The following is a 57,671-nucleotide window of genomic DNA, read 5'->3' as shown; positions in this document are numbered from 1 at the left end:
TTCCGGTTGGCGTCCATAATGGCGTCTTTGTTGTTTAAAAGCGCGTCCGCCATCATTTTCAATGCTTTGTTTTTCACATCGGTCGAAACGTTCGCCAAATGGACGGACGCCCGCTTGGCCGCATAAGCCTTCTCCTCAATTGTGCCTTCCATAAATGATTCCCGGTTTTGGTTGATTTCAGATAGAAATTCAGTTTCAATTAAAATAATAAATTCAGTTTCAATTTAAATAATATTTTGAATGAATACAACACAATAAATCGAATAACTAGAATAAAACATGATACTAAATGAATATGTCAACGAAACATAAAAATAAATAATTTTTAGATGATTGTCATGAACATCAAATTTTTTGAAAAAATATTCCGCATAATGAATTAAACTTTTTGAAATTGATCAATAATACAGTTGTTTTCGTTGTGGAGTTGTCAGCGATATATAAATAAGTTATGAATCATGATTTTTCCCCTGAAAATACAAGACGTTGGCTTAAAAATAAAAAAAAATAAAAGATAAAACAACCTTTGATGTGTTTTTATCCAAATTAATTGAGTCCACCGATGTGGCTTTGTAAACAAAAAAGGTATAATTATAGCAATAATATTTATAAAGGAGCATATCTATAATAATATGCTTAATTATTCCAAATTGAAAAAATTAACTTTTATAATTTTTCCGAATATGAAACAATTTTATTGACAGTTTTAGTTATTTGTATAACTTGATGGCGAATAGTGTATTTTTTCAGACGCGCCGGCGGGTTCATGTTCGATTTAATTATGAATGATTTAATAAAAATAATGTCAAAAAATGACAATAAAAATAAAAACAAACATAACAATAAAATAAAAACACAATGTTTAAAAACATTTGAATTTGAATATATGAAACAATAATTTATGAGAAATAACAAAGTTTTTTAAATCAAAAAAGAATTAAAAAAACTTAATTCGGTGAGTAATTTATTTCCAACGGATTTCAATAAAATAACAAAGAATAAAATTTTGATTATAAAATGAATCAATGGGAATAATATTAATAAAGGTATGAACAAGAATACGAATCGAAAATCTCAATTAAAAACGATGAGAGAAAAACAGAACCCAAAAACGATGCAAAAAAACGGATGAAAACGGCAAAAACAGTTCAAAAACAAAAACGATAAAATCGGTTAATTGAAAAAATAGTTCTCCGATTCAATTAAAAATGTAACATGTGGTGGAATAAAAATGAAATCTTTCGCTTTAATACGAGCAGATGACCCTGACAAAGTAAAAATCGCATTGCATGACCTTGAAACATATGGACATATGCAATTCAGTGACAGTCCGAAGAATATCGCAACAAAATACGCCGACCAGATTTTGATGAACGTGATGAGCGTGACGCTCAAAAATGAATGCTGTTCCGCATCATTGGTCCAGCTGGACACCCCGCCGGGCGCAGCCATCAGCAATCTGAAAAAGATTCATCCGCCGGCCCATATCATCATCATCAGTCCGCGGCACGAGAAAGTTTACGACGAACTGATGAACAATTACGGCAACTTCCCGGACTTTGACCGCAAATTCACAAACGCGATCAAACCGAAGAAGGAAGACACTTAATATTAGAAATGGATTTTTTATTCCATTTTTAATCTTTTTGACCGTTTTTCATCATTATTTTGACCGTTTTTTGCTTCAGCTTTCGTTTATTTTTATTGTTTTTTTATTGTATTTTGTTTTTTGTGCGCCGGCACGCGCGCGCGTTATGGCAATGGTTTTTCGTTTTGCGTTTTTTAAAATCCGTGGGTGTTTTTATTTGTTCTTTTTTGTTTTGGTTTTCTGACTGTTTATACTTTCAATTTGCCGGTTCAATCGGATTCGGATTCCGGATAAAATTCCTGCCGAAGCTTGCGGACGTAAGAATAAAGACTTTCAACGTCCTTGATTTCTTTTTTGGAATAAAAGAGAATCTTTTCCCGAAAAGTCAAATCGTACTTGACGTCCAAATTTTTGAATTGGTCGGCCAAACGCGCCGCCGTGATGCCGCCCCGCCGGTCCCAATCCGTTAAAAGAATCACGTCTTTGCCGGACTCCGCGATGGTTTCGCAAAACGCCGCCGACGGTTCAAACGCGCACGGCCGGATGTCGCCGGAAATGCCCAGATTTTTCAGCGAGAGGACGTCGCGCCGTCCTTCGACGACGATCACGGAACCGAGAGCGGCGTTCTCTGAAAGCGCGCTTAAAATCTCTTCCAACGCCAAAAGAGCCTCTTTTCGCCTGTCTGTTCGCATATATATTCCTCAAAACGGATGAAAATAAAAGATTTACAGTATCGTATTTATACTAAGACCCTGAAAATGAAGACAGTATTACACAAAATATAAAAACTCATATCAAAAATAAGGTTCATCATAATAAATACCATAATAAATACCATAATAAATAAAAATAAATTCAAAAATGTTATTAACCAGTCAATAAAAATGGAGAAATTCAATGCAAATTTACGATTATAAAGTTGTTAAAATTAATGCGGAAGTCGTCAACGGAAAAGTTGTTTTTGACGCGACCGGACCGCTCGCTTTGGCCGCCAAACCGGTGGTCGACCGGATCAACAAGGTGTTTCAGGAAGAAAAACCGATTTCAGTCACGGACGACGAAATTATCTTTTCCACCTGGATTCCGCCGATTCCGGGACCGGTTTTCAGCCGCATGATTCATTCTCAAATCAATTTCTCGCTTTTCAAAAAACGAACCCCGGACCAGTTTTCCATCGGCGTGACCCCGCGCTGTCCGAACAAATGCATTCACTGCGGCGCCGCCGACATGATGCAGCCGAACAATGAAATGACGTTTGAACAAATCACGGGCGCCATTTCCCAGGCGCTGGACATGGGCACTTACTTGGTGACGCTCGACGGCGGCGAGCCGATGCTGCGCAAAGACTTGCCGGAGATCGTCGCGGCAATTGACAAAGAAAGAACAACGGTTTCGATGTTCACATCCGGATTCCGGCTCAACGAAGAGCGTGCCAAAGCCCTTGCAGACGCCGGTCTCAATTCCGTAAAAATCAGTTTTGACAGCGCCGATCCGGAAGTTCACGACAAATTCCGCGGCCGCAAAGGGGCTTTCGACGACGCGATCAACGCCGTTAAAAACGCCAAAGCCGCCGGCATCATGACGGATATGTATCTCACGATTTCGCCGTACAACATCGACAACATTGAAGAGCTGTACGCGCTCGCCACCGATCTTGGCATGGATGAAATGTCCATGACCGGAATTATCGCCGTCGGCAACTGGAAAAGCCATGAAGACGAAGTAATTACCCGCGTCGACGCCAAGCGCCTGGAAGAATTCCACAAGAGAATCAACTCGACGCCCGGCGGTCCGCGCGTTTCCGCGCTCCCGTACCTGCTCGGCCCCGACATGTTCGGCTGTTTCGCCGGCAGCCGCTGGATGCACGTTGCTTCCACAGGAGACGTTTTGCCGTGCCCGTACACGCCCCTTTCCTTCGGAAACGTCAAAGACGAGCCGCTCGCCGAAATTTGGGAAAATATCGGCAAATTCCCGGCCTACAAGAAGCAATCGATGGTTTGCCTTATGCGGGACAAGGATTTCCGTTCCAAATACATCCACACGATTCCGGAAGATGCGCAATTGCCGTATTATGTGGGACCGAAAAATAAAGAAAAGGATGCTGAAAAGGAAAAGGTCAAATCATAATTAAAATAAAAAATGAAAAAAATAACATACGGGCTCGGATTTTCGTTGAAAAACCGAGCCCTTTTTTAATCGACTTTTTTTAAAAACGATTGCGATAACGCACGGGGGGCGGCGCGCCACAAAAACAAAAAATGACAAAAAGACATATATTTTGAAAGTGTTCTTTTTAAATTATGAAAAATAAATCGCGATTCATTTTCCTATCCTTCCTTCTCCTTTTGATTTGCACCGCATTCATAGGAGTCGCCGCCGCCGACACGCCGTTTTCCGGAAGCGGTTCCGGAACAGCGGAAGATCCGTACCAAATTGCAACCGCCGGGCAACTGGACGAAATCCGAAACAATCTGTCTGCCAGTTACATTTTGATGAATGATTTGGATTTAAAAGAAGCCGGTTTTTCGGAATGGAAGCCGATCAGCGGATATTGGGGGGAGGTTTTTTCCGGAAATTTTGATGGAAACAACAAAACCATCCGAAATATGTATATTGACGATGAAGAACAAAACGGAGCCGGGCTTTTCGCCGATGCCATTGGCAGCACGATTTCAAATTTGAATTTTGAGAATGCGACCGTGAACGGCGGTTATTTTTATGCCGGCGTGTTGTCCGGTACGTTTTCTAACGGAACGATTCAGAATTGCACCGTCCGAAATTCAACCGTTTCCGGACGTTTTGTCGGCGGGCTTTTAATCGGCCACGGTTTCAGAGGCGACGTCATAAACTGCACTGCCGTTGATTCAAAAATGACCAGTCTTGGAAACGGCGGAATTGTGGGACACAATGTTGAAAACAAAATCAAAAATTGTTATGTTGACAATGTATCTTTTGAAGGCGGATGGGCCGGCGGAATCACCGGGGGAACCGATTACGTCAGTTCCAATCACACCAGTTCTATCGATTCTTGTTCCGCCACAAATATCACAATCAATGTCACCGGAACATTTGGCGGAATTGCCGCAACCAGCGGGAATATAACAATCCGAAATTGTTATTCAGATGGAATTTTTGTCACCGATTCCGATGCTTATGAAACAGGATATTATACAAATGCGGATGTCGGCGGAATCGTCGGCGGCTGCTACAACACAACGATTGAAAACTGTTACACAACGGCAACCGTCAAACACAAAACAAGCCTCGGATACACCGGCGGAATTGTCGGAAATTGTACGAACACGACGATCACAAACTGCACGGCATTGAACAAAGAAGTGAGAAGAAGCGTCCCGGAAATTTCTTTTGCCGCCGCTCAATTCAAACTTTACTTTAAAACCGGACACATTGCCGGCAATGCGGAAAACAGCCAAATTACTGGTTGCTGTTATTGGAAAGGAACCGACACAAATTGGTTTGCATCCAAAAACGGACAAAAAGTGAATTCAAAAGACGTTTGGAACACGTATCCAAATTCGATTTGGACCGGCTGGGACACAACCGTTTGGACGATGGGTCCGAAAGAAAATGATAAGCTGCCGGTTTTGACCGGATTTCCGGAAACATCTGCAAACACATCATTTTTGATGCCGAAAAACGGATGATTTGAAATCAGAAACTATTTTCGAGCCAAGCAAACCGTCCCGCAAATTCTGACGCAAAAATTCCGTCGCTACGCTAGGAATTTTTCAAAGGCGGTGGGAGTCCGCTTCTAGTGAGTTCGCTACGCGAACGGCTCCCTTCGGTCGCTGAAAGTTTGGTTTTGCTTGTTCTGAATGTTCATGCAAAACATCCCGCAAAATCAGACGCTTTGCGTCTGTATTTTGCGGAATCCGATCAGTAAGATGCATTCCAATTACCAATACTGAGTTGCACCTACTGCTAACTATTTTTAAATTATAATTGCACCTGCAGTTAACTATTTTTTAAATTCCAATTGCACCTGCAGTTGACTGTTTTTAGATTGCAGTTTGCACCCACCGTTTCCAAAAATACAGTTAATTCTTGTTCCAATATGTACCTGCTGTTTACGATTCTGATTGCACCTGCAGTTGCTATTTCCCAATCCCATTTCATCGGATTCCGAGAAAATCAAACGCAAAGCGTTTGATTTTTCGGGAGGGTTTGCTAGATATCTTTAATTAATTAGATTAGATTTCCGCGACCGAAGGGAGCTATTCGCGAAGCGAATATTAAGAACAGACTTACACCGCCCTTGAAAAATTCCTAGCGAGGCGACGGAATTTTTCGGTTGATCTTTCGGGAGGGCTTGCTTGAAATTAGAAAATGAACTTCGGGATAGTTTCATTGAAAGCGAAAATAAAAACGCCCACACGATTTTAAAAACGCAAAAAGAAAAAGTGTCGCCATAACGCGCGCGGCGGCGCATCGCAAAAAAAATGTAGAAAATCCAAAAAAGAAAGAAAAAAAGAAGAGAATTATTCTCCTCTGGCCTTTTTAATTTGCGCCGCAATCTGCCGAACCGCTGCCGTTTTCGGCTGCGTGTTCGCAATCATAATGCGTCCGCTTTTTTCCCACCAGGCGCGCGGGTAAGCTTTGTCGGATTCCAATTCCGGCTCCATTCCGAGTTTTTGCGCGGCTTTTAAGATTTCGTCCGCTTTGGGATCTTGGACAGCGCTTTTTCTGGAAATGATTCGTCCTTCCGCTTTTGTCTTTTCTTTATCCAAATAAGCAGGCCAGACAACCAATTTTCCTATGTCTTTCATCATCATAAATAAGCCTCGAAATTAAAATTGATTTGAAATTGATTTGAAATAAAATTAAAATCTGAAATGATAATACCAAATTGTCCGAACCCATAAATAAACTATTTCTTTTCTTTCATTTTCCGACGTTCACAAAAGCACTTTGGATAGGAACTCTTTTCCCTCAGCGGCTTCTTCCACTGAAAAAACTTCCATGTTAAAAACGCCGTCGTAGTCGCCCAAATTTTTAAGAACGGAAAAATCAATCACGCCGCGTCCCGGACACATGTGCTCGTCGCCGCCGTAAGAACCTGTATCTTTGCCGTAATTGTCGTGGACGTGAACGTGAACGACATCCGGGGACAACAATTTAACATAGTCGGCCAGCTTCGTTTGGTCGCCGCCGCAAGTCAGATTCGCATGACCGATGTCGAGCGCCGCGCCCAAGTATTCGGAATCGACGGCGCGAACGGCCGACAAAAGTTCCTGCGCATTGCAGCACAGATTGATCGGATCCGTGTTTTCTTTGTTTTCAAGCGCCAGCATGACGCCGGCGTCTTCGGCGGATTGGGCTAAAATTTTCAAGTTGTGAATCATCCGCCCGAATGATTTTTTGGACGAATCGGTGATGACGCCGGGGTGAACCACCAAAATGTCCGCACCGGCCAGCGCGGCAATGTCAATGGATTCGTTCATCAGCTGAAAATCTTTTTTCGACATTTGAGACATGTCGACCGATAAATCCACCGGATATTCGAGCGATTTGAGATAATAAGGCGCGTGTGCGGTCGCCGGCAAATCGTATGAGAAAAATTGATCCAAAAATGTGTTGACGCGGTCCTTTTGAAGAACGCGGCCTTCATAAAGGTTCATTTTCGGAATGTAAAGTTCAACGGAATCCGCAATTTCACATAAATCGGAAAGAGGACCCGCAAAGGTAGAGACGCCGAGTTTCATAACGTCTGAAAGATGTTAAAAATAATTAAACCTTGTCTTTTATGTATAAGTATAGAATAATCAAAATACAAATGAAAATGACACATACAATACAAATTAAAAATATAAATTATAAATACAAATCTTTTTTCAATTAAAAATACAAATTAAAATCACACATCATCGGAAAAAAGAGAAATAAAAATGACAAACGACACTGTCAACCCGGTTTCCATAGAAATCCGAGCGGCGCGGCCGGATGATTTCGATCAGATCTTTCCGCTGCTCCGGCAGCTTTGGCCAGACCACAACGACTCAAAAGAAGAACTCAAACCGGTTTTTGACCGGGCGCTTACGTCTCCCGTTGATTTTTCATTTTGCGCCGTTTCCAAAAGTCAAAACAATAATCAAAATAATAATCAAAATAACAATCAAAATAACAATCAAAATAATAACCGGAATCAAATCGTCGGATTCATTGCCGGAATTGTCGCCAACAACTATTACCATGCCGGCCGCATCTGCTACGTCTCAACTTTTGTGGTGGATGAAAACGTCCGGGGACAAAAAATCGGCACAGCGGTGCTGAACCATCTTAAGAAATACGCAGCAGAGAAGGATTGCAAATCCATCGAACTGGACGCCAACTTCCACCGGGAACAGACGCACGCATTCTATGAACATTACGGATTTTCCAAAAGAGCGTTCACGTTTTTCTTGGATTTGTAATATATTTTTTAATTTTTTGAATTCATATGTTTTTCAGTTTTCGGATTTGCCATATGTTTTTTAGTTTTCTGATTTGTGACATATTTTTTAAAATGTTGTTTATAAAAATAGAGAAATTTGGCTCGAGCCTCGGAAGACTTATAAAGAGAAGAACTTTTTCATACGAAATTTGAAAAATTAAACCAAATAATTTTACTTAAATCATTTTTATTCACAGAACAGAGAGGGGAAAATGGATCCACTGATCGGCATGGGATTTTTGGCGCTGGCGGGTGCAGCGGCCGCTGTGGCCGGCTGGTCCGAAGATTTGGAATCCGACGTCGGTTCCCAAAGCAACCCGAATTCGCAGGTGCAGCTGGCGCCCCAAATGGGATACCCACACCGCTTGTTTAACAAAGCGATTTCCGGCGAACCGCTCTCAAACGCCATGATGTGCACCGTCGGCGGCGTTGTCGCCACGGTTTTGATGAGCGCTTTCGGAATGACCGCCCTTTTTGCCATTGTTTTCGGCGCGATTTTGGCCGCTGCGATTCACGCGGTTTTGGCCGCCACGTCGTTTATGGGCAGAATCGCCAGTCAAAGCCGGTTTAAACAACCGTTTTATTTAGACGTCTTACGGTCCCATTTACCGGTCATTGCCGCCTACTCATTTTTAACAACCGTTTCGATGCTGATTATTTCTTACTTGATGATCACCTATCTGAAAGCGCCCATTCCGCTGCCGATCATTGCGTTTTTGCTGGGCATTTCCGCCGGTTCCATCGGATCCGCCATCGGAGACGTTCACTACGGTGCGGAAAGACTGTTCCAAAACATGGAATTCGGCGCCGGCATCAACGCGTCTTATTCCGGAAACATTGTCCGAAAAGCCGAATCCGGTACACGTTCCGGATTTGACAACGTTTGGTTCTGCGCCAAATTCGGCGGACCGGCAACCGGAATTACGTTCAGCGCAGTCATTTTTATCACGTCTTGGATTGTTCTTTTATTCAATCCGGCATACGGCAACATCATCGGATGGACCGGCGTTTTGGCCGGACTGCTCATCGTTTTGTTCCTGTTCGCCGCGAACCGTGTTTTGGAAAAATCGTCGCGCAAAAAATTCGGACCGTACCGAGAAGAAGAAAAAACGGAGATGGTTGAATGATTGAATCATTTGCGTTATTGGTTATACTCATCTTATCCGTCTTAATCACCATCGGCGGCATTCTCATTTCTTTAAGCGTTCACTTTATCCCGGTCGGCGGCGCGCCGGCCGCCATGGCGCAGGCCACCGGCGTCGGCACAGGAACAACGCAGCTCGCCGCAGGCGCCGGATTGACCGGCTTGTTGGTATCGGCGACGGTCGTCCTTTTCTCAGACAGCCTTTGGCTGAGTCTGTTTTTAGGCGCGGTCGGTTCCGCTTTGATGATTGCGGTTGTGATGTACATGGCCAATATCACCTACATTTACGGCGTCGGCTGCACGCCCGTTTCCGGAAAACTCCAGCGGGACCCGGTCACCAAAGACCGGCAAGACATTTACGTGTCCAAAGGAACCGAAGGACACGGCATTCCGACCATTTGTTTCATCAGCGGCGTCATCGGCGGCTTTTTGGGCGGCGTCGGCGGCGCGCTTATTTTTATTGTCATTTTCATATTTGCCGGCCTCGGATATTTGTTTGCGCCGACCACCGCCGTTTCGATTGCCGTTATGCTGTCGATCGCCCTTTTCTTCATCAACGCCGTGATTGCGTCGTACAACATCGCGGGAACCATTGAGGGCTTCCACGACCCAAAATTTAAAAAATGGCCCAAAGCCGTCGCCGTGTCCGCCGTCATGACATTTATTTGCGGCATGATCGCGCTTTTGGCTGTCGCCAACATCGGAGGAATTATATGAGCCTGAATGCGACGCCAAACGGCGCAGCCATGTCTGAAAACCCGCCGGGCAAAACGAAAAAATTCCTGCCGCACAAAACGGTTGCCGCCATCGGAATCATCGGCGCGTTCGCCGGCATTTACTTGCCGGTTGCGCTGTCACGCTTGATCTTGAACATTTGGGGCGCTTACGTTCCCGCCGTCACCTTTTCATTTTTGGCCGGCGCCGGTATGATTCTTGCCCTGTTGTGGGCGGCCGACAACGTTCGAAAGATTGCGAAATACGGCCTGGGAACCGGTGTGCCATCAGTCGGCATGTACGGCGTCGGCATGGGCATGATTGCGGCGCTTTTTGGGCTGTCGATTTCCTGGTTGTGGGGACCGATCGCCGGGTTTGTGTTGGCGGTTGCCATCGGCTGGATCGGCGGTTGGTTAGTCAACCACGTCATCGGGCTTAAAATCCCGTCCATGGAAATCCGGATGGCTGAAGTCACCGCCGGCAGCATGCTCGGCTTTTACGCGTCGTTCGTCACCATATTCGGAGAGACGGCGACCATCGATATTTTAACTTATTTGATTACCGGCGCAATCGCCATCGGATTTATGGGATGCGCACTTGTCATTTTCCATGCTTACAACGCCAATCTCGGACCGGACGAATCTTTGGACCGGACGCGGACGCTGTCGGCGCTGGACGGATCCTTGTTGATGCTGGTCTTGGGCGTCGTTTCTTTTGTGTCCGGAGACCGGATCGGACCATTGGTCACAATCTTTATGTCAATTGTTTTCATCATTATGCTGTACCGTAAATATTGGACTTTGGTCAAAAGAGACGCCTACGCGGTCAGGGAAGCCGGTTTGCTTCCGGCCGAAGAGGAATTATTATGAAAATTCAAATATCACCGGAAACGGAACTGGTTATGGATCCGCTGACGTCCGTGATTTCTAAACAAAAAACATTGACGGAAAACCGTTCAATGATGGCGCTGATTCAAAAATTAGATGAAACGGAACGGGCAGTGGACAGTCTGATGAACGCACTCGCACCCGATAAGCCGCTCGCCAACTCCTGGCGCGGCCGGGAAAAGACGTCTGTCGGCGCCGGCATGGTTACAAACATTTTTTACGGCATGGTCCTCGGCCTGATCGTGATCGGCCTGTTTCTCATTTTGATATTTTTAACGGGAGGATTTTAAATGCCGGAAAAGAAAGAAGCTGCAGCCGGATGGCCGATGTTGAAAGGCGAATACCGGGCGGGCGATTCGGCGTCTTGCGTCGCCGTCGTGACGTGCGGTTCGCACTTGGACGACGAAGCGCTGATTAACGCCGGCGCCGCCGTTTCCGGGTCCTGTAAAACGGAAAACCTGGGCATTGAAAAACTGGTGACGCACATCATTTCAAACCCCAACATCCGGTTTTTGATCGTTTCGGGCGCCGAAGTGAAGGGACACATCACCGGCGAAGCGATTTTAATGCTGCACAAAAACGGCATCGCCAACAACCGGATTGTGGGCGCGAAAGGCGCGATTCCGTACGTTGAGAATTTATCTGTCGCGGCGGTAGAGCGCTTCCGCGAACAAATCGAATGCATCGACATGATTAATGTGGAAGACGTCGGCGCGATTTCAAAGAAGATTCAGGAATGTATTCAAAATGATCCGGGCGCTTTTCCAAAGCCGCCGCTTCTGCCGGACGTTAAAGGCGAGGGAGAGGACGACGGCACCGAAAAAACAGGCGGCACAGACATTGAAATGGGACCCGGACAACCGGTTGGAGCGGCCGGGACGCTGAGCATTGAAGGTTTGTCCGCGCTCATGATGACCATGCGGTTAAAAGCCGTCGACCAAAAGGTGGCCGGAATCGGCGATTACAACAAATTCCAAGCCGGATACCACGCGGGACGGATTGAAGGATTTGTCATCGGACTGATTGCGGTTTTGCTTCTGTTCGGATTATTGGTCTTGATTTTATAATGATATTATAACAAACGAAAAGGGATACGAATGGCGAAAAAGAAGCAAAATTCGGAAGAGATCTATATTGATCATTTGGTGGCAAGCATTCAGATGCGCTGCCAGTTGATTTCCCGGTCTTTGAAATTGGATTCCGGCATCGAAGCGACGCGGGTTGCCGGGTTTGCCATCGGGTTTGGTTTGGCGCTTTTGTTTGTTGTTGTGATTCCGGCATTGGTTTTGTATGCGTACGGAATGCTTTAAGAGGATGGATTTTATTAAAAAAAGAGGATTATTATGGTGGAATCAATCACAGCCGAGTATGAAGAAATCCTAAGCCGGTTGGACCGCTTGGATGAAAAAGCGGAATTTGTCAGCGCCGAGGTCGCTCAGCGGATGGGCCGAAAACTCGGCCGGGAAGTCGGCATGCTGTACGGTTTGGTGGCCGGCTTGTTGCTTATTTTAATTTATTTATTGATTTGAGGCGTTTTTATGTTTAAGTTTGACAAACCCCAGGAAATTTATGAAATCGGCGGCGTCCGTTTCGGCGGCCAGCCCGGCGAAGTTCCGACCGTGATTATCGGAACCATGTTTTACAACCGCCACAAAATTGTGACGGACGCGGAAACGGGCGTTTTTGACAAAGCGGCCGCTGAAAAGTTATGGAACGACCAAGTGGAAATCTGCGATCAAACCGGAATCGCCTGCGCCAATCAGTTGGTCGGCGAAACGCCGCAGGCCATGAAAAATTACATTGACTGGTTTGTCGACATCGAAGACAAAGCGCCGTTTTTAATGGATTCGTCCGACGGCGCCGTCCGCTCTTTTGCCGCGCAGTACGCGACCGAAATCGGCATCTGCGACCGGGCAATTTACAATTCCGTCAACGCGAGCATTGAAGAAAAGGAAATTCAAGCGTTGGTGGAAAGCGACATTGAAGCGTCGATCGTTCTCGCGTTTAACGCCGTCAACCCGACCGTTCTCGGAAAAGTTGAAATCCTGGAAAAGGGCGGCACCGGCCTCAAAGGCGGCCTCCTTCAAATCGCCAAGGACTGCGGCATCACAAAACCGCTCATCGACATCGCCGCCGTCCCTCTCGGATCCGGCGCGGGCGCGTCCATGCGCGGCATTACGGCCATCAAAGGTCATCTCGGCTATCCGGTCGGCGGCGGTTTTCACAACACGGCGTCGGCTTGGGATTGGATTCGCGACTTTAAGAAAACAAAAGAGAATCCGAAAGAATATTATTTACCGGCAGACGTCGGCACCAATTTGGTGGCACAGACGCTGGGCGCGAACTTTTTGCTGTACGGGCCGATTGAAAACGCGAAGTATGTGGCGCCGTCCGCTGCGATGGTCGACATTATGCTCGAAGAAAACGCCAAAGAACTCGGTATCAAGCTGACCGGCGAAGAAAAATTGCCGATCGGAAAATTGATCTGATTTCTTTTCTCTTTTTATTTTTTTGCGCCATCGAGCGCGCGCGTTATGGCGGCACTTTTTCATTTTGCGTTTTTAAAAAACGGTGGGTCGGTTTTTTTGGCTTTTTTTCAAAACCAACGGACATTTTTTGATTTTTTTCAAAACCGACGGGCGTTTTTTTTGAAAACACAAGCAAACCATCCCGTAAAATCAGATGCGAAGCATCTGTATTTTACGGATACCGCTGAGCATGTACAATCTGAACAGTTACAGAAGATGCAAAACGGTACCAAGAAAAACCTGTATTGTTCGGAACAATAAGATGTAAATCGGTACTAAGAAAAACCTGTATTGTTAGAAACAGAAGGTGGGAAACGGTACCAAGTAAGACCTGTATTGTTAGAAACGGAAGATGCAAAACGGTACCAAGAAATACCTGTATTGTTAGAAACAGTAGGTGCAAAACGGGAACAAGAAAAAACTGTATTTCTGCGACCGAAGGGAGCCGTTCGCGAAGCGAACACAATGGATTCAGACTCACACAGTCCTTGAAAAATTCCTAGCGAAGCGACGGAATTTTTAGAAACGCCTATTTCCCATGCGGATTATTTTTATTTTAGAGATTGAAAACCACAACGATTAACTCAGACATTAATTATATATAGATTAATATATTATAATATGTTTTAATCTTTTTAAATCATCTCTGAAAATATTCATGTACAATATTTTCATACTTAATAAAAAGAGGATTATCCATGGTTGATACAACAAGCACAATGCCGAAACCGGCTGAAAAGGAAAATGCGACAGCCGCCGGAATCGCTCCGGCCGCGTCCAAATCGACCGCTAAACCGGTCATGTCAAGCACAAAACCGGCGGCACCCAGAACAACGGCAAAACCCGCAGCAGCCAATCCGGCCGCAAAGCCGGCTGCCAACCCCGCTGCTAAAACTGCAGCAAAACCGGCAGCAAAACCGGCATCTAAACCCGCTGCCAAACCGGCGGTAAAGACAACATCCGGCGCCGCATCAAAACCGGCTGCCTCAAAATCTGCCGCCGCCAAACCGGCAGCCTCAAAATCCACCGCTGCCAAACCGGCCGCATCCAAATCATCATCTGCATCTAAAACCGCCGGAACAAAAACCGCTGCGGCCCCCAACAAAACAGCCGCCAAAAAACCGGCACCCAAATCTGCCGCCAAGCCGACAGGCGCAGGCGCAAAGAAAATTCCGGTTAAAAACGCCGGCCAAGATGACATTGATGATATTGATATCGAATTGTCTTTCGACGATGTCAATGAAATTTTATTTTACGATGATGAAGACACCCTTGAGGAGGAAAACAATATGTACATGAAAAAAGAGAAGAAGAGCAAGAAAAGCAAAGTCAAGAAAGTTGAAAAATTGGCCTACTACGGCATTATCATTGGTCTGGCCGCATTCCTTCTCCACTTCTTGGCCGGTAGACACCACCACCAGTAAAACCATCCCATAATCGATGTGAAATGAAAACAAAGCCCGGACGAGGCAACTCGTCCGGGCGTTTTTTATTTTCCACCGGACAGTTGCTAATTTATTTAAAAGATAAAAATTCGATAAAAAAAGGATGTTGATCGCTCAACATCCTAAGAATTGTCAATTGACAACCTGTTTACTCAACAACGGTTGCGAATGCGTATTTCGGGAGCACTCTTGTGATTTTGACGGTGACTTCTTCGCCGGCTGCGGTGTCCGGAACAAAGATGACATAGCCTTCGATTCTGGCAATGCCGTCGCCTTTTTGAGCGATGTCTTCGATTTTAACATCATAGGTTTTGCCTTCGGAAACCGGGGCGGTCACGTTTTCGTTACTGTTCTTAAACATTGAATTTTTAAACATTTTAATCTACCTTTGAATTTGTGTTGCTGAATAACGCTCCTGAAAGCGAAAACAGCACGAAAAACTAATTTAAAAGAGACCAATCCATATATGTCAAATTGCGAAAGCAAAAGCAGAAGGCTTAGTATAATTCTAATAAATTAATTATGCATTCATGGCAAGGATGATATAAATAGGTTCCGACGTTGCTCCCATTTGTGAAAATCCTTCCCGATTGATAAAAATTAAATCAACAAAACGCAACGCTGCATAAAAAATATCATGAGGATAAGTAGGACGCAGCGGGAGTTTTTAGAAAACAGATCTGAATTAAAAAAGCCGATTTCGGAAACCTTTATATAAGGTCAAACGGATTATGGGATATTCGTTTTGAGGGGATTCTACCCGAAAAGACGGGCAAGAAGCCGTTTTTAAAAGCGGTTCTTTTTTGCAAAACTTAAACCAACATCAACCAACATTGTGGGCCCGTGGCTTAGTCAGGCAGAGCGGTGGACTCTTAATCCATAGGTCGGGGGTTCAAATCCCTTCGGGCCCGCTCAATTCTTCTTTCTTTCAGGAATAATTTTCAGTAAGTCCGGTTATTTGAAAATCTCAATAAAAACCGCACACCGTTTTTTTAAAACATTTTCAAAAATGAGCGCCATAACGCGCGCGCGGAACCGCCGGCAAAAAAAGCAGAGTAGCAACTTGTAAGGAATACTTACAAATTCAAATAACGAGACAGCAGAGGAATAAAAAAAGAAAATTAAAATCGGAAAATCCGATTTCATTTTACTTATTTTTACAATTTATCCGTTGACGGAACCGTTGTTAATTTGGAAAACTTGACGCCGTTTAAGGACAGAATTTTTTCGGCGAGCAATTTGATTTCAATGCCGTCGCCTTCAAGCACAACGACTTCCAAACAGTTTTCGTGGTCTAAGTGAACGTGAATCGACGTTTTGATGATGTTGGAGTGCTCATGCTGAATGTCGGCCATCATATTGGACAAGCCGCGTTTGGTGTGATCGTAGACCAAAGAAATGGTGCCGACGCGCTTTCCTTTGATGTCGTTCATCCATTCGTAATGGTTGATGTAGCTCCGAATCGCGTCGCGAATGCCTTCCGAACGGGAAGAATAGCCGCGTTCTTCGATGATGTTATCGAATTTTGTGAGCAGATTGTCCGGAAGCGAGACGCCGATACGCATCAATTCTTTTTCGGTTTTTTTGTCGTCGATCATTTTTCCACCATTTGATCTTATGTTGATTTTGAGATTTTTAAATTCGTATGAATTTTGATATGATTTTGAATATTTGATTCATGGGATGGTTCCGGAAAAGAACCGTCGTCATACAACAAATAAAATAAACTCTTTTTACATTTATAAGACTTTGTGTTATTCTTGCATCCGGCGGTAATACTTAGTATCCAAAGACGGAACATCAGTTTTACGCAAGTAAAGTTGTCCAAAAATTAAATTTATATACACGGACGACAGTTTTTAAAAATAGTCGTTTGAAGAATGTATGTAAAAAATGTGAAGATGCGTATACAAATCAAATCAAAACGTAACACGAATTCAAAAACATTTTTGGACAAAAATAATAAATGAGGCATCAGGATGGACATCAAAAATTCTGCCGTCGGTTTGGCGCTTTTGGCGGCGCTTCTGTTCGGTTTAAACGCGCCGTTTTCAAAACTCCTGCTCAACGATATCCCACCGATGCTGATGGTTTCCCTCCTTTATTTGGGCGCCGGAATCGGCATTTTTGCGATGCGGTTGTTCTCCCGCGCTGCCGGTTCCGACAAAAAAGAAGCGAAGATTACCAAAAAAGAATTGCCGTGGACAATCCTGATGATTCTTTTAGACATCTTGGCGCCGTTTTTGCTGATGCTCGGCTTGATGATGACGACCGCGGAAAACGCGTCGCTCCTCTTCAATTTTGAAATGGTTGCTACCTCCGTGATCGCGCTTGTGTTTTTTAAAGAAGCCGTCGGCAAACGAATGTGGCTGTCGATCGGCATCATCACAATCGCGTCCATCATTTTGTCCATCGACTGGACAGCCTCAACCTTCCACTTTTCCACAGGATCCTTCTTGGTTCTCGCCGCTTGCTGCTGCTGGGGACTTGAAAATAATTGTACGCGAAACATGTCGGAAAAAGATCCGGCTCAAATAGTTATTATCAAAGGGTTCGGATCCGGACTCGGCGCCGCCCTGATTTTCTTTTTGTTTGAAAGAACGCCGATTTCCGATATTCCCCTCCAAGCCCTTTTCTTTGCAATGGTTCTCGGATTTGTGTCTTACGGCCTCAGCATTTTTCTTTATGTCAAAGCGCAGCGTCATTTGGGCGCCGCCCGGACAAGCACATATTACGCCGCAGCGCCGTTTATGGGCGTCATTGTGTCGTTCATCATTTTCGGAACGAACGTTACGCCTGCTTTTTGGATCGCAGCCATATTGATGATGATCGGCGTTTGGCTGGCCGTCAAAGAAAACCACAGTCATGAACACATTCATGAAGAACTGACGCACGAACACGGTCACAGCCATGACGACGGCCATCACAATCACGCTGACGGTCAGACCGTTCATTCAAATCCGGACGGCACGAACACGCACACACACGTTCACACACATGAAACAAAAACGCACGCACATGCGCACAATCCGGATATTCATCACCGGCATTCACATGAATAACAAAAAAATAAGAAGTGAAATCGGAAAAATCAAATACTTAAGTGATTGATTTGAATTATTCATCAAATTCGAATATTCATCAAATTCAAATCAGGAGAAAAATTATGCCGACATCATCACTCAAAGCAGGCGACAGCGCCCCTGCCGTTTGCCTTTTGAATCAAGAATCCCAAAAAACATGTTTGAAAGACTTCCTCGGAAAATGGATTGTCTTTTATTTTTATCCGAAAGACAACACCGGCGGCTGCACAAAAGAAGCGATTGCTTTTTCCGAACTGAAAGATCAATTTGAAAAAGAAGGCGCCATCATCATCGGCGTCAGCAAAGACAGCGTCGCTTCTCATCAAAAATTCACGGAAAAGCGCGAACTCAAAATCATGCTTTTATCGGATGAAGAACTCGTGGCCAACAAAGCGTTTGACGTCTGGCAGCTCAAGAAATTCATGGGCAAAGAAAACATGGGAACCGTCCGAACAACATTTTTGATTGATCCGGACGGAAATATTTCAAAGATTTGGAATAATGTGAAAGTGGATGGACATGCAGATGCTGTTTTAGATGAATTGAAAAAACAAAAACAGAATAAGTAAAATCTATGAAAAAATAAAGCAATGAAATTATTTTCATTGCCAAATTGACTTAGGGAGTCGGTAAACTTCCAAAGACCATAAGGAGCCAAAACCAGAAACAGAATCCATCAATGACCAATAAAACACATTCCAAAACAGGTGATTTTTGGTTATATACCTTTTTTATTGCCGATATTAATAGGAGCGGTGCCGTGGTTATCGCTATGAGAGATAATATCGCAAAAATCACAAATAATTCTGTCATTCCAATTTCTCCTCCTTTAACATTTCATCCGGTTTCAGTTCTTTTATTTTATCCAAAATCAAAAACGTGCAGTAGATCACAACCGCCGCCATCCAAAAAACCAACAACGGACCACAAAGAAATGTCTCATAAAAGATATAAGATAAAAAGGCCGTCGGGATCAGAACAAAAGTGAAACCGAAAAATAGCGCACTCAAACCATATCTGTAAATCGTATCCGCATCCATGCCAATCAGTCCCCTTTACTCAAGACAACAAAAAAAGACAATAAGAAACCGAATCGGAAGTCTTTGTGAAGTCATATAAAAATATTCAGCAAGATTGTATAAATACATATTCAATTTTTTGATAAATATAAATAAATTTGAAAGACGGTGCTCCAATAAAACACCATTTTAAACAAATTTTAAAATTAAGACGAATCCGAACCATTATAAATGGTTTCGGACGACGTACACGTACTCATCAGGTGCTTGGAAACAAACGGCGAATAATAATGCCCATATGTTGTTGAAGGCGTCACATAAGGAACGTTTCCGTAATGACTCAAAACCATCTTTCCGGAACCTTGTGAAAACTGTTCTTTAGATTTTGTTTCCGGATTGGAAAACGTCAACGGGAATTTTGAATAAGTATCAAATGCGGAATCCGAATAAAGCGGAAATTGAATCTGCGATCCGTTGCTGTAATCGGCCGTGAAAGAAGAATTCGGTTTGTCGATAAGCCATTCTCCGCCGTTGAAATAAACAGCGTCGTTGAATTTCATCAAAGGCATTTTTTTCCATGAAACGGAATAATAAATCGTCACCGTCGTTTCATCTGTTTCCGGATGGTAAACAAAATCTTCATCTCCCGAGCCGACCCATTGTCCGATAACCAGATTGTCTTCTAATTTGGATGAATTCATCGTTCCGGATTTCCACCGCAACAGTTCAACTTCTTTATTTGAATAACCAAGAGCTTTCAGGTCTGAATCGGAATACGTCATTGAAATTTGCTCCAGATGGTTTTGATCATCCGTTTGAATATCTTCAAATGCTGAAACCGGTATCAAATTTAAAACAAAAATGAGAGAACAAATAAAAAGAAACCGAATCGGAAGTCTTTGTGACGTCATATAAAAATATTCAGCAAGATTATATAAATACATATTCAATTTTTTGATAAATATAAATAAAATTAGAAGACGAATTTTGAATTACAGCTTGTACCTACTGTATTCTAATTTAAAATTACGGTTTGCATCTACAGTTAACTATTTTTAAATTCCAATTGCACCTACAGTTAACTATTTTAAAATTTCAGTTTGCACCTACAGTTAACTATTTTAAAATTTCAGTTTGCACCTACAGTTCACTATTTTTAAATTTCAATTTGCATCTGCAGTTGACTGTTTTTAGATTTCAGTTTGTACCTGCTGTTTCCAAAAATACAGTTGTATTCCTAATCCAATTTGCATCTGCAGATTCCAATTTACAATTTGCATCTGCAGATTCCAATTTACAATTTGCATCTGCAGATAAGTGGAATCCGTTTAAACAGACGCGAAACGCGTCTGTTTAAACGGGAGGGTTTTCTAAGAAAAAAAGAAAGAAAATAGTGGTTACTTTACATTATTTTCTTTTGTAAAGGAACAAACCAACGCCGAGAACTGCCAAAACGCCGATGACAAGCTCAAATCCGGGAACTGTTTTTGTGCCGTCTGCTGTGGTTGTTGCTGTGCTTGTGGACAATTGATCCAAAACCGGAACGGTGAATGTTGTTTTAAAGCTGTGACCGTCTGCGGTTTTGTTGGATTCGGCGACATACATCCAAACGCCGGGGGCGTTGGGGGTCGACACGAAATCACCGGAACCGTCGGTGTAGGCGCGTTTGGAATAAACCAAATAAATGTCTTCGCCGATTTCCGGATAGGTTTGTTTGATCTCATCGTAAGCGGCTTTTGCGGCGGTCGCGTTGTTCACGGGTTCGCCGTAGAAAGTGATGTTGGAAACGCCGGCGCCGTTCGCGACAACTTTTCCGTAAAGGGCTTCACCGGTGGCCAGACCGCCGACACGGGTGTACGGCACAAATTCCAAGGGGAGACCCAAATCTCTGGACCAACCGTCCCAAGTGCCGCTGCCGACAAAAATCATCATTTTGGATAACTGGGTGGTGGTCGTTGTTGTGTTATTTGTTGTGGTTGTTTCGTCCATGGACGTCGACAAGTAGTAAATGCCCTTTTGATCAAAAGTGACGTTTACTTGCTGGTAATTCAAAACGTATTTGCCGCCGGACAAAATGTTGGTGAAATTTTCCGTCACCGTCGTGGTGGCAACGCTTTTGGTCGTGCCGTCGGGCGCCGTAATCGTCACAGTGAGCATATCGGGCGTGTCCTCAAAATCATACTCGTAGCCGTGACCGCCGACAATCACAATCGACTGAACGCCGGGGTTGATTAAATAATTGTGAATATCCGCTTCGCAGGCGTCGGTTAAATTGTCGCCGGACATCATCATTAAAGAGTGGGCGGACGCGGGCATGGCGGCGAAAATCAAAACGAGAAAGGCCGCCAACGCCAAAAATGTCATCTTTTTGAACATAAATATTTCTCCAAAATCAAAATGATAATAAAATATAATATAAAATTGAAACAATTTTTAACACGTTTTTTTAGTTTCGTGTTAAAAAGTAGAATGAAAATTAAGATATTTAAAACTTATTCTGCCAAAAACAGCCCTTCAAAAAAGAAGAAAAACAAAAAACAGTACCGATCGTATTGTTTATGAATCAGGAAAAACGAACGCCATAACGCGCGCGGCGGCCGGCAAAAAAGAAACGGAAGATGGGAAATAAAATAAAAAAGAAAAAGAAAAGAAGAATTACTCTTCTTTTCATTCAGATTTTTCAGTTTCAGACTTGGAGTCGTCCGGCTTGTCTTCAGTGGAACCGTCAGCGTTTTCAGCGTCGGCGTCATCCCCATTTTCACGAATCGCTTCCAGTTTCTTTTCCGGAATCGCTGTTTCAAGGTCCGGATTTTCTTCCAGCTTTTGTTCCAGCTCGTCGGTTGTGAGACCTTCCGTCAGTTCCGGCTTTTGTTCGAGCTCGGTCTTCTCTTCCGAATCGTCCGGCTCCGAAATGACGTCGCCCAAATCTTCAATCGGTTTTTCAGATTCCGGTTCCGGCTCTTTCGTTTCCGGCGCGGAAACAACTTTCTTCAATTCGTCGCCGACCTCTTCGTCCTCAATCGGCGCAACGGTGTCCGGCGTCTGCTCGACCACGTCGGTGGCCAAATCCGTGATTTCCTTGGAAAACTGCGTCGCCAGATTCTCCTTATATTTGCTAAAGGAATGATCCTGGTCGCGCTTGTCCAAATCGACGTAAACGTAAGAACCTTCGTGGTAATCAAAGTCGTCGCAATAATCGCCTTGGCGCTTGCCGCAATACGCGTCAAAAATGGTCTGGTCGCACGGCGGCACGTTGATGTTGTACGCGGCCCGGGCAATCACGTGTCCCGCAACCGGCGCGGTCATCAACAAAAAGACAGCAATCGCGATCGATTTAATGCCCATGGGCGTCCAGCCGTCCGCAATCAAAATCCCGAACAGAACGAAAAAGGCGCCTGTCGTCGCGATTTTGGTGGTAGCGTGCAGCCTGTTGTAAATATCCGGCAGCCGGATGAGGCCGATCATACCGATGAGAATATCCAAAACGCCCAGCAAAATAAAGAAATAACAAAGCCAGAGACGCAGGTTGGACACGTCAAACGGGATCCAGGAGAAGTCCATTAGATCACGTCTCCTCTGTCAACGTATTTGGACATGGCCAGCGTTCCGATGAATGAAATAATCGCGAGAAGCAGAGCGATGTCGATCAAAAACGGAGAGTCCTGGGAAAACGCGTAAATCGCCAAAATGATCACGATCGTGTTGCCGATGGAGTCCGCCGCCGCAATCCGGTCCACAATCGTCGGGCCGACAAAAACACGGTAAACCGCCATAAAGAGAGCCGCTGTCGCCACAAACAAAGCGATCAAAGTGACCCAGTCAAGAACGGAAAGCGCGTCGATCATTCGAAAGCCTCCAGAATCGGTTGTTCCAAATCGTCGCGAATCGTGTCACGTACCTCTTTCGGACTGTCAATGTAAATCGAGTGAATGTAATAAATACCCGGACCTTTCAGCGTCGGGTTTTTGACGTGAACGTCAATGATGAGCGTCCCCGGCGTCAGCGAAATCGTGTTGGCCAAAATCGTTGTGGAAATGCTTTTCGTCGTTGTGAACGGATAAGCGATGATGCCCGGCCGGATATCCAGCTTCGGCTGAAGGATTTTGTAAGCCATGAAGAAATTGGCCTTGATGATTTCCCGGAACAAAATATAAACGTACTTCAACTTTTTCGGGAACTGGCGGACGAAGTGCCCAAACGTGTCCGTAAACGTGAACATGTCGCGGAACGGATACAAAATCAGGAATCCGAAAAACATGCCCAGCAGGAAATTTCCGATGGAAAAGCTGCCGCTGATGAGCACCCAAAGAATGGCGAGCATCACATAAACCAAAAATCTCATGAAATTAAACTTAATTTTCATCTCGGCGCCCTCCCGAGCACAGTGGAAATATAAACGTCCGGATCCAAAATTTGAGCCGCAATCAAGTTCGCCACGTCGTAAAGCGGCTGCGGGTAAACGCCCAAAATGATGACGACGGCGCACAACACCACAATCGGAATGACAATTTCAATCGACAGCTTGTGCTTTTTGGGCGGCGCCGGCGAAACCGGTACCGCTGCGTGTGTATCCGGCGGCGCGTGCGCGTCCGACCCGGCATGCACGTCTGCTGCCGCTGCAGCAGGCGCCGCAACCGCAACGGCATCATGCGCATCTACGGCATTAGCATCCGTGTTCCGGTTTTCGCCCCAGAAGACGGAAATCCAAGTCCGGAACATGTAAAAGATGGTGGCGATCGCGCACACCAAGGCAATCAAGAACGGCAAATAAAATTCGCCGGAAACGGCCGACTGGAACAACGCGAATTTCGCGATGAAACCGCCCATCGGCGGAATGCCGGCAATCGACATCGCCCCGATTAAAAAGGCCATGGACAAAAGCGGAAGAACCGTAATCAATCCGCCCATTTTTCGAAGATCGCGCGTTTTGGTTTCGTGAATGATGCCGCCCGCCGTCAGGAACAAGAGAGACTTGGCCACCGCGTGGTTGATCAAATACATGATCGCGGCCGCAATCGCGCCGGCGGTGCCGAACGACAATCCCAGCAAAACGTAACCGATTTGGGAAACACTGGAATACGCCAAAACCCGTTTGAGATCCGTTTGACCGATCGCGGAAAACGCGCCGATGGCAATCGTCATGAGCGCGAAAAACATTAAGATCGGCAAAACAAACGACAGAGACGGCGCCAAAACGACGAATATGATCCGAAGCATGCCGTAAACGCCGACTTTAATCAAAACGCCGCTGAGCATCGCGCTGACCGGCGTCGGCGCCGTCGGGTGAACGTCCGGCAGCCAGAAGTGAAGCGGCACAAGCGCCGCTTTGTTGCCGAAAACCACCACGAACAAAAGCGCAGCGGCAATCAGAACCCACGGGACCGTTCCCGCGTCCGTCAGCGTTTGAATCTTGGCCGCCAAGTCGGCAATATTAAGAGACCCGATCGAAGCATAAATCGTCGTAATCGCAATCAACATCACGAACGAACCGATCATGCCGAGAACCAAGTATTTGTACGTCGCTTCCAGTTTGTGGGACGTATCGGTGACGCCGAGCGATTCATTCGCCATAATGAGACCGGTCGACGACAAGAACATGATTTCAAAGAAGACGAACATGTTAAACAGATCGCCGGTGAGGAAAATTCCGTTGATGCCGCCCAGCATCAGGAAAAATAAAACGAAATAGCTGTCGCTCAAAGACTTGCGTTCGATGTAATCCAAGGAATAAATCAGTACCAAGAAGCCGATGAACGTGTTGAGAAGCACCATTAAAGCCGACAGCAAATCGCCGACGAGAACGATGCCGTATTTTCCGAACTCGCCGATATCGTAAACGATAATCCCATGCCGGTAAACGTCCAAAAACAACATGACGCCGACGAAGAATAAAAAGGCGGACACGGCAAGCGCCACATATTTTTGAGTTTTCGGTGAGTTCCGAAGAAGAATCATAATGGGCGCCATCAGTAAGCAGATGGCGATCGGCAAAACGACGAGGTTCGCCATGAAGAACGACGTCACGTATTCCAGCGGCGCCGAAAAGATGAGAGACGGGTCGAAGTTCATCCGCGCAGCCTCCTGAGTTCGTCAACGTCCGTCGTCCCGTATTCCTCGCCGATCCGGTACGCGAGCGTCAAAAAGATGGCAGTGGTCGCAAAGCTGATCACAATCGCCGTCAAGACCAACGCCTGCGTGAGCGGATCCGTAAACAAATAATCTTCCGAAATCCCTTCAACAATCGGCGCCAAAATGCCCTCTCCGTAATCGTCTCGGAAGACGAAACGAGCATGTTCGTTGATCGTGCTCATCAAAATCGGAACCAGCGTTCCGTTTAAAACGCCGGACGACACGATCGTCAGGTTAATCGCGTGGCTCATCAAACCGAATCCCATCGCGATTTTAACGATGTCGCGGCGCAAAATCAAATAAACGCCGATACCGAAAAGAACCGAAATCGTGAGTGCTAACCATACGTTCGTCATTTTTGTTCCCCCGGTTTTGTGTTCAAATCGTTTTCGTCATTAAAAAGCGTCAGGTCGGGATTGTGAAAACTTGACACGCGGTTGATTTCATCAATATTTGAATCCTCGTAAAGATGATGGTGATGGTTGGCGGTCGCTTTAGCCTTGTGTTCCGCCGCAGGCGGTTCCGAAACCGAACCGGCGGCAGCGGTTTTCGAAACAGCGTCCGTCGAACCGGCTGAGGTCGCCGAAACGGCCGGCACGTCGGTCACCCGGACCGGCTTGTCCGCCGTTCCCGAATATTTGAACGGGCTTTCCGATTCCTTGGCTTTGACTTTGTCGGACGCGATGTTGGTCAGAATAAAGAGTAAGCCGCCGATCACGGTAAAGTAAACGCCGATGTCGAAATACATAGACGAAACCAACTCGATGTGACCGATGTGAATGCCGAGAATCTCAATCGGGAAGTCGTCAAAGGCGCTTCTGAAATAGTTGTGTCCGACAAACAGCGGCGCAAGCGCCGTCAAGGACGCGAACAGCAATCCGTAGCCGACCCAGCCCAGCCAGTCCGGCTGCAAGCGGACGTTGATGTAACGCATCCCGTACGTCACATAAACGAGCGCGATGCCGCACACGAACAAAACGCCGCCGACGAAACCGCCGCCCGGATAGTTGCCGCCGTTGAGCAGCAAATAAATCGAGAAGAGCAGGCAGATTACCAAACAAGCTTTGGAGATGGTTTTGGCGATAATCGTGGTCATTTCTTGTCCTCCGTCATGGTGGATGTCACCGTTTTTTCTTGTTTGTCTTTGGAACGGCTCTTAATCAGATTGAAAACCGCCAGCGCCGCGATACAAATCACGGAAATTTCGCCGATCGTATCATAACCTCTGAAATCGACCACGATCACGTTGACGATGTTGCGCCCGGCCGTCATTTCCAGGCCGTTTTCGATGAAATAATGAGAGAACGTTTCAAACGGCGCGATCAAATCGGCGCCGGCGAGCATCAAAAATAAAACAAGCGCGCATCCGGCGGCCAAAATCGCGTTTTTGACTTTCGCCTTTGTCTTTTCGGGGCGAACGGCTTCTTTGTTTTTAAATTTCATAATGACGACCAAAAACATGATGGTCGACAGCGTTTCAATACACAGCTGCGTCATCGCCAGGTCCGGCGCTTTGAGATAAGCGTAAAGCAGCGACACGGCAAAACCGCACGCTGACAACGAGATGATGGCCGACAAATATTTCGGCAGCGACGCGGCGCCCCATGCTGTTAAAATAATAATGATGAAGACCAACATTTCAGACGGCATGCCGGCAAAATCCAAATTCGGGAAGATGGAAAGCCCGGAAATGATGGCGTAAGCGAACGGAATCAGAACCATGACGATAATGAAAACGAGCATGGTTTTCACGTATCCGGCCGGCGGTCCTTTTTGAAGCAGACGTCCGAGCGTCGCTCCGAAATCGAACGCATTGTCCACCAGCGTGTTGTACACCCAGTTGATGCTGAATTTCGGATGCTTGGCGCTGAAACGGGTTTGCCATCCGGCAATCGCGTCGTATTTCCAATAAACCAAAATGCCGAACGCAAACGTAATAATTGTCATGATCAACGACGGCGTGATGCCGTGCCAAAGCGCCACGTGCAAGTGGTCCGCGCCCGGCAGAATCGCGCTAATGGCCGGCTGAACCAAATAATCAATAAACGGCGTCGGGAAAAGTCCGATCGCAATGATGAGAACGGCCAAGATTGCCGCCGGACCCAGCAAAATCCAAGACGGATCGTGAACGTGCGCCGGAACGTCGGGATCGGTTGTCCGTTTGCCGCAGAATACTTTGAGAATCAAGCGGAAGGAATACGCGAACGTAAAAACGCCGCCGACAACGGCCAGAACCGGAATAATCCAGGCAATACCGCCGCCGAGCGCTTCCGCCATTTGGATGGAAGATTCGTAGAACAACTCTTTGCTCAGGAATCCGTTGAGCGGCGGAATGCCGGCCATCGCCGCCGCCGCAATCACGGTTAAAATGAACGTGATTGGCATCTCCTTTCGAAGTCCGCCCATTTTACGGATATCGCGGGTGTGCAGTTCGTGCGCGACGATGCCGACGAGCAGGAAAAGGCACGCCTTAAAGGTGGCGTGGTTGAGCAAATGGAATGTCGCCGCCGCCACACCAATGCCGGGCTCGGCGATTGTGGTGTAACCGTACATGGTCATCAAATAAGCCAGCTGACTGATGGTGGAATAAGCGAGAATTCCTTTCAGATCCGTCTGCCGGAGCGCTAAAAAGCCGGCGCCGACCATTGTAATCAGTCCGATGCCGCAAACGAGAACAAACCAATCCGTTGTGCCGGAAAACATCGGATGAAGGCGCGCCACCAAAAAGACGCCGGCCTTCACCATTGTCGCCGAGTGCAGAAAAGCGCTGACCGGCGTCGGGGCTTCCATGGCGTTGGGGAGCCAAACATAAAACGGGCCTTGCGCGGATTTCGCAAAGGCGCCGATGAGAATGAAAATTAAGGTAATCGTAAAGAGCGGACTGTCTTTGACGACCGCAATCATGTCCGGGCTCGTGAGCATTTCGGAAATGCCGTAGGTGCCGGTGATTGTGAAGAGAAGCAGGAATCCGGCGAACATGAAAAGACCGCCGCCGCCTGTGATGAGCAGCGCTTTTGTCGCGCCGTAAATGGATTCTTTGGTTTTGCGGTAGTAACCGATAAGCATAAACGAGCTGATGCTGGTCAATTCCCAGAAAATGAACAATTGAATCAAGTTGTCGGAAAAGGCGACGCCGAGCATCGATCCCATGAAAACGAGCAGATATTGGTAGTAGCGGACCAAGTCTTCGTCTTTGGACAAATATTTGTTGGAATACGACATGATTAAAATGCCGATGAAGGAAACGATAACGCCGAGCAGAACGGAAAGCCCGTCCGCGTAAAGCGCCAGATTGACGGAAAGTCCCGGAATCCAAGACATCGTGCCGGCCAGGACTTCGCCTGCATACGTGGTCGGAATGATGGACGCAACCATTAGCAAACAAACGAAAGCGACCGCCGCTGCGAACCATCCGACCTTATCTTTGAGGATTTTGTACGCGGCCGGTACAAAAAGCGCCATCAGAAAAGGCAAAAGAACAATCAATGCCAGGAAATAAAATGCGTCCAAGAGAAATCACAACTCTGCTCAATGTTTACGATAATAATTGAGAATGACCGACCATGATCAGACCGGTAATCATCAATATCTTACGATAGGGTCAATGCAATTCACAATAATTTCATAGAGGTTTTCAACAGGCGACGACAGCTCCTTAAAATGAAGCCGGCCGGATGATGAAATCAAAATCATCCGAGAACGGATGAATAAAATGATAAAGAACGTCTAGACAAGCTAAAAGATACTATATGTTCAAATTCACTATATATTAAATTATTTGTGAACCAAGAAAAAAACAAGGGAAACAATGAAAGAATCGGTGAAAAAAGAAAAAAGGGCAGTTTTGAACCGCCCACGATTTGGGAGTTGAACAAGTTTTCGATTTTTGTTCGATTTTTGAACTTGTTTGATTTTTTGCTGTTTGATTTTTTGCCGTTTAAATTTTGATTGGATTGAATTTTACATCCAAGCCAGAACCGGATAGGAACCGGATGTGATTTCCCAGATTGGCGTTGCGAAATCCCAGTCCATTGGAGCGGTTGTGTAGAAAGCTTGTGTTTGCGCATCTGTTTGCGTGACATTGGCGCCATCAAGTCCGGCCGGATCACTTGTACCGGTCAAACTGTCCAGCGCATAATTGTCGGTCAAAACACCGCTGTTAAAACCGGCAATTCTGTACACGCGGTCATTACCCGAAATACCGCTGTTTAACGCAACGGAATTCGTGATTGCAGAGTTTGAAGCTGAACCAACGAGACCGCCGACGGAATAATTACCGACAACGTTACCCGATGAATAGCAGTTTTGAAGACTCGGCGACGTGCCGTTCATGATTCCAATTAAACCGCCGATTTCCCGACTGGTTCCGGCGTTTATGTTTCCGGTTGAAAATGAATTGTCGATTTGACCCTGATTCCAGCCGGCCAAGCCGCCGAAATACGTTCCTGAACCGGTTTCATTCACATTGCCGCCGAACATAACATTGGACATTTTTCCGTTGTTATAACCGATGAGACCGCCGACGCGTTTGAGACCTTCGACGTCGTTGAATGCTTGGACGTAATAGATCTCGGAACCTGCATTGGTGTTGTTGCCCATGTAGCCGCCGACGAATTCAACTCCGGAAACTTTTGCGGCACTTTCCATTGTGACAATACTGCTCGAATCCTTATAAGCGATTGTTCCCGTATTGTTGCCGATAAAACCACCGACAGAATTGGAACCTGTAACCGATTCGGAAAAGGACAGCGGACCTTGAATATCGATGATTCCGGCATTATATCCGACAAATCCGCCGACATCATTCTTTCCGGAAACCGGCGTTTCAAGTGAAACGGAATTGATGGTGATCTTTGCCGAAGCATGATTTGATCCAACGGCGCCGCCGACTTTCGTGCTGCTGGCTGCATTGATTGTCGAGCTGATCAACATATTGCCGGCGTCAAATGTAATGTTTCCGTTCGCATTATTATATCCGACAAAACTTCCGAATCCGGACCCATAGGCAGCACTAACGTCTTTTTCATTAACAATGACAGTTACGTTCGATGACAGAACTGTTCCGCTGTTGCTTCCGATCAAACCGCCGACATTACTGTTTCCGGTCACGGTGACAGGAGATGTTGACAAACCAACAAACATGTTTGAAACCAGTTGTTGATTCAACCCGATCAAACCGCCGACACTATTGACGCCGGTCACATTGCCTTTGACGGTAATGTTGTTTGTTGCTGTTGCGTCGATTTTCTTTCCGGTGCCGTAATTGTTACCAATGAAACCACCGACATTCGTCTTTCCTTTTGTTTCACTTGAAAAAGTCAGCGGAGAGTCGATTTTAATATTCCCCATATTTTTACCGATGACGCCGCCGACATCATTGCTGTTTTCAGCGGTGACTGTTGAAACAACCGACACATTGTTCAAAACAATATCATCGCTGGCCGTCTTGTTACCGATCAAACCACCGAAACATTGTCTGTTTGCTCCGGTTCCACCTTCATTAACCGTCGAATAAACAGAGGAATTGTTAATGGAAGCCCCGTTATTGCCGACCATTCCACCGACATCCGTGTACCCAAAAACGGAAATCGGAGTCGTTGCCGTACCAATGTTGGACGTGGAAATTGCGCCGCGGTTATAGCCGACCATTCCGCCGATATTGACATTGCCGGAAACCAGAACTTGCCCATTGGACGCGCCAACGGATGATGACGAAATAGTACCATTATTTCGTCCGATCAGGCCACCGGTGTTGTCCGTTCCGTTCACATAAACGGAATCGGTTGTTCCGCCGACAGACACATTGGAAACCGACCGGTTGTTCCAGCCGATATACCCGCCGACAATATTATTTCCATCCACATTGCTCTTCATGGTGATGCTATTGGAGCCCATGGTGATTGTTCCCGTGTTGTTGCCGATAAAACCGCCGGTTTCGTCATACCCTTTGACCGGATTTGAATATTCCAGATTGTCCAAAACCTGAATCGATCCGGCAATATTATTTTGACCGATGAAGCCGCCGACACCATTGCTGTTCGGCGCCGAAACGCTCGCGTTGACCATCGAATTGCTTAAACTGATAGAACCGTTGTTGTTGCCGACAAATCCGCCGACATACTTTCCGGTTCCGCTGCCGACCACGGCCGCATTGACCGTTGTGGTTGAAACGGACGGTTTTGCTGTGACGTTGTTTTCACCAATCAAACCGCCGACATATTCTTTTCCGGTAACGGAAATCGGGTTTGCCGCCGTTCCGGCATTGGAATCGAAAACTTTTCCGGACTTAGCGCCGCTGATAGTATTATTTCCAAGAAGGCCGCCGACATAACTGCTGTCCGGCGCTGCGACGTTACATACCGCCGACACATAAGATAATTCACCGGTGTTGTTGCCGATGAAACCGCCGAGTTCTTTGCTTGAAGCCGCGCTGCCGGCTGTGACGGTTCCGTTTGATTGGGCGTAAGAAACCGCTGCCATATTTTTACCGATAAAACCACCTGTCGAATTGTTTCCGGTGACGGAAACATCTGTTGAAACCAAACTGCCGGCTGTACCTGTAATCGGAGCAAGATTTTGACCGAGAAGACCGCCGACAAACTGATTTCCGGTAATTGTTCCGGAGACGGAAATAGGTGTACCGGTTCCCACATTAATAGCACCGTTGTTGTTGCCAACCAAACCGCCGACATTGTGGCTTTTGGCCGCGTTGACTGTGACGGTTGCGTTAACAGATGTCAGTGTACCGTTTCCATGATTGTAACCGATAAATCCGCTGATATTGCTGCCGGCGCTTGGTCCTTCATTGACTGTTGCGAAAACATATGTATTCGAAACCGGACCGTCGTTGTCGCCAATAAGGCCGCCGACGTCCTTGTTGCCGGAAACAATAATCGGTGTTCCCAAAGCACCTGCATGGGAATTCGAAATGGCGCCGCCCTGAACGCCGAGGGAAACGTCTCCGTTTGAGCCAATTAAGCCGCCGACATATTGATTTCCGGCGATTGTTCCGCCATTCATTTGAGAATCTGTCACCTTTCCGTAATTTCTTCCGACAAGGCTTCCGACATTATCCTTTCCTTCAATCGTTCGGCCGGTCAAATTCAAATTCATATTCTTGATTTCGGAACTTGCTGCCGTGATTCCGAAAAGACCTTGATCGTCGGCTGCTGTCCGGTTGATGTAAAACTTGGAAAGTTCCGCATTTCCGCCGTCCAGTTTGCCGCCAAATCCGGCCGTTGCGTCGCCGATTGGCTGCCAGCCGTTTTCGTCTGTGTAAGCGCGTTCGTAATAAGCTGCGTCGGTGGGGTCTGACGACGCCGGAACGTTCCAGTCGTCCGGAAGTTCGAGGCCGGCGTTGATTTTGAAATACTTGCCGCTGCCGAAACTGCCTGTATAATATCTGAGGGCGTCGAACTGAACAATGTGGTCGATCACAAATTCGTTGCCGGAATCATCGGCGCCGGTGCCGGACTCAAACGGATAGTTGGCTGTTTGTGAAATCGTCGACGCGTTTCCGTTTGTGATGGAATACGCGTAAACATTTCCGGAATTCGGGGTATCTAACGGCGCGCCGGTGACGGAAACCAAGAAAGAATTTGCCGCCGGCAAATATTCAACCACGACCGGCGTCAAAGTTCCGTCATCCGAACCACCGTTGATTTTTGAATATTCAACCTCTGTGATGTCAGCGGCCGTAATGGTTTTGTTCGCCGTCACCATGAGGCGAAGCGTTCCCGTATTTGAGACGGTATCATATTGATAGTCATAGAGCTCCGCTGAAAAAGACAAAGCCTGCGGTCCCGATGGATTGACCGGCGTGCCGTTGCCGCCCGGCGTCACATTCATCGGCGACGGCGAAGACGGCGAACCGCCTTTGTTCGGATCGGCTTCAAAACCGGCGCTGGAATTGTTTCCCGGATTTGAAACCGAACACTTGCAGTCTTGTACTCCTTTTTGAGTGTTGAGACACGTCGTTAAAAGAAGCGCCAATAAAATCACAATCAAAATAATGATCCCGATTTTGACGTATTTTTTTGTTTGAGAATCCATCCTATTTGACCCCTTAAATCCTCATTGATAAATTTAAATTGTTATTTGTTTAATTATTGTAACGTTTAGAATTAATTATGCTCCGAAATAGTATCATAAATATAGCAGGCGTACATATATATTTATTTTGAATAATATAATTAAATTGTTCAGATATTATTTGTTATAAATAATTATTTTTTCTAAATAGTAATTTTTATTGATAATATGAACAGTTGTTCGATTATATAAATATATCATACAAATAATTTAATTTTCTTTAAATAAAGATATATTATAGAAATAATGGACATTTTGGCATATATAATCAAAAGTTTCTGAATGGAAACCCGGCGCACAGATCTTATTTCAAAATAAAAAAGAAACAAATTTTTGAAAAGAAAAAAATACCAAATGAAAATGATAGAAAAAAAATGATAGAAAAAAATGATAGAAAAGAAAATGAGAAGACTGAATATTAAAAAAAGAAAAATCATTTGTGATTTGACAATCACAAATGAAGTTGAATTTTGTTTGTTTTTTAATTTTATTGTTTTTGTCTGTTTTGACGTTACAGTTATTGCAGGAACGGATAGGAAGAACCTTCGGTAATGTCCCAAACATTGGTGAAATCCCATCCGAGACCGGAATAGAACGCTACCGTCATTGCGGAAACTGATGAAACATCATCGCCGTCCTGGTCCGGGTCGCTGCCGGCGAGTGTGTCAAGACCGTAATTGTCTGCTGTCGTCACGGTGCCGCCGGCATAAATTCTGCCCGTTACGTCTCCTGTAATGGCGTCACACAAAGCAACGGAGGAGCTGATCTCAAAAGTTTTGCCGGCCACCCCGTCGTTTAACACAACGCCAACCAAACCGCCTGCTGCAGACCCTGACGAAGATGCAGATGTAACATTTCCGGCGGCGTAGCAGTTTTCAATTGTGACATTCATCCCGTCGGCGCCGGAAATTTCACCATATCCGACTAAACCGCCGGCATGAGTTGTGTTGGCTGAATTCGCCTCAACGTCGCTGTTTGCATAGCAGTTTTCGATCAAAACGTCGTTTGAAGTCGACGCAAAAATATAACCGATTAAACCGCCCGCGTTGGCAACAACGGGAGCCGTACTGTTACATGTCACAGAGCTTCCCGAAACAAAGGAATTTGAAACGACGGTCCCGGCCGATCTGCCGATCAAACCGCCGGCGCCCTCTTTTGCATACAGTATATCACCGATTAAGATGTTGCAATCCTTAACATGACTGTCGGAAATTGTATCATCTATTGAATAACCGGTGAGACCGCCGGCTGCTCCGGCAACAGACGTAATATCAGAGTCTTCGACGAAAGATGTTTGAATTGTTGCATCATTGCGGCCGACTAAACCGCCGGCTGTCGCATATGCTGAAACGACTGAATTCGTAACATTCGAATCGGAAATCAGTCCATTGTCAGCATTCTGGCCGACAAGACCACCAAAATACTTGGACTCATCGGAAGTTGTGATGGAACCGGAGAAAGACGAATTCGAGATATTTTTGATGTTTAATCCGACCAAACCGCCGATCTCAGAACCGTCCGTGACGACCACGTCGCCGGTCAACGTACAGAACTCAATTTCACCTTCATTTTCACCAGCAAACAATCCGCTGCGGTCCAAAAATGAAAACGCGTCAACATCCGCGTCCATATCGAAGTTTCGGAGTGTACCGACGTTGTCGCCGACAAGACCGCCGACAAACGAACGTCCCGAAATGTTCACCGTGACGGAAGAATCAATGATGTCGTACGTATTGTCCAAATTCGCCAAATTCCTTCCAATCATACCACCAATTCTGCTGCTGCCCGGCGCTGAAACGGAGCCGGAGCCATTGAAGAAGATGTTTGAAAGGCCGCCATTGACTTCATTCAAACCAATCAGTCCGCCAATGTATTCACCCTTATCGCCGACGTTGCCGGTTGCGGTTCCGATAACTGTGCTGTTCGATGTCGCATAAGAAATCGACGCGTTGTTGATACCGATCAGACCGCCGGAATTGTTGTGCGCCACCGTGACCGTTCCGTTCGCGTAAACGAATTGACCGGATGCGCCGGTGATTCCGCCGGAATTGTTGCCGACAAGACCGCCGACGTCATTGTTTCCGCTGACGTCGCCTTGTGCAAAGACGCCTGTTCCGGTGCCGCCGTTGATGGCAGCCCGGTTGTAGCCGATCAGACCGCCAACGGTGTTATTTCCGCTCACATCGCCGGTTGCGCTTGACGAAGAAATCGCTCCGTTCGGATCGTTTTGTCCGATCAAACCGCCGGTTGTGTTGCCGGTTGCCGTCACATCCCCGGTTGTTTGAACATAAGACAGAGATCCGTCATTCATTCCCGCAAAACCGCCGACATAGTCGCCGCCGGTCACATTGCTTTTAATCTGAATGGTATTGGTGCTGCTCGTGTTTGAAACGGTACCCATGTTGTCGCCGATGAAACCGCCGATGGATTGGCTGTGACCCGGCGCCGAAATGTCATTCGAAATCACAATGGCTTCGACGATCTCAACATCTCCCATGTTCAAACCGACGACATTGCCGATCTGTCCGGTTGTTCCGGTTCCGGTCACCGTGAGCGTCGAATTGACGGTCGAGTTGTTCAAAACCAAATCGCCGTAATTGCGCCCGACAAAACCGCCGCCGCAAGATGTGTTCGTGAGGGTAACAGCCGCGGTGACAAAAGACGTGTTGATTTCAACATTGAGGTTATTGCCGACAAGTCCGCCTGTGAAATTACCGCCCGAAACCAAAATGGGAGTGGCGCTTGCACCGGCATTTCCATTAATAATCGAAGCGTTGTTATGGCCAACGAGACCGCCGACATACTGACTGCCCGGCGCTGAAACGTTGCCGATAGACGAAACGCCTGTCAGTGTACCGCCGGCCGCGTTGTAACCGATTAAACCGCCGAAATATTGACGGCCGCTGCCTGTACCTTCGGAAACATCGCCTTCTGCACCGACGTTAGAAAGCAGGACTTCGTTAGAACCGGCAAAACCGCCGACGAAGGAATTTCCGGTCACGCCGCCGGTTGCAAAGATCGCCATCGAGGGCGAGTGTATTGTTCCTTTGTTGCTGCCGACAAGACCGCCGACATAAGTGGAGCCGTTGACATCTCCGGCTGCAAATGTGCTGTCGCCGGACGAATCGCTGCTGATATTTCCGTTCACCGTATTCAAACCGACAAGGCCGCCGACATAAGCAGATCCGTTAACATTGCCGCTGGCATTCGAAATGTACACAGATCCGTTGTTTTCGCCAATAAAGCCGCCAATATTATCGTTTCCTGAAACTTTTCCGCCGGCATTCGAAAAACGAACGTCTCCGGAGCTGTTGCCGATCAAGCCGCCGACTTTGTTGGTTCCCGTTACATTTCCGCCGGCATTTGAATCGGAAACGTTTGCCGAACTTAAACCGATCAAACCGCCTGTGTAATTACCGCCGGTGACGTCGCCTTCAACCGTACAGTTGAAAACAGTCTGGTTGAGACCAATACTTCCAATCAAACCGCCGACAAAATTCGGATCGGTTCCGGTTGCGGTCACGGTTTTATTGGAATAGGAATTTTCAATAAAAACGGGCAATTCGGAGACGTTTTTATGAGAAATACCCACCAAACCGCCGAGATTCTGATCGGTGCCGGCAATGGTACCGGTAACAGTTCCGTTAATAGCTGTGGAATTATTCACCCGGCTGTTCTCAACGCGTCCGACCAAACCGCCGGTGTTGATGCTTCCGGTGACGTCGCCTTCCGCCGTACAATTCCAGACAACATAAGACGCCGCTTGTCCGGAAATGGTTTTGTGGTCGCCGACCAAACCGCCGGTTTGTTGTTCGCCGATCACGGTGTTGTTGGCGAAACTGTCGGTCACGTTGGCATTGACGTTGTAGCCGATAAGGCCGCCGGTTGCGTTGGCCCACCGGTTGGGCGTGACAAACGCCGACTTTTCACCTTTCACCGTGAAGTTGATTGAAGACGCGTTGGAAACGGTGTGAACGCCATTGACGCCGTTGTGCGAGCCAACGAGACCGCCGATATAATCATAACCGGAGATTGTCGGCGTCGTTCCGAGTCCTTCGGCGGACGAAAAGGAAACATTTCCGAAGTTACTGCCGATAAGACCGCCGACATTCTGGCTGCCGGAAACGGAAGAACCGTTGTAATGGGCATAGGACACGTCACCCTTGTTTTCACCGATCAGACCGCCTGCCGCTGAATAGGTTGTTGCGACCGTTGCGTTTGACCAAACATATTTGCTGCCGGAAACACCTGAAATATTTCCGACGTTGTTACCAATCAAACCGCCAGCGGTTGTTTCTGCCGTCACGGTTCCGGAATAAGAGAAGATATTGGCGGCGTTTGCCGTCAAATCAGCCGTGTTGTTGCCAATCAGACCGCCGACGTTCATGCCGGTCGGTGCGTTGATTGTGTTGGTCGTCGAAACGTTCGTCAAAGTGCCGCCGACATTGTTTTGGCCGATCAACCCGCCGACGTCTTGTGAACCGGATGTGCCGACGTTAATTCCTTTCACTTCGGCGCCGATGGAACTTGAGTTGTTGACAGTTGCGTTGTTGACGCCGGCCAAACCGCCGACATAATAGAATCCGGTCACGTTTGTTCCATTGTAAAGAACGGTTTCCAATGTTCCTGTGTTCGAGTTGTTCCCGATCAAACCGCCGACATAACTGGATCCGGCCACGGTCGAATTTGAATAAATAGTCTTTGCGGAACCGCTGACAGGTACCGTGTTGCTGCCGATCAAACCGCCGACAAAGTTGGTTCCGACAACGTTTCCGGTGGCGTACGTGCCGGTCCCGGCATTGCTGTTAACAGTACCGGTGTTGATACCGATCAAACCGCCCGTATTATTAACGGACGAATTCACATCGCCTGTCGCATAAACGTTGGCGAGGGCACCAGAGTTGTTGCCGATCAAACCGCCGACGTTGTCTTTTGTGGTCGCATGCACTGTTGCGCTGGTGACGTTCACGTCAGCCGTGGAGAAAGAATCGTCGACGGTGCCCTTGTTCAAACCGATTAACCCGCCGATATTTTGAGAACCGGCGGAAATATTGTGCAGGGAGATTGGAGCGGTCGGTGTCGAAGAGACGTTTGAAATAGCGCCGCCGATTTCATTTGTTCCGATAAAACCACCGACTTGCAGGGAGGTTGCCGGTACGTTTCCGCTGGAATTGTTTTCGCCAAGCGTTCCGTTGAATTTGGCATTAGAAACGGAAGCGTTGTTCCAACCGACGAAACCACCCGCACTGATTGAACCGTTCACTGTGCCGTTGGCAAAGACCGGATTGGTGTTTGTGCCGGTAATTGTTCCACCGACACCGTTGTAACCGATCAAACCGCCGGTATATTGATAACCGCGGACATGTCCGGATGCATTGGAAGTCGAAACGGCTCCCGTGTTATTACCGATGAGACCGCCGACGCTTGTCGTTCCTGTGACAGCCGCGGTGGATTGAACGTTTCCAATGCTTTGGTTGTTCCATCCGATAAGACCGCCGATGTTTGTACCGCCGGCAATACTTCCGCGAACTGTGATCGTGTTTGTTGTGCTCGTTCCGGTAATCGGACCGGCGTTATAGCCAACGAACCCGCCGATGTTTGTACCTGAAATGGCTAAATCGTTGGAAAATACCAAGGCTTCCGTCACATCAATGGTGCCGATGTTTGTTCCGACCACACCGCTGATATTAGAAAATATAGATCCGGCAGTCGTGAAAGTCGAATTCACGGCTGAATTGTTTAAAACGACTTCACCGTTGACGCCATTGTAACCAACGAAACCGCCGCCGCTTTGGGTGTTTTTAAATTGAATTTCGGTGACGGAAGACGAACCCGTAATTTGAGCGTCGTTCCATCCGGCAAATCCGCCTGTAAAGTCTTTACCCTTAACAAGAATCCGTGCGGTCGGATCTGTCGCGTTGACCACTTGAGAATCTGAAATGTCCGCGCTGTTTTTTCCGACAAGACCGCCGACATGGCTGCTGTTGTTCGCCGAAACAGATGACGCAGACGCGACATTTGACAAGGTGCCGCCGGCTTCATTCAATCCGATGAAACCGCCGATGTTTTCATGTGAAGCGGAACCGGTACTGGACCAGTTTTCAGAAACGGCCCCTTCATATTTGGAATAAGAAACCGCTGCATTGTTTTTACCGATCAGACCGCCGATGCTGACATTTCCCTTCACGCTGCCGCCGGCATAAACTTCATCGCTGGATGTCCCCGTAACGGCGCCGGTGTTGTTGCCGATCAAACCGCCGACGGATTCCTCGCCGACGACGGTCACGTTCAACGCTTCGACCTGTGAAACCGTTCCGGCGTTGCTGCCGACCAAACTGCCGACATTATCGCGTCCGGTTATGGTTTGACCGTCCATATCCAACGTTATGTTTTTTATTTCGGAACCTGTGGCGGTGGCGCCGAAAATACCGATGTTATCGAATGTTGACAAATCGATGAAAAAGCCTGTCAATGTGCTGCCGTTGCCGTCAAAACTGCCGTCAAAGGCGTTGGTTGCCGCATTCGATCCGATCGGCGACCAGCCGAGACCGCTGCTTCCGGCACGGGCATACGGATAAGTGACTGTGTCGGCTGAATTCCAATCGTCCGGATAATCCAAACTATCGTTGAGCAGGAAAAGTTTTCCGGAACCGTTTCCGTTTGTGTAATATCTGAGGGCGTCAAACTGAACGATGTTATCAATCAAATAAGCGTCTCCGCTTGCACCGGTTCCCGATTCAAACGGGTAATTAACAGATCCTGCGATGGAGTTGCCGCCTCTGGAAACGGAATATGTGTAAACTTTGCCGCTGCCGGGTGTGGCCAAGGGCGTTCCGGATAAATTAACAAGGAAAGTGTCCGCTTGCAATGTATAAGTTTCAACGTCCGCTGTTCCGATGGTCCATGATCCGGTGTCTGCCGCGTTATCGAGATTCACATAATTCACAGTGGTAATGTCCGCCGCCGTAATCGTTGCGTTGGCCGTCACCAAGACGCGAAGCACTTGGGCGGATTCGCTGTAATCGTAAAGTTCGGCCGAATATTCGATGATTGGCGTGGTTGGCGTTGTCCCGCCGCCGCCTGTTGAGTTATTGGCGATGATGTCCGGCAAACCGGCGGAACCCTTGGACGGTTCAGGCTGCGTATAACCTTCACCGGTGCTGTTGTTTCCGGGTAAAGAAAGAGAGCAATTACAAATCTGTTCGACTTTTTCTTTCTGGCTCAAACACGTGACCGTAAGAAGAGCCAAAATAATTAAGATCAGAATAATAATGCCGACCTTAATGTATTTTTTATTTTGTTGAGTTTTATCTGATTGAGAATCCATACTGAATAACCCATTTTAATTTTAATTAGAGATTATTATATCAGTAAAATAATTGTGATATGCAAATTAGATTGATGGTGAAATGAAGTTGAAAAAGATGAAATCGTTGAAAAAAATATATTAATTGGAGAAATATATTAGTTTGAGAAATAAACGTTTTTGAAAAATCCGCTGCCTGAAGCGGATTTTTCATGATAGAAAATGAACTCGAAATGTGGGTTGAGACCATTTGAGTCCATAATATGAGTAAATTATACGATTCTATATAAATATTACTAAAATAATAAGTTATATTACTCATATATTTCAAATATAATAAAAAAAGGGGAATATTACTCAAAAATTATAATATCCTAACAAAACCTCTTGAAAACCATGAGGGATAGGAACACCGGTAAACTTTCAATCTCATTATCCATGAGTCAACAAATCATCAACAGGATGAATAATTTAATTAAAACGGGGAAGTTTTCGTGCCTGTCCGATGTGGTGAATACCTCAGTTTTAATGTTTCTCGGAAAAATCATTCTTTGCGAAAACGAGGACGGATTCGAACATTCGATGATTATGGAGTTTGAGCCGAACGATTCGTCTCAAAAAACGCAGATTTCCGTCGCTTTTAATTTTTTCGTGATCGACAAACTCAGCGAAATCGCGGAAAATATCCAGAAAAATAAATCCTATGTGGTTCGAATTGCCGTTCATGATTTTATAAATTATTGTGAAAATAATGAAGAAACCATTCGATATCCGACGCAAAAGAAAACGGACTCGGAAATGCCGACGACGCGGATGGAATTAAAAGAAATCATGAGAGAAATATTGGAAGAAATTAAGATCAAAGAGTAATAATAATAATTGAATTTTAACAATATTTCATAATTTTAACTGTTATATTTTTGCTTTTTATTTCAGGCAAAAATGAACATCTTTTTTGAATGTCGGATTTTCCGCTGTTTTTTGATGCGCATTCTATCCATTTTAACGGTTGAAAATAAAGCAGCCAACGACAGCGAAAAATGAAAAAACGTTTGTGAAAACACAAACGGTTTTTAAATTTTCAGTTTAAGGCTCCCACATTAAAACCGGATAACCGCCGGCATACCATTTCCAAATACCGGTTCCGACACTAAAATCCCAGTCCAGATTAGACGTATAATTGCCGGTTCCGGTTCCATCGTAGAAGCTTTGCAAATTTGTGTTGAACCCTGTGACATTCAACCCATCTTTTCCGGAAAGATCGGATGTCCACGAACCGCTCGGATTTCTGGCAGAATCATTTCGACCGTAATTGTTCACAAAGTTTGTGTTGACCAAACTGTCCGTATCAATATTTCCGCTGACGCGTCCGAGCGTGCCGGCGGAACTTGATGAAATCGGGTAATAAGACGTCAGTACAACACATCCATTGATACTGTTATCCACATCAGTATCCGAAAAACCAACGATGCCGCCGGAATAATTGCCGGCTGCGTTAACGCCTGCATAAAAGTGGTAGGAATTAGAAATATTATTGTAATTGGCGCCGATGAGGCCGCCAACATTGTTATTCCCGTTGACTTGGTTGAACGAATAACAATTCGAAACATCGCCGAAATTTTCACCAGCCAGCCCGCCGACATTGTCGCCCGTACCTGTGATGATATAACCGCCGCCGTTTGAAGCCGTCGACGTCGACGATGAAATCACGCCGCCGGCTTGGTTGACGCCGACAAGGCCGCCGATATTTGTGCCGCCGCCGATATTTGCCAGGCTGCGGCTGTTTGTCAACGTTCCGTTGTTGTTTCCGATAAGACCGCCCACGTTTTGGCTGCCGGTTGCGGACACGTGTTCCGTCACATCCAATACCAATCCGACTGAACCGAATTCCGGTCCAAACTCAGGAATAACATCAAAATCAGGTTCCAAATCCGACCCCAATAGATAATAAGAACTGTAGGTGTAACTGACCGTTCCGCTGTTGTGAAGACCAATCAATCCGCCCACATTTTGAGCGCCGGCTGCGGAAATGGCGCCGTTGGCATAGATTCTGGACGCGTTGGTCCCGGTCACATCGCCCGTGTTATTGCCGATGAGGCCGCCCACGTTCAATCCGTTTACGGCCGTCACGGATTTTGAAGAGAGAACGTTGGTCACCGTTCCGGCCGAATGCTGTCCGACCAGACCGCCGATATTTTGAGGGGATGAGCCGAGACCATAAACCGCACCGCCGGTGGAAGATGAATTGTCAAGTCCCCCGGAAGTGAAATTGCCGACCAGACCGCCCACATTCGCCGTTCCGTTAATTTGGCCGGAAGAGGAACGCGTGTAATTAATATTGCCCGAATTGTGCAAACCGATGAGACCGCCGACATTTTCGTTTCCGGCCACGGACGAAACCATATTAATCGGCGTCACAGACGTTCCGCCGACGTCTCCCGTGTTGTTTCCGATGAGACCGCCAACGTTGGTTCCGTTTGCGGCGTTCACCACTTTTGAAGAACTCACCATTGAAACAGTTGTTCCGGACGAGCGAAGACCAAGCAATCCGCCGATGTTTTGAGAGGTGGCGCCGGTTCCATAAACGGTACCGGTTAACGAATTCGAATTATTGACGCTGCCGGACACAAAATTGCCGATCAAACCACCGGTTTCGTTGGTTCCGTTCACGGTGAGCGCGGAAGAATTCGTATAATTCACATCCCCGCTGTTATGAAGACCAATCAAGCCGCCGACGTTCGTATTTCCGGCAACGGAGCCGGTCGAACGAATGAAGGCGGAGGACGCGCCGCTCACATCGCCCGCATTGCTGCCGATCAAGCCGCCCACATTGGTTCCGTTTAAGGCGTTGACCGATTTAGATGAATTGACGTTGGCCACCGTTGTTCCCGACGGACGCAAACCAATGAGACCGCCTATGTTTTGAGGCGACGTACCGATGCCGTTGACCGTGCCGGAAGTTGAATTGGAATTGTTGACGCTGCCGGAAACAAAATTGCCGATCAAACCGCCGGTTTCATTTGTTCCGTTGACGGAAGTGGCGGAAGAATTTGTATAATTCACACTTCCGCTGTTATGAAGACCGATCAAGCCGCCGACATTGTTCACGCCCGCCACAGATCCGGACGAATAAATGGGGGTTCCGCTCGTTCCTTCCACATTTCCCGTGTTGTTTCCAATGAAACCGCCGATGTTGGTACCATTCGTAATCGTAACGTCGCATCCCGAATAAGTATTAGAAACCGATGTTCCGGATGAACGAAGACCAATCAGGCCGCCCACATTCGTACCGCCGGCCTCTGAATAAACCAATCCGGTTGAATAAGAACCGTTGACGGACCCGGCTGCCAAATTGCCGACCAATCCGCCCGCATTTTTAAAACCCGGAAGTTCTCCGTGAACAGAAAACGAAACGTGAGAGGTTGGAGAATAAGAGGACGATTCAATCGCACCGCTGTTGTGAAGACCGATCAGACCGCCCACATTTTCAAAACCGCGAACAGAACCCTGCACAGAAACAACACCCGAACCGGTTTCGCCCACGTCTCCCGTATTGTTACCAATCAGGCCACCCACATTTGTGCCGTACGTGGCATACACTTGCGGCGCCAAACTAATATTTGATAAAATAATGCCACCCGAACGCTGTCCGATCAGACCGCCGATATCTTGCGGTGTAAAACCATCCCCATAAACAACGCAATAGGCGATGGAATTGCTTAAATTGCCATCTTCGTAAAGACCAGCAAGTCCGCCCACGTTTTTGTAACCCGCAGCTTGGCCATCCGCCCGAATAGAGTCAAGATCGCCGCCGGTGTGAAGACCGATCAAACAGCTGACGTTTTCAGCGCCGTAAACATACCCGGCCGCTTGAATAATCCGCGAAGACGTACCGGTGACGTTGCCGGAATTGATACCAATCAGACCGCCAATGTTCGTTCCGATGAGATTTTCGCCCGGAATGGCAAAGCCCACATTTTTGGATGAATTGATACTGCCTGTTGCCGTATCCATATCCGCCGTATTGTTGCCGATGAGGCCGCCCACGTTTTTGAGACCGGAAACGTCGCCGTAATCAGACGTCGTGTAAACGTTGGATAACGTTCCGCCTTCCCGAAGACCGATCAGGCCGCCGACATTGGTTCCGAATTCGGCGGTCACCGGACGGTTAACATAAGAATTGTCAACATTTCCGGAAACGAGATGGCCGATCAGGCCGCCGATGTTTTCGGCGTCCGTTCCGTTGCCAGTCACTGAATAAAAACCAACGGACTGCGTATGGTTGATATTGCCGCTGTTGTGAAGACCAACAAGGCCGCCCACATTTTTATTCCCGGCCACCGGATACTGTAAATCAATAACACCATCAATCGCGCCAACCGTATTCACTGATCCGTCCAAGTCGCCGGAATTGTTGCCGATGAGGCCGCCCACGTTGGTTCCAAGCGGAGAGTCCAGAGACGCGAACGCATACGTATTTGAAATGTCGCCGGCGCCGGAAAGACGCGTGCCGGCCAAGCCGCCAATATCGGAACCCGTGCCGGTGATATTAATGCCGTCTGCCAGAGACTGACGAATATTTCCGGTTCCTTCATTTTGACCGACCAGGCCGCCGACGGAATTGACGCCGGTAATCGCCGGACCGTTAAACGAACTGTTGGAGACGGTTCCGGCGTTGCTGCCGGCCAATCCGCCGACATAATCTTTTCCGGCAATGGATGTACCGATCACGTTTGTGTTGTTGATCGTCCCCGTATCTGAAACGGCGCCGAAAATGCCCATATAATCGCTGCCGGAACGGTTGACATGGAAATTTTCAAGAATGATTTGGTTCCCGTCAAAGGTTCCGGAAAAGGCGTCCGAGGGCGAGGACCCGACCGGCTGCCACAAACCGCCGTCCGAATAAGACCGTCTGTGTGTGTTGTTGTCGGGATTGTTCCAGTCCTGCGGCAAAACCAAATGGTTGGAAACGCTTGACGGTCTTTCCGGCGTCTCTAATTCAAAATATTTGCCGGTTCCGTTGGCATTGGTATAATACCGGACGGCGTCGAAATGAACGACATTTTTAATCACATAAGGGTCCGAAACGGTACCGGCGCCGGATTCAAACGGATAGTGAACAAAATCGCCGGTGTTGGTTCCGCTCGTATCGTTGAGAGAAAAATTGTAAACCCGCCCGTCTCCCGGCATATTTAACGGCGCCCCGGTCACGGAAACCAAAAATGCATTCTCATCCAGCTGATAGATTTCGGAATTGTCCACCGACATCGTTCCGATGACCAAAGGGTTGCCGATTTCTTCATAAGTCACCACGAAATCCGGAATGGAAGACGTTGGCGAATTCGCTTTGACCAACAGTCGCAGCGTGTGGCTGGCGACATTATAATCGTAAAGGGAAACATAATAATCCGGCCCGGTCGGCGTGACGCTGCCGCCGCCGGTCGACGGTGTGACATAAATTGTATTGTTTGCCGTATTGGAGCCGTTTGTGGTATTATTGGAACCATTGGACGTATTATTCTCCGCAGATGAACCGGAAAGAGAACACGGAAACGTGTCAATTTTGTCATACGGCGATCCGGTTATCAAAACAACGGCAAAAAGCAAAAACAAAAAAATGAGCGCGGCTAAGATGATTTTCTGGAGAGGGGAGGACACATAAACACCCGGGAAGACCTTGATCTTTCAAAATCTTCAAACAACTTTAATTAAAATTGATTTGATATAATTTATTTTTATGTATTTATTAAAATATATACATAAATATGATGAATATATAAAAATGTATTGAAAAATAAAAAGACGCCACAGCTCATTGAAAATGAAAGGCAGCAATGCTGATAACGCGCACGAAGCGGCGGCGATAAAAAAACAAAATAAAAAGAAAATAAGAAAAAAATTAAAAAAAATAAGAAAAAAATTAAAAAAAATAAGAAAATCTTTGATGATAAGTCATCAAAGATTTATCCAAATTATATCGCCGACGGCCATCTCAAAACCGGATAATTGCCGCCCCAAACCCAAAAACCTGCCGGGCCAAAATCCCAGCCGATTGATTCGTACAAAGATTGTTCAGGATCATAAGTGTTGGAGGCACCGTCTTTTCCGGAAATATTCGACACCCAGCCCGAACCGGCCGGATTTTTGCCACGGCCGTCAGTTCCGTAGTTGTTGGAAAGTGTTGTTTGGGAAGGATCAAAATTGCCGGTGATCCGTCCCAGCGTCGATTCCGAGCCGGATGAAACCGGCAGCCCGAACAAAACCGTACAGTTTTGAATTCTGTTGGGCGCATACGGACTCGAAAATCCGACGATCCCGCCCGCATAGTTACCGCTTGCCGATACCGGCGCATAATAAACGTAGCAATTGGAAACTGTTTTGTAGTTGGAACCGGCAATGCCGCCGACATTATTGACGCCCGTGACGGGATCGCAGGAATAGGAATTTGATACGGTTCCGAAATTTAAACCGACAAGACCGCCCGTATCGTCTCCATTGCCCGTGACGGTATAACCGTTTGTAAAGGACGCGGAAATTGTGCCGGGACCGTTGTTCGTACCGGCAATGCCGCCGACGGAAGCATTTCCCGTAACGGCGCCGTTTGCTGTGCTGTTGGCAATGCTGGCGTTGTTATAACCAACCAGGCCGCCGACAGATGAATTTCCGGTTACCGGCCCAGACGAGATCACGTCATGAACGGATCCGCCGCCATGAAAACCAATCAGCCCGCCGACATAATTTTTACCGGTCACGCCGCCGGACAAGTAAGTCGCCCCTGAAACGGTTCTTCCGTCAAAGTCGCCCGTGTTGTTTCCGATCAGTCCGCCGACATTGGAGCCGAGCGGCGAATGAACGGCATCAACCGCCGTTATATTGGAAAGAGTTCCGTCGTGACGGGTACCGATGGCGCCGCCGATATCACTTCCGGTACCGATGATCGTGCTTCCCGTCGCGTAGCAATTGGAAATCCCCGCGCTGCTTTTGCCGGCCAAACCGCCGACGGAATTGACGCCGGTCACGGAACCCACGAAATAACTGTCCGAAATGGACCCGGAGCCCATGTTGACGCCGGCGATTCCGCCAACATTTTCTTCATACCCGTAAATGCCGGACGTATTCGGCAGGCCTTCCCATCTCCCGCCGTGAGATTGCGAAATCGTTCCCGAATTGACGCCGGCGACGCCGCCAACGCTGATGTTTCCGGAAACAATATTGGCAACGTGTTCGGAATTGGAAATCGTTCCCGAATTGACGCCGGCAACACCGCCGACATTGATCTTTCCGTGAATCTCAGACCGGACGGAGCAGGCGTCGATCAAACCGTTGTTTTGGGCGGCAAGACCGCCGACGTAATCTTTTCCGGTCATGATTGTTCCGGTCACGGTCACGTTTTTGAGAACGGACCCGGACGCCGTCACACCGAAAATGCCCATATAATCCGCATCCGGACGGTTGATGTCAAAACTATCCATCAGAATACCGTTGCCGTCAAATGTGCCGGAGAACGGCTTTTCGGCGGAGCCGACCGGCTGCCAGAACTTTCCGTCCGAGTAACCTCTCTGCACCGCCGCAGATTCGTTGTTCCAATCCGGCGGCATCACAAAAACATTGGCGTCAAACCCGGGATACGTTTCATCCGGCATGACCAGCTTGAAATATTTGCCTTCTCCGCTGCTTCCGGCGTAATACCGCAGCGCGTCAAACTGAACGATGTTCGCGATTTCAAAAGCGTTATCGGCGTCTGTCCCGTTGCCGCCGTCAAACGGATAGCAAACGCTGTCGCCGGTTCCGCTGCCGCGGATTTCGGACAGGCTGAACGTGTAAACTTGACCGTCGCCGGGCGTGTTTAACGGGACGCCGGTGATGGAAACCAAGAACATGTCGGGGCTGTCTTGGAAAATTTCATGACGAACGGTCATGTTTCCGGACGCGCCCGTGCCGATGTTTTCAAAACCGGCGGCGAAGCCCGGAAACGGACCGATTTCTTGGTCTGCTTGCACAAGCAGTCGAAGCGTGTGTGTGACTTCGTTATAATCATAAAGTTTTGCCGTAAAATTGGCGTTGGTGGGCGGGATTGGAGGTTCCCGGCCGCCGATAGACGGATTTGCAAGAACGGGGTCTTTGCCTTTTTCACCGGCGTTCGAACTTATGTGATTTGAATCAAACGCGGCGGAGGAATTTGAAGAACCGTTGGGAAGCAAGGCGGAAGAATTGTTCTTCGGGTCTTTTTCTTTCGGCCAAGCCGCAACAAGCGCAGCTGCCAAAAGAAGAATCAATACAATAACGACGATCAAAATCGTTTTGTTCGGGGGTTTTTCCATAGTAATCCTTTCTGTTTTTTGAGGCGTATCAACTTTGCAATTTCAAATTGACAAACAAAAGAATTGATTCAAAAATAGATGAAATGAAATAAAATCATGGACGTGCGACGTGTGGAGGGATGTTTTTGAAAAAAAATAATTCGACCGAACAGATAATATATTTCTGATTTATTTTCATATATTTTTGAACAATTATACAAATAAAAACATATTTAACTATAAATAGATTCCCTGCCTATTGATATTATAAAATTCGATTGAAAAAATCGGCAACGGAAAAGATGATTGAAGAATAATAAGAAAATTATAAAAAAGAGAGATAAACGAGATGGAGAGAAATTGATCAAAAAAACGAATGATTCAAATATGAAAAATGACGGAAACGGGAGGAGAATCATAAAAGCCGGATCAAATTGAAAAAAACCGCTTTTTTTGTAAAACGTCTGCCAAAATGAACGCCGTAACGCGCGCGCCGGCGGCACGCAAAAAAAACAAAAAAAAGAAAAAGAGAAGAAATCAAATTGAAATCAGATTTCTTCCTGCCATTGGAAAACCGGAACGTTGCCGGCGTCGTCCCAAGTCCAAACGCCGGTCCCGGCGTCAAAGTTCCAATTCAATGTATTTTCATAGAAATCCAAATCGGCATCTGCCGGGAGGATTGTTTCACCGTCTTTTTGAGACGTATCCACGACCCAAGAATATTCAATTTGACCAAAATTATTTGAAACATTATTGGGTGCATAACCGGCGTCCGGAACCGTTATACGGCTTACGAAACCATAGTTAGGATTCTTTTCAATTTGGCTGTTGAGTGAAATTGAGTTTGTCAGGTTGCCGAAAGATTTTTCCGGTGTCCCCTTGGAAAGCCCCGAAATCCCACCAACGTAACTGTAACCTTCAACAGAGCCGGTCGAATAAACCCGATCGATTGTTCCGTAATTGCTGCCGGCAATACCACCGGCAAACGTACCGGTTTCTGAAATATTAGCGTCCACATCGCCCGTGGCATAACAATCGCGAATGACACTGTTGGTACCGGCTGTACCGACCAAACCGCCGATGTGCCGTTCGCCGCCGCCCAACGATTTAATGTCGCCGGTGGCGTAAGATTCGGTAATTTTTCCGTAATTGTCACCGACCAGACCGCCGTTGCTGCCTCCGGCAGCATTAATACTGTTGGTTGAGAAGGATTTTTCAATCGTTGAGCCCGCCAGATTCCGGCCGACCAAACCGCCGACCAAACCGCCGCACCCTTCAAACGTCATGTTTTCCGAGGAAGACGACAAGATTTTTCCGCCATTTTCGTTTTGACCGACAAAACCGCCGGCTTTGGAGATATTTCGCATCGTACCGTCTGTTGAAGAGGAGTTGGTAATTGTTCCGGTGTTGCCGCCGGAAAAGCCGCCGATGATATAAGAATCGGTGCGCGTGGAAATTGTCATATTTTGAGCGGAAGAGTTTGAAATAATTCCGGCGTTGGCGCCGGTAAAGCCGCCGGTGCTGACATGGCCGTTAACCGTTCCGTTCTTGGAATCCGAATCGGTGATGTTTTTGGCGTTTGCCCCGACAAGACCGCCGATACAGTTGGCCGTTCCGGTAACCGTGTTGTTGACCGACGAAACATTTTGAATATCAAAATAACTGGAGCCGATCAAACCGCCGACATTCACCCGTCCGCTGACGGCTGTATTTTCCGTACCGGAATTGGTCACCGAACCGTTGCTGAAACCGATCAGACCACCGACCCAATTGTCGCCGGAGACCGTGCCGGAAACAACATGGCTGTTGGTCACCGTGCCGGCGTTGTTGTTGCCGATCAAGCCGCCGACGGAAGCATATCCGCCCGGCGCCTTTCCGGAAATCTGACCGGAAACCGATCGAACGCCTGAAACCGTGCCCAGGTTTGTACCGGCCAAGCCGCCGACATCACTTTGTCCTCTGATGTTCGTGTTGTTTAACGTCAAATTTTTAATTTCAGAGCTGGAATTCGTTATGCCAAATATGCTTACGTTGTTGGCTGCCGGCCTGTTCAAGTAAAAACCGTTCAGTTCATGACCGTTTCCATCAATCGTCCCCGAAAATCTGGTGGCAGAGCCGCCGACCGGCAGCCATCCGTTTCCGTCGGAAAGAGAGCGGTTGTAGGGATTTTCAGCAACCGGCGCGTTCCATTCTTCCGGATATGTCACATTGCCGCCGAGAGCGAAAGACCGGCCGGTTCCGGCTGCTCCTGTGTAATATCTGAGGGCGTCAAACTGAACGATGTTTTCAATTTGATAAGCGTCGGCGCCGATACCGGTTCCGGATTCAAACGGATAATTGGCAGAAGCGTTAAAATCGGTTCCCGAAACGGTGTAATTGTACAATCTGCCGTTTCCGGGCGTGGTGAGCGGCCCGTTGGAAATCGAAACCAAGAAACTGTTTGGTTCGGAATAAGCTTCAATGCTGATGTTTCCGGCATCAAAATCACCCACGTCTGCGCCGCCGATTTCAGCATAAGAAACCGTTTCCAAATCGGAGTCCGTCAGCGTTTGGTCGCTGGACACCAAAAGGCGAAGCGTCTTTGTCGTGTTGTTGTAATCATAAAGTTCGGCCGAAAATTTCGGACCCGGCGGTTCCGGATCCGGGCCCGGCGGCGTGACCGGGTTGCCGCCTTGCTTCGGGTCGACAACAATAGACGGCAATCCGGATGAGGTCTGTTCTTCTTCAAAACCGGGCGCTTCGCCGGCCGGAAGACTGCAGCTGCAAATGCTTTCAACCGGCCCCGGATTGTAAAGAACCGTGACAATGAGAAGGAAAGAAAACAAAAGAATCAAAACGGCAACGCCTGTCTTCATCTTCTTTTGAGACCCGGATCTTGAACCCGGAATGGATGCTGAACCTAAAGGCTGAGCGGACATTATATCACACACTTTTTTTATTTTTTAATAAATCATTATTTTTCCTAAATAGTAATTTCTACTAATACAGTAATAATCCATCCAATTATATAAATATTTCATTTGAATATTTTAATTTGTGTTAAATAATAATATATCATTAAAATAAAAGACATTTTTGACATATATAGTCAGAAGTTTCTGAGTGGAAACCCGGCTTATGAATGTGATTTTAACCGCCGGGAATATTTTCTAAAAACAGTCCATCGTTTTCAAAAATTCAAAAAAAAAGCCGGCTTTTGAAAGCTCAAAGAGAACGTGTTGCGATAACGCGCGCGGCGGCGGCGCGCAAAAAAACAAAAAAAGAAAAGCAAAACAGAAACGGAAAACGGCAGAATGCCGTTTTCACCGTTTGATTAAATCGTCCACGCCAAAATCGGATAAAACGGCGCATCTGTATCCATTGTCCACGAATTGGACGTGTTGACCGGGTCGTAGAACTTCCAAGTCAGCGTCGTCGCAATGCTGCCGCCGCCCTCATAAAACGCCCGTTCCGTGGCATTTGTTGATGTGACGTTTAAACCGTCTTTTTTATTCAGCGCCGCTTCGCTGCCGCTGCCGGAAACCGGCAAACTGTCCAGCGCATAATTGTCCAAAAGCGTGAACGCAGCGCTTGTGTTGTTGGAACCGAGAATCCGGTAACCGTCGTTGACAATACCGCCTGTTTTTGTGACGGACGGATTCAGCGCAACGGATGAGGTGACGGATCCCCCGCTCGCATATCCGACAAGGCCGCCAACATTGTTGTTTCCGGAAACCTTTCCGCCGGCATAGCAATCCGTGATGTTGGACGTGGAAAGATTGCCGATCAAACCGCCGGTTCCGTTATTGAAACCGGAAACATTGGCTGATTCGTAACAATTTTGAACGGAAGAATTGATTGAAAACCCGATCAGACCGCCCGTGCTGTAATTGCCGGTAACGTTGCCGCCTGTTACGTAAGATGTTTGAACGGACGTGTTGTTGGCTTTGCCGATCAGGCCGCCGACGGATTCATTTCCGGAAACGCCGGCTGCGGAAAGATTGACCGAACAGTTTGAAACCGCCAAGTTCGCAAAAGACGTGCCGATTAAGCCGCCCGTGCCGTTGGTCCCGGTCACGGAAATATTATCCAGCACACACGTTTCCAGAGTGATGTTGCTGCCGGTTCCGACGAGGCCGCCGACTTCGGTGCGTCCCGAAACGGTTGTGTTGTTGACCATTGCGGCGGATTTGAGGCCGGTGAATTGGCTGGTTTTGGAAGAAGCGCCGGCCAAACCGCCGACATCGTCGAGTCCGTTAATGTTGGAATTCGACACCGAGGAATTGAAGATGATGCCGGTGGAATTGTTAAAACCATTCGCGCCGGCAATCCCGCCGACCGAACTCGCCGTTGCGAGGCTGATCGTTCCGGAGAAACTTGAATTGTTAATGGTTGCCGGCGACGTCGTGTTGTTGGAATTGTTGCCGACGAGACCGCCGAACCGCAGCTGGTTGGTTGCAGAACCGGTGGCCGTCAACTTGACCGACGAATGGCAATTTTCAATGGATTTATTGTTGCTGCCGACCAAACCGCCGACTTCCTGCAGTCCGGTCACATTATTGGCGACGCGGACGTTTTGGATTGTGCCGCTGTTCCGTCCGGCAAAGCCGCCGACGCCGGTGTTTCCGGTGACATTGACGGATGAAAACGTTGTGTTGTTCCAATCCGCCGTTCCGAAAACCGTTCCAAAAAGGCCGCCCACATACGTGCATGACGGCGCGTTGACGGTGCCGGAAACGGAAATCGGATGAGCCGAATCATAAATGATATTGGCGTTGTTGTTGCCGATGAAACCGCCGACGGTGTTGCCGGACCCGGAAACACTCACCGACGTATTGACCGTGATATCTGAGATTGAATCATTCGCGCTCTGCCCGGCAAAACCGCCGACATTTGACACGGCGCCGACGCCGTTTACCGTTGCGTTGACGGACGAATTGTTAACGCTGCCAATATTGAGTCCGATCAAACCGCCGACATAAGCCGTGCCGTTGACAGTCAACGGCGTTGCCGGATTGACCGGATCAACTTTTGCAAAGGAAACCGCTTTGCTGCTGTATCCGGCAAAGCCGCCGACGGATGAATTCCCGATGACGTTCGCCCTTGACGACAGAAGGCTTGTCGCATCGCCTTGAACCGTTCCGTTATTGTATCCGATAAAACCGCCTGTGTTCAGCGATCCGGAAGGATTTCCGGAAACATTGCCGTAGACAGCACCGGAAACACTAATGGGGGAATTGACCGCCGCTGTGACCGGTCCGCTGTTGAGGCCGATGAAACCGCCGGTACAGTTCACCCCATTAACGGTTGCTGCAACGGTTATCGGAGAGTTTCCGGAAGCCGTTACAGTTCCGTTGTTGCGGCCGATCGCGCCGCCAACATAATGGCTCTTGCTGCCGTTCACCGTGCCGCTCATGGACGCCGGAGACGTTAAAATGCCGCTGTTGTTGTTCAACCCGATGAGACCGCCGATGGGATTTGGGGTCGGCGTTGATAAAGACGCATTGTCTTTGACCGTAACCACCGCCGACACATTTTTCACCGTCGCGTTGTTTTGCCCGATCAGGCCGCCGACATTGCTGCCGCCCGTCACGTTCACGGAAATCTGCGGACTGCTTGAGCCGACGGTAGAATTGTTGACGGCTGCGGAATTGTTGCCGATCAGGCCGCCGACATTTGAGAATCCGGGCGCTGAAACCGACCCGCTGAAAGACACATCTGTGACGGTGCCGCCGGCCAGATTTTCGCCGATGAGGCCGCCGCAATTGCTGCCGGAAGATTGGCCGGTCACAAAAACAGTTCTTGCCGTTGAGATGTTTGACACAGCTCCGCTGTTATTACCGATCAAGCCGCCGACGTACCTGCTTCCGGTAATCCCTGTCACCGGCCCGGTGATTGAAACATCCGATACTTTCTGGATGTTATTGCCCATCAGGCCGCCGACATATTGATTGCCGTAAACGCTTGTTGAAAGCGTCAATCCAAAATCGCCGCCGGCATTATCGATTATTCCGGAATTATCGCCGATCAAACCGCCGACATAGTTATAACCGAGAACGGAAGACGCAAAGTTAACAGATCCTTGGAGGTGAACAGGACCCGAATTCGTGCCGATTAAACCGCCGACATAATTGGAGTAGGGGGCTGAAACAGACGAGGTTGTCGAACCGTTAAAATCAACACTTGCATTTCCCCCGGCGTTTTGGCCGATAAAGCCGCCGATGTAAGCGCCGAGGCTACTGCCGGTTCCCGTCCCGATAATAGTGGTCACGGCAAACGAATTGCTGATGGACCTGTTATTGTAGCCGGCAAAACCGCCCGTGTGATTTTTTCCCGTAACGGAAACCGGATTGTTGAATTCGCCAACCATTGAATTTGAAATATTTCCGCCGTTGCTGCCGATCAGGCCGCCGACGTAGGCGCCGTTTGGCGCATTAACGGAGCAGTTCGCGGAAAGATTGGACAATTCACCGATATTCGTACCGGAAAAACCGCCCGTTAAATTATTGCCGGTCACCGCCCCGGAAACCGAAATCTTATCCGCAGCCGTCCCGGAAAATGAAGCGTTGTTTTGACCGATAAAACCGCCGACAAAATTGTTATTAGGCGCATTGACCGTCACATTGGCATTCACCGACGATAAGACGCCCGCCGGTTTATTGCTGCCGATAAAACCACCAATGTAGCCATTATCCGGCGTCGCCAAACTTAAATTACCGGTCACCGCTGCAAAAACGGAAGAATTTGAAACCGGCCCGCTGTTTTCACCGATCAAGCCGCCGAGATACCGGCTGCCGCTCACTGTCATCGGCGTTCCCGCGGTGCCGGCGGCGGCGTTTGAAATCGTGCCGGAATTGTTGCCGACCAGACCGCCGCCGTAATTACCGTTCGGTACCGAAACACTTCCTGTTGCCGACACATTGTCGATTGTTGCGGAATTGCTGCCGATCAAACCGCCGACAGTTCCGCTGCCGGTGATGATTCCGGAAGCAAATACAGGATTCGAAACAGTTCCGGAAATCGGACCCGCGTTGGTTCCGATCAAGCCGCCGACGTTGCTGCTTTTCGTTGCGTTGACCCGCGACGTCGAATTGACGGACGACAATGTGCCGCCGACATCGTTGAAACCGATCAAACCGCCGATATGGGTTCCCGTTGCCGACAAACCCGTTACCGTTCCGGTCGTTGCTGCACCCGAAACGGAGGCGTTGTTATAGCCCATCAAGCCGCCGACGCTTGTGTTTCCGGAAACGGCGCCGGTGACAGTAATGATGTTGCCGGCCGTTGTAATTGTCTGATTGTTGGAACCGATGAACCCGCCGACAGAACCGTTGCCGGTCACCGGTTTTGAAAAGACGGCCGGCTCGGAAAACGTCACCGTTCCGTCATTCTTTCCGATGAAACCGCCGACGTTGCTGCTGTTGGCGGCCGAAATGGTGCTGTCGGCAAAAGAAGAATCAACGGTACCGGAATTGCTGCCGATCAAACCGCCCACGTTCTCCGTACCGGAACCCGTGCTGACGACCGTGTTTGAACTGATATAACTTGAATTGGAAATGGCGGCGCCGGCACTGTTATTTCCGGCCAGTCCGCCGATGTTGCTGCCGCTGCCGGTCACGGTTCCGTTAACGGTTTGGAAATCCGTGATGCTGCCGCCGTTGGCGCCAACAATGCTGCCGACATTATTTTGTCCGGAAATGGTTTTTCCGGTCAGGTTCAGCGTCATGTTTTCAATTTCAGAACCGGCTGCAGTCACACCGAAAATCCCGATGTTATCCGTGGACGGTTTCTGAATAAAAAAATTGTTGAGGGAAGAACCGTTGCCGTCAAAAAGACCGTCAAAGGCGTCTGTGGCGGAAGTTCCGACCGGATCCCAGCCGCTGCCGTCGTTTCCGGCGCGCTCGAACGGATTGGACGCGTTGTTCCAGTCCGCCGGATAATCCAAATCCGTATCCAATTGGAAATATTGTCCCGGATTGGAACCGGAACCGTTTGTATAGTATCGGAGCGCGTCGAATTGTACGATATGAACGATGGTAAACGGATCTCCGAAAATGCCGGTCCCGGATTCGAACGGATAATTGACATGATCGGCCGGCTCTTCGCCGAGAGTGAGATGGACGTTGCTGCCGGACAAAATGTAAGAGTAGGATTCGCCGCTCCAAGGCGTGTTTAACGGCGGCGCCGTGACTGAAACCAGATATTGGTTGTACGTATCGTCATAAAGAACGACACCGGCGACGGTTCCCGCGCCGTTGTCAGACGTTGTGTTGATATTTTGATACGCGATTGTGTCGATCAGATTCGGATCGGCAATCGGCTCTTCCAACGTCGCCAAAAGACGCAGCGTGCCCGTGTTGGTGCCGGCGTCAAATTTGAAGTCGTAAAGCTGAATGCCGATCGGCGGCGGAGACGGCGGCGTCACCGGATTGCCGCCGGTGGTTTGGTTGGCAACGATGATGTCCGGACTCGACGAATTGTTGGTTTCATTTTGGGGACCCGGCGGATTGGAAACCGCGCAGTTGCTGCAGGTTCCCTCCGTTGGTTTTTGACTGAGACACGTTGTCAAAAGAAGAACAAGCAAAAGAAGAACGAGAAGAAGAAGAACGACTTTTATGTATTTTTTATTGCGGGCGTCCATAATTTTCACTCTGAGGTTTAAATTTTAAAATATGGACTTAAATGGTTTTTTAAATATATAAAATGTTTTATAATTTTGTATTTTATAAACATCGTTTATCTAAAATTGAAAATTGAAAAAAGAAAAAGAGTCCCCTTCTTTTGAAAACTCAGAGGAAACGTGTTGCGATAACGCGCGCGGCCGGCGCGGATTGAAAAAAAAGAAAATGGAAGAAAGGAAAGAGAAAAGAAAAAAGGAAAGGGTCACGATAAGAACAACCAAATAAATTGGTGTTCAAATCATGATCATGCAGATGAAAAACAAATACATTTACCGTTCTAAAATTTCAGAATCCAAATTTCGGCAAATTGTGAAGCTTTTTGCCTT

General features: G+C 47.4%; 38 protein-coding genes, 1 tRNA gene and 1 pseudogene (1 of these 40 running past the window's edge). 19 read left to right on the top strand and 21 right to left on the bottom strand.

Going from position 1 to position 57,671, the window contains the following annotated elements:
- Window positions 1–152 carry the 5' end (the start) of a glutamate-5-semialdehyde dehydrogenase gene (locus MsAg5_RS03425; protein ID WP_338099222.1) on the bottom strand. It extends 1,204 nt beyond the left edge of the window, so only the first 152 of its 1,356 coding nucleotides appear in the window; its start codon is at window positions 150–152; the stop codon falls past the left edge of the window.
- 1,079 nt (window positions 153–1,231) lie between these two features.
- Here MsAg5_RS03425 and MsAg5_RS03420 point away from each other — a divergent pair.
- A complete protein-coding gene (locus tag MsAg5_RS03420) occupies window positions 1,232–1,609 on the top strand; it encodes a DUF356 domain-containing protein (protein ID WP_338099221.1) in 378 nt (125 codons plus the stop codon).
- Window positions 1,610–1,857: 248 nt separating this feature from the next.
- Here the strand turns inward: MsAg5_RS03420 and MsAg5_RS03415 are convergent, their stop codons facing one another.
- Complete coding sequence (locus MsAg5_RS03415; protein ID WP_338099220.1) at window positions 1,858–2,280, bottom strand: toprim domain-containing protein; 423 nt, start codon at window positions 2,278–2,280, stop codon at window positions 1,858–1,860.
- 205 nt (window positions 2,281–2,485) lie between these two features.
- Here MsAg5_RS03415 and MsAg5_RS03410 point away from each other — a divergent pair, with 205 nt between their 5' ends.
- Window positions 2,486–3,715 (top strand): radical SAM/SPASM domain-containing protein, encoded by a 1,230-nt coding sequence (locus MsAg5_RS03410; RefSeq protein ID WP_338099219.1) that lies wholly within the window; start codon window positions 2,486–2,488, stop codon window positions 3,713–3,715.
- A gap of 173 nt (window positions 3,716–3,888) precedes the next feature.
- Window positions 3,889–5,253, top strand: a complete 1,365-nt coding sequence (locus MsAg5_RS03405; protein ID WP_338099218.1) for a M26 family metallopeptidase — start codon at window positions 3,889–3,891, stop codon at window positions 5,251–5,253.
- Window positions 5,254–6,087: 834 nt separating this feature from the next.
- On the opposite strand, the gene MsAg5_RS03400 is transcribed toward MsAg5_RS03405, so the two are convergent.
- Complete coding sequence (locus MsAg5_RS03400) at window positions 6,088–6,381, bottom strand: signal recognition particle protein Srp19 (RefSeq protein ID WP_338099217.1); 294 nt, start codon at window positions 6,379–6,381, stop codon at window positions 6,088–6,090.
- A gap of 123 nt (window positions 6,382–6,504) precedes the next feature.
- Complete coding sequence (locus MsAg5_RS03395) at window positions 6,505–7,311, bottom strand: sugar phosphate isomerase/epimerase family protein (RefSeq protein ID WP_338099216.1); 807 nt, start codon at window positions 7,309–7,311, stop codon at window positions 6,505–6,507.
- A gap of 183 nt (window positions 7,312–7,494) precedes the next feature.
- On the opposite strand from MsAg5_RS03395, the gene MsAg5_RS03390 reads away from it, so the two are divergent.
- From MsAg5_RS03390 to MsAg5_RS03345, 10 genes are all read left to right on the top strand, one after another.
- Window positions 7,495–8,019 (top strand): GNAT family N-acetyltransferase, encoded by a 525-nt coding sequence (locus MsAg5_RS03390; RefSeq protein ID WP_338099215.1) that lies wholly within the window; start codon window positions 7,495–7,497, stop codon window positions 8,017–8,019.
- Window positions 8,020–8,251: 232 nt separating this feature from the next.
- Window positions 8,252–9,166 carry a tetrahydromethanopterin S-methyltransferase subunit E gene (mtrE, locus tag MsAg5_RS03385; protein ID WP_338099214.1) on the top strand — a complete coding sequence of 305 codons (915 nt, stop codon included), beginning with the start codon at window positions 8,252–8,254 and terminating at the stop codon, window positions 9,164–9,166.
- Window positions 9,163–9,900 carry a tetrahydromethanopterin S-methyltransferase subunit D gene (gene mtrD / locus MsAg5_RS03380; RefSeq protein WP_338099213.1) on the top strand — a complete coding sequence of 246 codons (738 nt, stop codon included), beginning with the start codon at window positions 9,163–9,165 and terminating at the stop codon, window positions 9,898–9,900. Before mtrE ends, mtrD begins: the two co-directional genes overlap by 4 nt.
- Window positions 9,897–10,766, top strand: coding sequence for a tetrahydromethanopterin S-methyltransferase subunit MtrC (mtrC, locus tag MsAg5_RS03375; RefSeq protein ID WP_338099212.1), 870 nt, complete (start codon window positions 9,897–9,899; stop codon window positions 10,764–10,766). The genes mtrD and mtrC overlap by 4 nt, the downstream gene beginning before the upstream one ends.
- Window positions 10,763–11,074, top strand: coding sequence for a tetrahydromethanopterin S-methyltransferase subunit MtrB (gene mtrB / locus MsAg5_RS03370; RefSeq protein ID WP_338099211.1), 312 nt, complete (start codon window positions 10,763–10,765; stop codon window positions 11,072–11,074). Before mtrC ends, mtrB begins: the two co-directional genes overlap by 4 nt.
- Window positions 11,075–11,851 carry a tetrahydromethanopterin S-methyltransferase subunit A gene (mtrA, locus tag MsAg5_RS03365; RefSeq protein ID WP_338099210.1) on the top strand — a complete coding sequence of 259 codons (777 nt, stop codon included), beginning with the start codon at window positions 11,075–11,077 and terminating at the stop codon, window positions 11,849–11,851.
- A 30-nt stretch (window positions 11,852–11,881) separates the two neighbouring features.
- Entirely contained in the window at window positions 11,882–12,094 is a 213-nt protein-coding gene (locus MsAg5_RS03360; protein ID WP_338099209.1) for a tetrahydromethanopterin S-methyltransferase subunit F, read from the top strand.
- 33 nt (window positions 12,095–12,127) lie between these two features.
- Complete coding sequence (gene mtrG / locus MsAg5_RS03355) at window positions 12,128–12,313, top strand: tetrahydromethanopterin S-methyltransferase subunit MtrG (RefSeq protein WP_338099208.1); 186 nt, start codon at window positions 12,128–12,130, stop codon at window positions 12,311–12,313.
- A gap of 9 nt (window positions 12,314–12,322) precedes the next feature.
- Window positions 12,323–13,273: a tetrahydromethanopterin S-methyltransferase subunit H gene (gene mtrH, locus MsAg5_RS03350; RefSeq protein WP_338099207.1), complete on the top strand. Its 951-nt coding sequence runs from the start codon at window positions 12,323–12,325 to the stop codon at window positions 13,271–13,273.
- Window positions 13,274–14,010: 737 nt separating this feature from the next.
- On the top strand, window positions 14,011–14,736 hold the full coding sequence (locus MsAg5_RS03345) for a hypothetical protein (protein ID WP_338099206.1): 726 nt from the start codon (window positions 14,011–14,013) through the stop codon (window positions 14,734–14,736).
- Window positions 14,737–14,905: 169 nt separating this feature from the next.
- Here MsAg5_RS03345 and MsAg5_RS03340 read toward each other — a convergent pair whose 3' ends face one another.
- Window positions 14,906–15,118, bottom strand: a complete 213-nt coding sequence (locus tag MsAg5_RS03340; RefSeq protein WP_338099205.1) for a TRAM domain-containing RNA chaperone — start codon at window positions 15,116–15,118, stop codon at window positions 14,906–14,908.
- Between the two features lie 476 nt (window positions 15,119–15,594).
- On the opposite strand from MsAg5_RS03340, the gene MsAg5_RS03335 reads away from it, so the two are divergent.
- Window positions 15,595–15,668 (top strand) — tRNA-Lys (locus tag MsAg5_RS03335).
- Between the two features lie 246 nt (window positions 15,669–15,914).
- On the opposite strand, the gene nikR is transcribed toward MsAg5_RS03335, so the two are convergent.
- Window positions 15,915–16,355, bottom strand: coding sequence for a nickel-responsive transcriptional regulator NikR (nikR, locus tag MsAg5_RS03330; RefSeq protein ID WP_338099204.1), 441 nt, complete (start codon window positions 16,353–16,355; stop codon window positions 15,915–15,917).
- 381 nt (window positions 16,356–16,736) lie between these two features.
- Between nikR and MsAg5_RS03325 the strand changes: the two genes are divergently transcribed.
- The 3 genes from MsAg5_RS03325 (at window position 16,737) to MsAg5_RS03315 (ending at window position 18,828) form a co-directional block, all read left to right on the top strand.
- Complete coding sequence (locus MsAg5_RS03325) at window positions 16,737–17,819, top strand: DMT family transporter (protein ID WP_338099203.1); 1,083 nt, start codon at window positions 16,737–16,739, stop codon at window positions 17,817–17,819.
- Between the two features lie 104 nt (window positions 17,820–17,923).
- Window positions 17,924–18,409: a thioredoxin-dependent thiol peroxidase gene (gene bcp / locus MsAg5_RS03320; RefSeq protein ID WP_338099202.1), complete on the top strand. Its 486-nt coding sequence runs from the start codon at window positions 17,924–17,926 to the stop codon at window positions 18,407–18,409.
- 110 nt (window positions 18,410–18,519) lie between these two features.
- Window positions 18,520–18,828 (top strand): hypothetical protein, encoded by a 309-nt coding sequence (locus tag MsAg5_RS03315; RefSeq protein WP_338099201.1) that lies wholly within the window; start codon window positions 18,520–18,522, stop codon window positions 18,826–18,828.
- Window positions 18,829–19,065: 237 nt separating this feature from the next.
- Here MsAg5_RS03315 and MsAg5_RS03310 read toward each other — a convergent pair whose 3' ends face one another.
- The 11 genes from MsAg5_RS03310 to MsAg5_RS03260 form a co-directional block, all read right to left on the bottom strand.
- A complete protein-coding gene (locus MsAg5_RS03310; protein WP_338099200.1) occupies window positions 19,066–19,641 on the bottom strand; it encodes a hypothetical protein in 576 nt (191 codons plus the stop codon).
- A 625-nt stretch (window positions 19,642–20,266) separates the two neighbouring features.
- Window positions 20,267–21,235, bottom strand: coding sequence for a DUF4198 domain-containing protein (locus MsAg5_RS03305; protein ID WP_338099199.1), 969 nt, complete (start codon window positions 21,233–21,235; stop codon window positions 20,267–20,269).
- 291 nt (window positions 21,236–21,526) lie between these two features.
- Window positions 21,527–22,420, bottom strand: a complete 894-nt coding sequence (gene mnhG / locus MsAg5_RS03300; protein ID WP_338099198.1) for a monovalent cation/H(+) antiporter subunit G — start codon at window positions 22,418–22,420, stop codon at window positions 21,527–21,529.
- Window positions 22,420–22,704, bottom strand: a complete 285-nt coding sequence (locus MsAg5_RS03295; protein ID WP_338099197.1) for a monovalent cation/H+ antiporter complex subunit F — start codon at window positions 22,702–22,704, stop codon at window positions 22,420–22,422. The genes mnhG and MsAg5_RS03295 overlap by 1 nt, the downstream gene beginning before the upstream one ends.
- Complete coding sequence (locus MsAg5_RS03290) at window positions 22,701–23,222, bottom strand: Na+/H+ antiporter subunit E (protein ID WP_338099196.1); 522 nt, start codon at window positions 23,220–23,222, stop codon at window positions 22,701–22,703. Before MsAg5_RS03290 ends, MsAg5_RS03295 begins: the two co-directional genes overlap by 4 nt.
- Window positions 23,219–24,928: a proton-conducting transporter transmembrane domain-containing protein gene (locus MsAg5_RS03285; RefSeq protein ID WP_338099195.1), complete on the bottom strand. Its 1,710-nt coding sequence runs from the start codon at window positions 24,926–24,928 to the stop codon at window positions 23,219–23,221. The genes MsAg5_RS03290 and MsAg5_RS03285 overlap by 4 nt, the downstream gene beginning before the upstream one ends.
- Window positions 24,925–25,344: an NADH-quinone oxidoreductase subunit K gene (locus tag MsAg5_RS03280; RefSeq protein WP_338099194.1), complete on the bottom strand. Its 420-nt coding sequence runs from the start codon at window positions 25,342–25,344 to the stop codon at window positions 24,925–24,927. Before MsAg5_RS03280 ends, MsAg5_RS03285 begins: the two co-directional genes overlap by 4 nt.
- Complete coding sequence (locus tag MsAg5_RS03275) at window positions 25,341–26,084, bottom strand: MnhB domain-containing protein (RefSeq protein WP_338099193.1); 744 nt, start codon at window positions 26,082–26,084, stop codon at window positions 25,341–25,343. The genes MsAg5_RS03280 and MsAg5_RS03275 overlap by 4 nt, the downstream gene beginning before the upstream one ends.
- A complete protein-coding gene (gene mbhE / locus MsAg5_RS03270; RefSeq protein WP_338099192.1) occupies window positions 26,081–28,498 on the bottom strand; it encodes a hydrogen gas-evolving membrane-bound hydrogenase subunit E in 2,418 nt (805 codons plus the stop codon). Before mbhE ends, MsAg5_RS03275 begins: the two co-directional genes overlap by 4 nt.
- 450 nt (window positions 28,499–28,948) lie before the next feature.
- On the bottom strand, window positions 28,949–33,040 hold the full coding sequence (locus MsAg5_RS03265; protein WP_338099191.1) for a beta strand repeat-containing protein: 4,092 nt from the start codon (window positions 33,038–33,040) through the stop codon (window positions 28,949–28,951).
- 556 nt (window positions 33,041–33,596) lie between these two features.
- Complete coding sequence (locus MsAg5_RS03260) at window positions 33,597–40,406, bottom strand: hypothetical protein (RefSeq protein WP_338099190.1); 6,810 nt, start codon at window positions 40,404–40,406, stop codon at window positions 33,597–33,599.
- A gap of 507 nt (window positions 40,407–40,913) precedes the next feature.
- On the opposite strand from MsAg5_RS03260, the gene MsAg5_RS03255 reads away from it, so the two are divergent.
- Window positions 40,914–41,255, top strand: coding sequence for a hypothetical protein (locus MsAg5_RS03255; RefSeq protein ID WP_338099189.1), 342 nt, complete (start codon window positions 40,914–40,916; stop codon window positions 41,253–41,255).
- Window positions 41,256–41,471: 216 nt separating this feature from the next.
- Here MsAg5_RS03255 and MsAg5_RS03250 read toward each other — a convergent pair whose 3' ends face one another.
- The 4 genes from MsAg5_RS03250 to MsAg5_RS03235 form a co-directional block, all read right to left on the bottom strand.
- Window positions 41,472–46,043 carry a beta strand repeat-containing protein gene (locus MsAg5_RS03250; RefSeq protein ID WP_338099188.1) on the bottom strand — a complete coding sequence of 1,524 codons (4,572 nt, stop codon included), beginning with the start codon at window positions 46,041–46,043 and terminating at the stop codon, window positions 41,472–41,474.
- Between the two features lie 314 nt (window positions 46,044–46,357).
- The gene (locus MsAg5_RS03245) at window positions 46,358–48,706 is read right to left on the bottom strand and encodes a GLUG motif-containing protein (RefSeq protein ID WP_338099187.1); all 2,349 of its coding nucleotides are present in this window, start codon (window positions 48,704–48,706) and stop codon (window positions 46,358–46,360) included.
- 527 nt (window positions 48,707–49,233) lie between these two features.
- Window positions 49,234–51,603: a GLUG motif-containing protein gene (locus MsAg5_RS03240; RefSeq protein WP_338099186.1), complete on the bottom strand. Its 2,370-nt coding sequence runs from the start codon at window positions 51,601–51,603 to the stop codon at window positions 49,234–49,236.
- A 395-nt stretch (window positions 51,604–51,998) separates the two neighbouring features.
- On the bottom strand, window positions 51,999–57,305 hold the full coding sequence (locus tag MsAg5_RS03235) for a beta strand repeat-containing protein (RefSeq protein WP_338099184.1): 5,307 nt from the start codon (window positions 57,303–57,305) through the stop codon (window positions 51,999–52,001).
- A 286-nt stretch (window positions 57,306–57,591) separates the two neighbouring features.
- On the opposite strand from MsAg5_RS03235, the pseudogene MsAg5_RS03230 reads away from it, so the two are divergent.
- Window positions 57,592–57,671, top strand: a pseudogene (locus MsAg5_RS03230) (IS1595 family transposase); the annotation flags it as partial.

The sequence above is a fragment of the Methanolapillus africanus genome, from assembly GCF_032714475.1.
GTDB lineage: Archaea > Halobacteriota > Methanosarcinia > Methanosarcinales > Methanosarcinaceae > Methanolapillus > Methanolapillus africanus.
This window is presented reverse-complemented; position numbering and strand designations above follow the sequence as displayed.

What these genes read in the sequence shown, in the direction of transcription:
- MsAg5_RS03395 (WP_338099216.1), bottom strand. Translation starts at nt 7,311, where the DNA reads ATGAAACTCGGCGTCTCTACCTTTGCGGGTCCTCTTTCCGATTTATGT.
- MsAg5_RS03420 (WP_338099221.1), top strand. Translation starts at nt 1,232, where the DNA reads ATGAAATCTTTCGCTTTAATACGAGCAGATGACCCTGACAAAGTAAAA.
- mtrH (WP_338099207.1), top strand. Translation starts at nt 12,323, where the DNA reads ATGTTTAAGTTTGACAAACCCCAGGAAATTTATGAAATCGGCGGCGTC.
- MsAg5_RS03415 (WP_338099220.1), bottom strand. Translation starts at nt 2,280, where the DNA reads ATGCGAACAGACAGGCGAAAAGAGGCTCTTTTGGCGTTGGAAGAGATT.
- nikR (WP_338099204.1), bottom strand. Translation starts at nt 16,355, where the DNA reads ATGATCGACGACAAAAAAACCGAAAAAGAATTGATGCGTATCGGCGTC.
- MsAg5_RS03295 (WP_338099197.1), bottom strand. Translation starts at nt 22,704, where the DNA reads ATGATCGACGCGCTTTCCGTTCTTGACTGGGTCACTTTGATCGCTTTG.
- MsAg5_RS03290 (WP_338099196.1), bottom strand. Translation starts at nt 23,222, where the DNA reads ATGAAAATTAAGTTTAATTTCATGAGATTTTTGGTTTATGTGATGCTC.
- MsAg5_RS03235 (WP_338099184.1), bottom strand. Translation starts at nt 57,305, where the DNA reads ATGGACGCCCGCAATAAAAAATACATAAAAGTCGTTCTTCTTCTTCTC.
- mtrB (WP_338099211.1), top strand. Translation starts at nt 10,763, where the DNA reads ATGAAAATTCAAATATCACCGGAAACGGAACTGGTTATGGATCCGCTG.
- MsAg5_RS03315 (WP_338099201.1), top strand. Translation starts at nt 18,520, where the DNA reads ATGACCAATAAAACACATTCCAAAACAGGTGATTTTTGGTTATATACC.
- MsAg5_RS03410 (WP_338099219.1), top strand. Translation starts at nt 2,486, where the DNA reads ATGCAAATTTACGATTATAAAGTTGTTAAAATTAATGCGGAAGTCGTC.
- MsAg5_RS03265 (WP_338099191.1), bottom strand. Translation starts at nt 33,040, where the DNA reads ATGGATTCTCAAACAAAAAAATACGTCAAAATCGGGATCATTATTTTG.
- MsAg5_RS03255 (WP_338099189.1), top strand. Translation starts at nt 40,914, where the DNA reads ATGTTTCTCGGAAAAATCATTCTTTGCGAAAACGAGGACGGATTCGAA.
- bcp (WP_338099202.1), top strand. Translation starts at nt 17,924, where the DNA reads ATGCCGACATCATCACTCAAAGCAGGCGACAGCGCCCCTGCCGTTTGC.
- MsAg5_RS03325 (WP_338099203.1), top strand. Translation starts at nt 16,737, where the DNA reads ATGGACATCAAAAATTCTGCCGTCGGTTTGGCGCTTTTGGCGGCGCTT.
- MsAg5_RS03340 (WP_338099205.1), bottom strand. Translation starts at nt 15,118, where the DNA reads ATGTTTAAGAACAGTAACGAAAACGTGACCGCCCCGGTTTCCGAAGGC.
- mtrD (WP_338099213.1), top strand. Translation starts at nt 9,163, where the DNA reads ATGATTGAATCATTTGCGTTATTGGTTATACTCATCTTATCCGTCTTA.
- mtrG (WP_338099208.1), top strand. Translation starts at nt 12,128, where the DNA reads ATGGTGGAATCAATCACAGCCGAGTATGAAGAAATCCTAAGCCGGTTG.
- mtrE (WP_338099214.1), top strand. Translation starts at nt 8,252, where the DNA reads ATGGATCCACTGATCGGCATGGGATTTTTGGCGCTGGCGGGTGCAGCG.
- MsAg5_RS03405 (WP_338099218.1), top strand. Translation starts at nt 3,889, where the DNA reads ATGAAAAATAAATCGCGATTCATTTTCCTATCCTTCCTTCTCCTTTTG.
- mtrA (WP_338099210.1), top strand. Translation starts at nt 11,075, where the DNA reads ATGCCGGAAAAGAAAGAAGCTGCAGCCGGATGGCCGATGTTGAAAGGC.
- MsAg5_RS03360 (WP_338099209.1), top strand. Translation starts at nt 11,882, where the DNA reads ATGGCGAAAAAGAAGCAAAATTCGGAAGAGATCTATATTGATCATTTG.
- MsAg5_RS03390 (WP_338099215.1), top strand. Translation starts at nt 7,495, where the DNA reads ATGACAAACGACACTGTCAACCCGGTTTCCATAGAAATCCGAGCGGCG.
- mnhG (WP_338099198.1), bottom strand. Translation starts at nt 22,420, where the DNA reads ATGGACTTCTCCTGGATCCCGTTTGACGTGTCCAACCTGCGTCTCTGG.
- MsAg5_RS03245 (WP_338099187.1), bottom strand. Translation starts at nt 48,706, where the DNA reads ATGGAAAAACCCCCGAACAAAACGATTTTGATCGTCGTTATTGTATTG.
- MsAg5_RS03280 (WP_338099194.1), bottom strand. Translation starts at nt 25,344, where the DNA reads ATGACGAACGTATGGTTAGCACTCACGATTTCGGTTCTTTTCGGTATC.
- MsAg5_RS03275 (WP_338099193.1), bottom strand. Translation starts at nt 26,084, where the DNA reads ATGACCACGATTATCGCCAAAACCATCTCCAAAGCTTGTTTGGTAATC.
- MsAg5_RS03285 (WP_338099195.1), bottom strand. Translation starts at nt 24,928, where the DNA reads ATGAACTTCGACCCGTCTCTCATCTTTTCGGCGCCGCTGGAATACGTG.
- MsAg5_RS03400 (WP_338099217.1), bottom strand. Translation starts at nt 6,381, where the DNA reads ATGATGATGAAAGACATAGGAAAATTGGTTGTCTGGCCTGCTTATTTG.
- MsAg5_RS03305 (WP_338099199.1), bottom strand. Translation starts at nt 21,235, where the DNA reads ATGTTCAAAAAGATGACATTTTTGGCGTTGGCGGCCTTTCTCGTTTTG.
- MsAg5_RS03310 (WP_338099200.1), bottom strand. Translation starts at nt 19,641, where the DNA reads ATGACGTATTCCGATTCAGACCTGAAAGCTCTTGGTTATTCAAATAAA.
- MsAg5_RS03240 (WP_338099186.1), bottom strand. Translation starts at nt 51,603, where the DNA reads ATGTCCGCTCAGCCTTTAGGTTCAGCATCCATTCCGGGTTCAAGATCC.
- MsAg5_RS03260 (WP_338099190.1), bottom strand. Translation starts at nt 40,406, where the DNA reads ATGGATTCTCAATCAGATAAAACTCAACAAAATAAAAAATACATTAAG.
- mtrC (WP_338099212.1), top strand. Translation starts at nt 9,897, where the DNA reads ATGAGCCTGAATGCGACGCCAAACGGCGCAGCCATGTCTGAAAACCCG.
- MsAg5_RS03345 (WP_338099206.1), top strand. Translation starts at nt 14,011, where the DNA reads ATGGTTGATACAACAAGCACAATGCCGAAACCGGCTGAAAAGGAAAAT.